Source organism: Pseudomonas sp. SB113 (assembly GCF_040754745.1).
Taxonomy (GTDB): domain Bacteria; phylum Pseudomonadota; class Gammaproteobacteria; order Pseudomonadales; family Pseudomonadaceae; genus Aquipseudomonas; species Aquipseudomonas grimontii.
Window position 1 is genome coordinate 55,642 of record NZ_JBFMHW010000013.1, and the last position, 57,671, is coordinate 113,312.

Here is a 57,671-nt window from a genome sequence, read left to right on the forward strand (position 1 = left end):
AACCGTTCGAGCGTCACTAGTACCGTTATCGGCACCCGTTGCCTGTTATTGAAGCCTAAGTTTAAGGATCTGCGCAGATCCCTTAAGCTGACCGACCTTTGCTCCGCCCGGAACCATGTATGTCTCGAAGTATTGCCCACCTCGCCCTGCTGCTGGGGTTGATCACCGCCGTTGGCCCATTCGCCATCGACATCTACCTGCCCGCCCTGCCAACCCTGGGCGCCAGCCTGCACGCTTCGCCGGCAGCGGTACAGATGAGCCTGACGGTGTTCTTCATGATCATCGGCGTGTGCCAGCTGTTCTACGGGCCGATCAGTGATGTGTTCGGGCGCAAGCCGCCGATTTATGCGGGGCTGGTGATCTTCGCCGTGGGCAGTATCGGCTGCGCGCTGGCGCCGACGATTGAAGTGCTGATTGGCTTTCGCGCCGTGCAGGCGTTCGGCGCCTGTGCCGGGATGGTAATCCCCCGTGCCATTGTGCGTGACCTGTACACCGGCCATGAAGCCGCACGGCTGATGGCCTTGCTGATGCTGGTGATGAGTGTCTCGCCGATTCTCGCGCCGCTGGCCGGCAGCCTGGTGATCTCGCTGTGGAGCTGGCGCGAAGTGTTTGCCGTGCTCGCGGTGGTGGCGGTGCTGTGCCTGGTGATGACGATGGTGCAACTGCCCGAAACCCACCCCGCCGAGCGCCGGCTGGGCAAGACATTGGGCACGGCGTTCAGCAGCTACGGCGCACTGCTGCGGGACCCGGTGTTCATCGGTTTATCGGTGGTGTGCGGGTTCGGACTGGCCACGTTCTTCGTGTTTATCGGCAGTGCGCCCTTCGTCTACATCGAATATTTCGGCCTCACGCCTACCCAGTTCAGCCTGTGTTTCGCCCTGAACGCCGCGTCGTTTTTCGCCATGAGCCAACTCACTGCGCGCTTGAGTGCGCGTTTCGGCCTGGCGCCGCTGATTCGTTGGTCAGTGGTCGCGGTAGCCGTCGTAATGGTGCTGCTGGCCGCCAGCACGCTATGGGTCGATAGCCTGGCGGTGATGATGTCGTTGCTGTTTATCGGCTTCGGTTTCCTTGGCCTGCTGTTGCCGGCGGCCGGGGTGTTATCCCTGGAGGACCATGGCGCTGTGGCGGGTTCTGCCTCCGCCCTGTTGGGTGCCATCCAGATGATCACCGCAGCCGTGTCCATGACCCTGGTCGGTGTGTTCGCCGACCACACACCGGCGCCGATGCTGATCGGTATCGCGCTGTGTGCGCTCGCGGCGATGCTCACCACGCTGTGGACCTTGCGCCGTCTGCCGGCGCACTTGCTGTCCAGCGCCCCACCCTCCTCCTGATCGGCGCCGACGATCTCGTGACCATTCGTCGGGCCTTGAAGGGATCCATCACAACTATCGCAGGCGGTAAAACAACTAATTCCATAGCACCCTTCAAGACCTATGGAGTTTGAAATGACTGACTACCCACGCCCACCCTTCGCCGCCCAGCCCCAGTCCGTGCCCGGTTCCCAGAAGAAAATGGACCCGTACCCCGACTGCGGGGAGCAGAGCTATAAAGGCTCTGGTCGGCTGGCCAACAAGATCGCCCTGATCACCGGTGCCGACAGTGGCATCGGCCGCGCGGTGGCCATTGCATTTGCCCGTGAAGGCGCCGACGTCGCCATCGCCTATCTGGACGAACACGAAGACGCCAGGGAAACCGCACGCTGGGTTGAAGAAGCGGGCCGCCAGTGCCTTTTGCTGCCCGGTGACATCGCGCAAAAAGCCAACTGCCAGGCGCTGGTCGACAAGACCGTGGAACAGTTCGGGCGCATCGATGTGCTGGTGAACAACGCTGCATTCCAGATGACCCACGAGACGCTCGAAGAGATCGAGGATGAGGAATGGGTCAAGACCTTCGATATCAACATCACCGCGATGTTTCGCATTTGCAAGGCCGCGCTGCCGCATATGAAGGCCGGCAGTTCGATCATCAACACCAGCTCGGTCAACTCCGACATGCCTAAGCCGACGCTGCTGGCCTATGCCGCCACCAAGGGTGCAATTGCCAATTTCACCGGCGGCTTGGCGCAGTTGCTGGGCAGCCAGGGCATTCGCGTCAACAGCGTGGCACCGGGGCCGATCTGGACGCCGTTGATCGTGGCGACCATGACCGACGACGACGTGAAGAGCTTCGGCAGCGAAACCCCGCTGGGCCGCCCCGGCCAACCGGTAGAAGTGGCGCCGATTTATGTGCTGCTGGCGTCGGATGAAGCCAGCTATATCTCGGGGTCGCGCTATGCGGTCACCGGTGGCAAACCTATTCTGTAAAATGGCGCTGATCGCCTACAAATCAAACCGATCCACGGCCCGCCGCCGCTCATTGTCGTCACGCACGTCATAGCTGGCGGTGGTCTGGATATTGGTGTGATGCGCGAGTTTCTGCGCAATCGACAGGTCATGCTCCTCAATCACTCGCGTAATGAACGAGCGACGGAAATCGTGGGGCATGATCTTTACGCCCACCTGCTCACCGCGCTGGCGGGCGATGTAGTAAATCGCGTGCTTGGTGATACGTTCCCGGGTGATATGGCTGCCCCGGCGTATGCGGTTGAACAGAAAGCTATCGTCCTGCTCGCCTTCCTTAAGCTGTTCGCGCCTGAAGGCCAACCAGGCCTGCAACTTGGCGAAAGCCCAGTCCGGGGCATATTTGACCAGCTCCTTATTGCCCTTGCCGATCACCCGCAGGCTGCGCTCATCGAAGTTGATCTGCGCGAGGTCGAGGTTGACCGACTCGGACTTGCGCATGCCCGAGCCGTAGAGGATGCCGATCACTGCCGCATCCCGCAGGCCCTGGGGGCGCAGATCGGCGGCGCAGACTTCCATCATTTCGCGGATCAAGGTACGACGCAGGTTGCGGCCCTGGCCCAGGCGCGTGCCAGGTGTGGCTTTGACCGTGCGCATTTTCAGCAGATGTTCCTGGCTGATCAGGCTCATGCGCCAGGCTTCATTCATCACCCCGCGCACCGCATTCACATACAGCGACGAGGTATTCGGCGCATAGCCGTCCTCGCGCAATGCCGCGACCAGGGCGATGACATGTTCGGGTTGCAGCAGGTGCCAGTCGATGTCTTCGAGGTTGATGTCGTCGAAGCCCAGGCGGTCGGCGGCATCCTGCAGCACGTAGCGCATGGTCAGTTGGCTGGAGGGGGCCAGGCGGGTGAGGTAGAGGGTCAGCGGATTGCGGATAGACTCAGTCAAGGTAAATCAGCCTTTGAATTAAATACCTCGTTCAACCCTTTGTTTAATCGAGGTATTTAGTGAATTGGCAGTCGCGAGTCTAACGCACCCGCGGCCGTGGCGCCAAATCACGGGGCTGTTTCGTCATCCTCGACAGGTTCCGGGGGCTGGGTCTGGGCCTGGCTCCATTCGGCGTCCTGTTTCTGCATCAACGCGAACCAGTGCTGGCGCATGAATGCGAGATAGGCATCCGGCGCCTTGGCAAAATCCTTCTCATCCCCATAGCAACCCGGCAACGGCAGTTCGGTGCCCTGCTCCTTGTACTGGCTGACCAGCGCCTGCTGCGCGGCCACGCTGCAATCCTTGGGCAGCGGCATGCCACGCAGGCCCCCGGCTTCTTCGTCCCACCAGGCTGCGCCCACCCGGTCGACCCCGCGCAGACGGTACTTCTGCGACTTGCCGACATGCATGATGAGCTTGAATTCATTGGGGCTGACATCGCTGGTGCAGGTGCGCGAATAGCCCACCGTGGCCTGGGTGAGGCCATCGCCATTGAGGTCGGTGACCTTGGTCGCGGCCATGTCGAAGCGCAGCGCCGCATCGAACTGGCAATGCTGTACGTCGTCGTAGAGCATCCACATGCGCTTGGGGCGGTCACCGTCGATCAGGTAGTGGGCCGCGTAGACAAATGCCGACTGGGTACCATCATCCTCGCGCTCACTGACTTGCTCGGAGAGCACCAGCAGGTTCTTGCCCTGACGGTCGTCCCAGGTATAGGCGGCGACCTGCCGGCCGCGTACTTCAACACCCTCAGGCACTTGAGCGAGTGCGGTAAGTGCCACGCCATCATCTGCGCGTGCGGTCGTGACGCAGGCCACTGTCATCAACAATCCGATCAAAACGGGCCGCCATTGGCCGCCTATACGCTGCACGCTGTTCATCCGAGTACCCTGGCAAGAGATGGCTTACTTTACCGGCACTTGAGGGCCAATGCAGAGAAGATTCTTCAATATAAATGCGCAGCGGGCAGTCGCGCGGCACGATCCAGCAATGAGCGTCCTTCAAACCCGGCCTGCAACATGCAAACCGTTCCTGTTTCGCCCAATAAATAATGCCCTCAATGGCTTAGTTGTTTAGCTGAACACTAGCTGTCTACCTGTCAAATAAACGAGTTTTTCATCTGGCTTTCATATTCGTTCAACATTTTTACGCTTAATCTTGGGCCCAGGACTTGAGAACGAACCGCGCTGTGCCAACTAACTCCTTGATTCCGCTTTACCTTTGTGGATTTTGGTCTTTACTCCCTTATGCCCATGGAAGCCCCCCAATAACCCACCAGGACGGTCGGATGAACATCCTAAATCCACGCCAGGTTTAACCAAGCGCCTGCCTGTTCGGCCATTGATTGCTGTTGTCTTACGCGCCAAGTTGCTCTAACCCTGAGGTCATGAATCTTTGAAACCCTACCCTATTCATTGCGTGTCGATCGTTATCCCGGTCTACAACGAACAAGAAAGCCTGCCTGAATTGCTGCGTCGCACGACGACGGCCTGCAAGCAACTGGCCTACGAATACGAAATCATCCTGGTGGATGACGGTAGCCGCGACAACTCCGCCCAAATGCTCGAAGACGCCGCCGCTGAAGACGGCAGCAACGTGGTGGCGGTAATCCTCAATCGCAACTACGGGCAGCATGCGGCGATCATGGCCGGTTTCGAGCAGTGCCGGGGCGAAGTGGTGATTACCCTCGACGCCGACCTGCAGAACCCTCCTGAAGAAATCCCACGCCTGGTGGAACAAGCCGCCCTGGGCTACGACGTGGTCGCCACCGTGCGTAACAACCGCCAGGACTCGGCGTTTCGCCGCTGGCCTTCGCGCCTGATCAACCTCGCCGTGCAACGCTCCACCGGCGTGGCCATGAGCGACTACGGCTGCATGTTGCGCGCTTACCGCCGCACCATCGTCGACGCCATGCTCGCCTGCCGCGAGCGCAGCACCTTTATCCCGATCCTGGCCAACGGCTTTGCCCGTCACACCACCGAGATCCTGGTGCACCACGCCGAGCGTGAACACGGCGAATCGAAATACAGCGCCATGCGCCTGATCAGCCTGATGTTCGACCTGTTGACCTGCATGACCACCACCCCGTTGCGCCTGTTGTCCATTGTCGGCTTCAGCCTCGCGGGCCTGGGCGTGCTGTTCGCCTTCGCGCTGATCATCCTGCGCCTGGCCTTCGGTGCCCAATGGGCTGGCGATGGCATGTTCGTACTGTTCGCGGTGTTGTTCGTATTCACCGGCGGCCAGTTCATCGGCATGGGCCTGCTGGGTGAATACCTCGGCCGCATGTACAGCGACGTGCGCGCCCGCCCACGCTTCTTTATCGAAAAAGTGCTGCGCAACACACCGGCAGCACCGGCCCCGGTCGTCGTCGTTGACGGCCTTGCCTCCTCCCATACCTCCACTTCTGCCGATCAGGTTCAGTCATGAGTTCAAAAGCTGTTGTATTCGCGTACCACGATATTGGTTGTGCAGGCATCGAAGCACTGCTCAACACGGGCTACGAAATTGCTGCCGTGTTCACCCATGCCGATGACCCCAAGGAAAACAATTTCTACGGTTCCGTCGCCCAACTGTGCGCCCGCAACGGCATCCCGGTGCACGCACCGGAAGATGCCAACCACCCGCTGTGGATCGAGCGCATTGCCAAGCTGAACCCGGAATACATTTTCTCCTTTTATTACCGCAACCTGCTGAGCGAGCCGCTGTTGGCCACCGCCAGCAAAGGCGCGTTCAACCTGCATGGCTCGCTGCTGCCTAAATACCGTGGCCGCGCCCCGGCCAACTGGGTGCTGGTCAACGGCGAAACCGAAACCGGCGTGACCCTGCACCGCATGGTCAAGCGCGCCGATGCCGGCGCGATCCTGGCCCAGCAAAAAGTTGTGATCGAGCGCACTGACACCGGCCTGACCCTGCACGCCAAATTGCGTGATGCGGCGACCAGCCTGCTGCGCGACGCCCTGCCGCAACTGGCTGCGGGCAAGCTGACTGAAACGGCCCAGGACGAAAGCCAGGCCACCTGCTTCGGTCGCCGCACGGCCGCCGACGGCAAGCTGGAGTGGAAAAAACCGGCTGAAGAACTGTTCAACCTCGTACGTGCGGTGACTCAACCGTACCCGGGCGCCTTCTGCTCTGTCGGTGAGCACAAGCTCATCGTCTGGCAAGCCGAAGTGGTCAAGGGCAACGAAGGCCTGGCGCCGGGCCGTGTGATCAGCGTCAACCCGCTGCGCATCGCCTGCGGTGAAGACTCCCTGGTGGTCAAGTTCGGCCAGCGCAACGACAACGGCCTGTACCTGGCCGGTCCGTCCCTGGCCAACGAACTGGGCCTGGTCGACGGCTCCGTGCTGCGCGGTGCCGAGTCCGGCCGCAAGCCGCGCCGTACCCGCGTGCTGATCCTCGGTGTGAACGGTTTTATCGGTAACCATCTGTCCGAGCGCCTGCTGCGTGATGACCGTTATGAAGTCTACGGCCTGGACATCGGCTCCGACGCCATCGAGCGCCTGCGCAGCCACCCGAACTTCCATTACGTCGAAGGCGATATCAGCATCCACACCGAGTGGATCGAGTACCACATCAAAAAGTGCGACGTGGTCCTGCCGCTGGTGGCCATCGCCACGCCAATCGAGTACACCCGTAACCCGCTGCGCGTGTTCGAGCTGGACTTCGAAGAAAACCTCAAGCTGGTGCGCTACTGCGTCAAGTACAACAAGCGCGTGATCTTCCCGTCGACCTCCGAAGTCTATGGCATGTGCCAGGACCAGTATTTCGACGAAGACACCTCCAACCTGGTGGTCGGCCCGGTCAACAAGCAGCGCTGGATCTACTCGGTCTCCAAGCAACTGCTGGACCGCGTGATCTGGGCCTACGGCGCCAAGGGCCTGAACTTCACCCTGTTCCGTCCGTTCAACTGGATGGGCCCGCGCCTGGACCGCCTGGATTCGGCGCGTATCGGCAGCTCCCGTGCGATCACCCAGCTGATCCTGAACCTGGTGGAAGGTACGCCGATCCGCCTGTTCGACGGTGGCGAGCAGAAGCGCTGCTTCACCGACATCGCCGACGGTATCGAAGCCCTGGCGCGCATCATCGATAACGACAACGATGCCTGCAACGGCCAGATCATCAACATCGGCAACCCGGAAAACGAAGCCAGCATCCGTCAGTTGGGCGAAGAGCTGCTGCGTCAGTTCGAAGCACACCCATTGCGCAGCAACTTCCCGCCGTTCGCCGGTTTCCGCGATGTAGAAAGCAAGGCGTTCTACGGCACCGGTTACCAGGACGTGGCACACCGCAAGCCAAGCATCGAAAACGCCAAGCGCCTGCTGAACTGGGAGCCGACTGTGGAGATGAGCGAAACCATTGGTAATACGCTCGATTTCTTCCTGCGTGAAGCCATGCTTGAAATTGCGGACAAGAAGTAATGGAGGCAGGTCTTCGCATCGACGTCGACACCTACCGCGGCACCCGTGAAGGTGTGCCACGGTTGCTCGAATCCCTGGATGAGGCCGGGGTAAAAGCGACGTTCTTCTTCAGTGTCGGGCCGGACAATATGGGGCGCCACTTGTGGCGCCTGATCCGCCCGCAGTTCCTGTGGAAGATGCTGCGTTCCAACGCTGCCGGCCTGTACGGCTGGGACATCCTGCTCGCCGGCACTGCCTGGCCGGGCAAACCGATCGGTCGTGACCTGGGGCACTTGATGCGCCAGGCCAAGGCGGCGGGCCATGAAGTCGGCCTGCACGCCTGGGATCACCACGGCTGGCAGGCCAACACCGGGCGTTGGAGCGATGCACAGCTGGTCGAGCAGATTCGACGCGGCGTGGAGACCCTGAGCGACATCCTGGGCGAACGCATCGACTGTTCGGCGGCCGCCGGTTGGCGTGCCGACGAGCGTGTGGTGCAGGCCAAGCAAAGTTTCAACTTTCGCTACAACAGCGATTGCCGGGGTTCCAGCCTGTTTCGGCCGACATTGGCCGATGGCAGTGCGGGTACGCCACAAATTCCGGTGGACCTGCCGACCTTCGACGAAGTCGTCGGGCCGGTGGTGGCCGCCAAAGACTTCAACCGCTTCATTCTTGACCGGTTTGCCGACTCGAAGCTGAACGTCTACACGATCCACGCAGAAGTAGAAGGGATTCTGATGGCCAACGATTTTCGCCAGTTGCTCGCCCAGGCAGGGCAGCGCGGCATCGACTTCAAACCGCTGGGCGACTTGTTGCCTGCGGACCTGACCAGCCTGCCCCAGCAGCACCTGGTGCGCGGCGCATTGAGCGGCCGTGAGGGTTGGCTTGGAGTGCAACAGGCATGATCCGGCGTTGGGCCTTGCCCCTGCTCCTGTTGGCGTTCGGTGTGTTTTATCTGTTGCCGCTGGCCACCCATGGTCTGTGGATTCCGGATGAAACCCGCTACGCGCAGATCAGCCAGGAAATGCTGCTGACCGGCAAGTGGGCCTCGCCGCATTTCATGGGGATTCGCTACTTCGAAAAACCCGCTGCCGGGTACTGGATGATCGCGCTGGGCCAGGCGATCTTCGGGCAAAACCTGTTTGGCGTGCGCTTCGCGTCGGCGTTGAGCACCGGCTTGAGCATCCTGCTGGTGTACCTGGTGTCGCGCCGGCTGTGGAATGACCCGCAAAAAAGCCTGGTCAGCAGCGTGCTGTACATGAGTTTTGTCAGCGTGGCGGCCTTGGGCGGTTATGCCAACCTCGATCCGCAGTTCACGTTCTGGGTCAACCTGACCGGCGTTGCGCTGTGGTTCTGCTTCGACAGCACCACCCGCAACGGCCGCCTGGGAGCCTGGGCGCTGCTCGGTTTTGCCTGTGGCATGGGCTTTATGACCAAGGGCTTCCTGGCGTGGCTGTTACCGGTGTTGATCGCCCTGCCCTACGCGATCTGGCAGAAGCGCTTTCGCGAACTGCTCGGTTACGGCCTGGTCGCCGTGGTCGTGGCGATTGTGGTGAGCCTGCCTTGGGCCCTGGCCGTGCACCTGCAGGAGCCGGACTACTGGAACTTCTTCTTCTGGCATGAACATATCCAGCGTTTTGCCGGCGACGATGCCCAGCACGCCGAGCCGTTCTGGTATTACCTGCCGCTGCTGATTGCCTTCTGCCTGCCGTGGATTGCGCTGTTGCCGTCCACCCTGAAACAGGCGTGGCAGGAAAAGCGCGCGGCGAAAACCGCCTTCCTGTTGCTGTGGCTGCTGATGCCGCTGGCATTTTTCAGCCTGGCCAAAGGCAAGTTGCCCTCTTACATCATGCCGTGCCTGTTGCCGCTGGCGTTGTTGATGGGCCACACCCTGGCCGACAAACTGGCCCAGGCTCACGGTCGTGTGCTGCGCATCAACGGCTGGCTCAACCTGATAATCGGCACGCTGGCCTTGCTCGCGCTGACCTGGTTCCAACTGAAAAAACCAGTGTATGAGCACGGCAGTGAAACCCTCAGCCTGGTGCTGGTGTTTGTCTTCCTGTTCGGCTGGATCGTTGCCAACCTGCTGCAAGCGTCGCGCCCGCTGCACTTGTGGGCGGCGCCGGTGGTCGGCAGTTGGTTGCTGGTGGCGTTGGTCCCGGCCGCATTGCCCCACTCGGTGGTTTATAACAAGACCCCGGACCAGTTCATCATCGATCACCTCCAGGAGCTGAGCCAGACCAGCGCGTTGCTCAGCAACGACCTCGGCGCGGCCTCCGCCCTGGCGTGGCGCGTCAAGCGCCCGGACGTGACCCTCTATAACACCGTCGGCGAAGTGAAATATGGCTTGGCCTTCGACGATGCGACCCATCACAAGGTCGACACCACGCAGGTCCAGCAATGGATGAGCGACGCGCGTAAACACGGCGCGGTCGGTGTGGTGATGCGCGTCAAGGGTGACGACGAAATCGCCGAAGTGGACTTGCTGCCCAAAGACGGCAAGCGCTACGAGCAAGGCAATATCGTGATCCTGGTGTTCCCGCAGGTTGCGCCATGATCACACTGTGCCTGTTGTTGGCCGCCTGCCTGCTGACGTGCATGGGCCAGGTCTCGCAAAAGTTCGCCGTGGAGGGCTGGCGCGACCAGCCCGACGGTTGGGCGCTGAAGCTGCGCTCGCCGTGGTTATGGTCTGCCCTGCTGTGCCTGGGTTTTGGCCTGTTGGTGTGGTTGCTGGTGTTGCAGCGCCTGGAAGTCGGCATCGCCTATCCGATGCTCAGCCTCAATTTTGTCCTGGTCACGCTGGTAGCGCGCTTTGTGTTCAAGGAACACATCGACACACGGCATTGGCTGGGCGTGGTGCTGGTAATCGCCGGTGTGGTGCTGTTGGGGCGCCAGGTATGAGCCGCGTGCGTGGTTTTGCCCTGGCCCTGGGCAGCGTTGGCCTGGTCAGCGCCGCCCAACTGGGCATGCGCTGGAGCATGACGCGCCTGCCCTTGCCCACCGAATGGCTGACAGCGTTCAACAGCAACGCCATCGACTTCGCCGCATTGGGCGTGGTGAGCCTGGCAATCCTCGCCTATGCGCTGTCGATGCTCTGCTGGCTCGGTGCCCTCAAGCACCTGCCCCTGGGCCGTGCCTATTCGCTGCTGAGCATCAGCTACGCGCTGGTGTACCTGCTGGCCGCCAGCCTGCCGGTGTTCAACGAACATTTTTCGCTCTCGAAAACCCTGGGGGTGGCCTTGGTCATCCTCGGTGTGCTGGTCATTAACTCTCGCCGTGCTAGCGCTGCAAGCGCCAGGAATGCCCCATGAAAATCAGTGTATTTGGTAGTGGTTACGTCGGTCTGGTGCAGGCCACTGTGTTGGCCGAAGTCGGTCACGATGTCATCTGCATGGACGTCGATCAGAACAAGGTCAAGCTCCTGCAGCAAGGCCATGTGAGCATCTTCGAGCCGGGGCTGGCGGCCATGGTCAAGGAAAACCTGGAGAGCGGGCGCCTGCACTTCACCTTTGACGAAAAACTCGCCGTCGAACACGGCGAAGTGCTGTTTATCGCGGTGGGGACGCCGTCGGATGAAGACGGCTCGGCCGACCTCAAGTACGTGCTGTCGGTGGGCGACGCGGTAGCCCGTCACCGCATCGACCCGGTGATCCTGGTGGAAAAATCCACCGTGCCCGTGGGCACCGGCGACACCCTGCGCGCCCACATCGAAAAATCCCTGCGCCTTGCCGGCCGGCATCTGGAGTTCGATATTGTCTCCAACCCGGAATTCCTCAAGGAAGGCTCTGCCGTTTCCGACTGCCGCCGTCCGGACCGCATCATCATCGGTTGCGAGCGTGAAGAGGTGCGCGATGTGATGCGCGACCTGTACGCGCCGTTCAACCGCAACCATGACCGTATCATCTTCATGGACCTGCGCAGCGCCGAGCTGACCAAATACGCCGCCAACTGCATGCTGGCCACCAAGATCAGCTTTATCAACCAGATCGCCGAGCTGGCCGAACACCTGGGCGCCGACATCGAAGCCGTACGCCTGGGCATCGGCGCCGACTCGCGCATCGGCTACCACTTTATCTACCCCGGTTGCGGCTACGGCGGCTCGTGCTTCCCCAAGGACATGCGTGCCTTGATCCACAGCGCCAAGCAGGCCAACTGCTCCAGCGACCTGCTGGAAGCCGTGGAAGCCATCAACCAGCGCCAGAAGAGCAAGCTGTTCGACCGTATCAATGCGTTCTTCAAGGGCAACCTGCGCGGCAAGACCTTTGCCCTGTGGGGCCTGGCGTTCAAGCCCAACACCGATGACATGCGCGATGCGCCCAGCCGCGTGCTGATGGAAGCCCTGTGGGCTGCCGGCGCCAACGTCCGTGCGTTCGACCCGGAAGCCATGCAGGAAACCCAGCGCATCTACGGTGACGAAGAGCGGCTGATGCTGATGGGCACGCCGGAATCCACGCTGGTCGGCGCCGATGCGCTGATCGTCTGCACCGAATGGCAGCAGTTCAAGGCGCCGGACTTCGACCTGATCCACCAGCGTCTGAAAACCCCGGTGATCTTCGACGGCCGCAACCTGTACGACGGTGAACGCCTGGCGCGCAAAGGCTTCCAGTACTACCCGATCGGCCGTGGCGATTCCTGCCACTTGCCGATTCCCCAGCAACAGTGGCTACCTCAGGTCGTGGAAGCCTGATTCGTGAACAAAGCTCACCCGCCCTTGCTCAGCCCAACGATCCGCCGCCAATCCCTCGGTCTGGGATTGCTGGCGCTGTTGTTGTTCATCGCTGGCAGCTGGCATCAGGCAATTATCGGTTTCGACTCACGCTTCGTGGTGTTTGCCCAGGAGATGCTGCGCCATGGGCCGGGGTTTTTCCCCACCACGTACGGGCAGCCGTATGCCGATTACCTGGCCACCTCGACGCTGATGACCTGGCTGTTGTCGCTGCCCCTGGGCCAGGTCACCAGCCTCACGGCCTGGCTGCCCACGTCGATTGCCTCGGCAGTGATCGTCTCCCTGGTGTATCGCCTGACAGCGCCCTACTCCCAGCGTTGGGGCCTGCTGAGCATCGCGCTGCTGTTGCTGAGCAGTACCTTCATCAGTGAAACCCGCGCGGTGTCCCTCGACCAGATGCTCGCGGCCATCGCCTTGGCGGTGTTCTACCTGGGTTATGCCCATGACCATTTCGGCGGGGGTAAACGCCTGTACTGGCTGTACCTGCTGCTGATTCTCGGCTTTGCGATTCGTGGGCCGATCGGGCTGGTCATTCCTACGGGCGTGCTGTGCAGCTACTACCTGATCAACCGGCAATGGCGCCAACTGTTCAGCTTTGGCCTGCTGGCCCTGGCGCTGCTGGCGGCCTGTGTCGGCTTGCTGTTGCTGATGGCTAAGCTCAGTGGCGGCGAGAGCTTCATGCAGGACGTGATCCGCATGCAGTTCCTGGGGCGCATGGACGGCAGTGAGGGCTCCAGCGGCGCGTTGTATTACTTCACCAGCTCGCTGGGCAATTACGCCCTCGCCTATCCCGTCGCTCTGCTGGTGCTGTTGGCGGTCGCGGTCAGTGGGCGACGCGTCTCGACGCCAGCGTTGCAACTGGTGCTGTACAGCGCCACCGCCGGCTTGCTGGTGATGCTGGGCCTGTCGATTCCCCAGGCAAAGAAGGCCCGCTATGTGCTGCCAATGCTGCCGATGGCGGCGATCATTGCGGCGTACCCGTTCCAGGTCGCTGAAGGTCGTCTGTTTGCCTGGCTGCGCGGCTTGATGCTGGGCCTATGGACACTGCTGCCAGGCCTGCTGATCGTTGGGCTGGTATTCGCGCGGCCACGCTATCCGCAGCAGTTGAGCCAGCTGGGGCCGGTGTTCGCCGTGCTCGGGCTGTTGCAGGTCTTGGCATTGCTGGCGTTGTTCATGCCTCGCCTGCGGCCGCTCGGGCCAGCGTTTGCCGCCGTGCTTGCGGTGTGGGCGACGTATATTGCAGTGGTCGAACCGCTCGAACGCAGCGTCTACGACACCCGCACCTTTACGCTGCAAGTGCATGAGCAGGTCAAGCAACAGCGCGCTCCCGTGGTATTGCACGGCTTGGGCAAAGACGCCAAGGCGATCAAGTACATGGTCAACCTCGACTGCGACCAGGTGCCGTTGTTCACCCAACAAGCCTCTGACCTGACGCCGTTACAAGGGCCAGCCTGGCTGGTGATGAGCCAGGCGGATTTCGAAGGTTTGCAAGACCCGCGCTTTCGCGCCCTTCGTCCGACCCTGACCGGCGAGTTCGACCGAAACCCCTATGTGCTGCTGTATCTGGCCAAACCTGCTCTACCTTGAGTTGCGACGCAGAAAGATCCTACGCAGCTATGCGTAATGGCTGGTGCCATTTCACTTTCCCGCGTCTGAAACCCAACTGTAAACTCAATGACCTCGCGCGGTAGCTATCTACCGCCATAGGCCATGGATAACAACAAGGACGCTAGGAGCCGCAGCTGGCGCTGTGGTTCACTTCGTGAGAGGACAATACCGTGCCAAATGATCGTTTACCGCGTACCCCTGCTTCCCTGGCCCGTGATGAAGTGCATATCGGCTACTTGCCCATTCCGCCGCTGGACCGGCTGATGTGGCTGCGCAATGCCCTGGTGGCACTCAACGGCCCCCTGGCCGGCGAGCCGGGGCTGCGGGAAAACCTGCAACAGCATTTATTCAATGAGGAAACCGATAATCGCGTTCTCGGTAAGCTCAACCCTCCTGTCACTTCGTAATAAGTGCATTATTTTTGTATTTAACCCTCATTAATATGCATTGGCGCTGCCCTATCAGGCGCGGCACACTGCGCGGGTTCCTCCCCCAAATGCAGGAACTTTCAAAGGGCTTTTCCGGGCGACCAGACAAGCCTTTTTTTTGCCCGCCGTTTATGGATTTCTTTTCAATGCTCGCTCGCTGGTTTCCCGCTGCTATCAACACCCGCCCCGCCGAATGGAGCCGTGCCGCGATTGGCATGGCCTTGGGTACATTATTCAGTGTATGGCTCTGCGCCCAGGTTTTTGGCATGGAGGTGGCGCTGCACCTGCTGGGTCCGCTGGGCGCTTCGGCGGTGCTGTTGTTTGCGGTCTCGTCCGGTGCGCTGGCGCAACCCTGGTCGATCATCGGCAGCTACCTGTGCGCCGGTGTCGTGGCATTGCTGGTGGCCCGCGTCCTTGGGCGTACCCTGGGCGGTGCCTGCCTGGCGGCCGGCATGGCCGTGGTGCTGATGTGCTGGCTGCGGTGCCTGCACCCGCCCGCCGGTGGCCTGGCCATGACCCTGGTCTTGGCCGACCCCGCCTCTGCCGCCCTGGGCTGGCACGAACTGGGTGCCGTATTACTCGGCGCCGGTGCCCTGCTGGCCTGTGCGCTGGCCTACAATAACGCGACGCGAACGCGCTACCCCAAGGGTGCGGTCGAGGCATCGACAACCGTCTTGCCTGACCCCAGGGCGGCCCGCGATCCCGCCATTACCGCCGCCGACTTGAAATTGGCGTTGGCCGAGATGGAGCAGTTCTATGATGTGGCCCCCACGGAGTTGGAGCAATTGATCCATGCCGCAGAAACCCACGCTCGGCGCCGCAGCATCGGTGAAGTACTGGCAACCCGCGTGACCTGAGCCGCGCCCGGCACCCTGCATAAATGCAAAAACGACCTGCATGATTCCGGGTTGTACTGGGCAAATTTGCACTGGTACGATCGCGAGAAGGTTCGCCCACGAACATCTTGATAAAGAACAATAAAAGCAGGGAGTTACAGATGACTGCTCAGGTTTCAAGCGAAGCAAGCAGTGCCGATAAGCTTCAGAACGATGTTTTGGCCGAAGTGCGTAACCATATCGGCCACCTCACCCTCAACCGCCCCTCCGGCTTGAATGCCATCACCCTGGACATGGTGCGCAGCCTGACGCAACAGCTGCTGGCCTGGTCAGACGACCCGCAGGTACATGCCGTGGTCCTGCGCGGCGCAGGCGAAAAGGCCTTCTGTGCCGGCGGCGATATTCGCTCCCTGTACGACAGTTTTAAAAGTGGCGACACCCTGCACGAAGACTTCTTCGTCGAGGAATACGCGCTGGACCTGGCCATCCACCATTACCGCAAACCCGTACTGGCCCTGATGGATGGATTTGTCCTGGGCGGCGGCATGGGCCTGGTGCAAGGCGCGGATTTGCGTGTCGTCACCGAACGCAGCCGCCTGGCGATGCCGGAGGTGGCGATCGGTTATTTCCCGGATGTCGGTGGCAGTTACTTCCTGCCCCGCATTCCCGGTGAGCTGGGCATTTACCTTGGGGTGACCGGTGTGCAGGTTCGCGCGGCAGACGCCCTCTATTGCGGGTTGGCCAACTGGTACCTGGACAGCGCCAAGCTGGCCATCCTCGACCAGAAACTCGATAGCCTGCAATGGCAGGAATCCCCCCTCAAGGACCTGCAAGGGGTGTTGGCCAAGCTGGCCGTGCAGCGGCTGCCCGACCCGCCGTTGGCCGCGTTGCGTCCCGCTATCGACCACTTCTTCGGCCTGCCGGACATTCCGAGCATCGTCGAGCAGCTCCAGGAAGTCACCGTCGCCGACAGCCACGAGTGGGCATTGAACACTGTCCACCTGATGCAAACCCGCTCACCCCTGGCCATGGCCGTGACCCTGGAAATGCTGCGGCGCGGCCGGCGCCTGCCGCTGGAACGGTGCTTTGCCCTGGAGCTGCACCTGGACCGCCAATGGTTCGAACGCGGTGACCTGATCGAAGGGGTCCGCGCGCTGATCATCGACAAGGACAAGAACCCTCGCTGGAACCCGCCGACGCTCCATGGACTGGATAAGAGCCATGTCGACAGCTTCTTCCATCACTTCGAGCAGGTTGCGAAATAAGCCATGCAAGACATTGAATATACTGAAGAACAGGTAATGATTCGTGACATGGCGCGCGACTTCGCCCGTGGCGAAATTGCCCCCCACGCCCAAGCCTGGGAGAAAGCCGGCTGGATCGATGACGCCCTGGTGGCGAAGATGGGTGAGCTGGGCCTGTTAGGCATGGTAGTGCCGGAAGAATGGGGCGGTACCTATGTCGACTACGTGGCTTACGCCCTGGCCGTGGAAGAGATTTCTGCCGGCGATGGCGCTACCGGGGCGCTGATGAGTATCCATAATTCAGTGGGTTGCGGGCCAATCCTCAACTACGGCACAGATGAACAGAAACAAACCTGGTTGGCCGATCTTGCCAGTGGCCAGGCGATTGGCTGTTTCTGTCTGACCGAACCCCAGGCCGGCTCCGAGGCCCACAACCTGCGCACGCGCGCCGAACTGCGCGATGGCCAGTGGGTGATCAATGGCGCCAAGCAGTTCGTCAGTAATGGCAAGCGCGCCAAGCTGGCGATTGTATTTGCCGTGACCGACCCGGAACTGGGCAAGAAAGGCATTTCCGCGTTCCTGGTGCCCACCGACACCCCTGGGTTTGTGGTCGACCGCACCGAGCACAAGATGGGTATTCGGGCCTCGGACACCTGCGCGGTGACGCTCAGCCAATGCAGCGTGCCCGAGGCTAACCTGCTCGGCGAACGCGGCAAAGGCCTGGCCATCGCCCTCTCCAACCTTGAAGGCGGCCGCATCGGCATTGCCGCCCAAGCCCTCGGCATCGCGCGTGCGGCCTTTGAGGCAGCGCTGGCCTATGCCCGTGACCGGGTGCAGTTCGACAAGCCCATCATCGAACACCAAAGCGTCGCCAACCTGTTGGCAGATATGCAAACCCGCTTGAACGCTGCCCGTTTACTGATCCTGCATGCCGCGCGCCTGCGCAGCGCCGGCAAGCCCTGCCTCTCGGAAGCGTCCCAGGCCAAGCTGTTCGCCTCGGAAATGGCCGAGAAAGTCTGCTCCAGCGCGATGCAGATTCATGGCGGCTATGGATATTTGGAGGATTACCCGGTGGAGCGTTACTACCGGGATGCGCGGATCACGCAGATTTACGAAGGGACCAGCGAGATCCAGCGGATGGTGATTGCCAGAGAGCTCAAGCACTATCAGACGTAGTAGTTGCAAGCTTTAAGCTGCAAGCGTCAGGTAAAAGCAGATTAGCTTTTACTTGACGCTTGCAGCTAGTCACTTCCCACTGCTACTTATCCTTGAACTCCGGCGCACGCTTGGCCACAAACGCCGCCATGCCTTCCTTCTGATCCAGTGTCGCGAACGCCGCATGGAATACCCGGCGCTCAAAGCGCACGCCTTCCGACAGGCTCACTTCAAACGCGCGATTCACGCTTTCCTTGACCATCATGCTGATCGGCACCGATTTGCCGGCAATCAGCGTGGCGACTTTCAGCGCCTCGTCCAGCAGATCATCGGCCGGCACGATGCGCGCGACAATCCCGCAGCGTTCAGCTTCCACCGCATCGATAAAGCGCCCGGTCAGGCACATTTCCATGGCCTTGGCCTTGCCCACCGCGCGCGTCAGGCGCTGGGTGCCGCCCATACCCGGCAGTACGCCGAGGTTGATTTCCGGCTGGCCGAACTTGGCGCCGTCACCGGCCAGGATGAAATCGCACATCAGCGCCAGTTCGCAGCCACCGCCCAGGGCGAAGCCGTTGACCGCGGCGATGATCGGCTTGCGCCGGTTGGCCACACGGTCGCTGTCACTGAACAGGTCGTCGAGGTAGATCTGTGGGTAGGTCAGCTCGGCCATTTCCTTGATGTCGGCGCCGGCGGCGAAGGCTTTTTTCGAGCCGGTCAACACGATGCAGCCGATTTCCGGGTTGGCTTCCAGGCCATCCAGCGCCTGGTTCAACTCGCTGACCAACTGTGCATTCAAGGCATTCAAGGCTTGGGGACGGTTGAGGGTAATTAAGCCGACGCGGCCCTGGACTTCGAGCAAAATGGTTTCGTAACTCATGTATCGGCTCCTTAGAGATTGCGTGAGATGACCATGCGTTGAATATCGCTGGTGCCTTCGTAAATCTGGCAGACCCGCACATCGCGGTAGATCCGCTCCAGGGGGAAGTCGCTCAGGTAACCGTAACCGCCCAGGGTTTGCAAGGCGGCCGAACAGACTTTCTCGGCCATTTCCGAAGCGAACAGCTTGGCCATCGAGGCTTCGACCAACGCCGGCTTGCCGCTGTCCCGCAGGGCGGCGGCGTAATGCACCATCTGCCGCGCCACGGCGATTTGCGTGGCCATGTCCGCCAGGCGAAACGCCACGGCCTGATGCTCGATCAGCGTTTTGCCGAAGCTTTCGCGCTCACGGGCGTAGTCACGGGCCGCCTCAAACGCGGCGCGGGCCATACCCACCGATTGCGAGGCGATGCCTACACGGCCGCCCTCGAGGTTGGCCAGGGCGATCTTGTAGCCCTCGCCCTCTTCGCCCAACCGGTTGGCGACCGGCACCTTCACGTCTTCAAACAGGATCTGGCAGGTGTCGGACGCATGCTGGCCCAGCTTGTCCTCGACCCGCGCCACGCTGTAGCCCGGCGAATCGGTCGGCACGATAAACGCGCTGATCCCACGCTTGCCCGCTGCCGGGTCGGTGACGGCAAACACAATCACCACCCCGGCGTTTTGCCCGGAGGTGATGAACTGTTTGCAACCGTTGAGCACGTAATGGTCGCCTTCCAGGCGCGCGCGGGTTTTCAGGCTGCTGGCATCGGAACCGGCTTGGGGTTCGGTCAGGGCAAAAGCGCCGAGCATGGCGCCACTGGCCAGGGGAGTGAGGAATTGTGCTTTTTGTTGCTCGTTACCGAACTTGAGGATCGGCACGCAACCCACGGAATTGTGCACGCTCATGATGGTGGAACAGGCGCCGTCACCGGCGGCGATTTCTTCCAGGGCCATGGCGTAGGCCAGGTAACCGGTGTCGCAGCCGCCCCACTGTTCCGGCACCAGCATGCCGAAAAAGCCCAGTTCGGCCATCTCGCCGATGGCTTCCTTGGGAAAGCGGTGTTCGCGGTCCCACTCGGCGGCAAACGGCTTGAGCCGCTCCTGGGCAAATTGCCGAGCGGCATCGCTGATTTGCAGTTGTTCGTCATTGGGCAGCATTGGGCTCAGTCCTTAATACAGGCATTCAACGGCCATGGCCGTGGCTTCACCGCCGCCGATACAAATGGCGGCGACGCCACGCTTGAGGCCTTTCTGGCGCAGGGCCGAAAGCAGGGTTACCAGGATGCGCGCGCCGGACGCACCAATCGGGTGGCCCAGGGCGCAGGCCCCGCCGTGGATATTGACCTTGGCGTGGGGAATTTCCAGCTTGCTCATGGTCACCAGGCTGACCACGGCAAAGGCCTCGTTGATTTCGAACAGATCGACGTCGTCAAGGCTCCAACCGGTCTTGCTCATCAATGTGCGAATCGCACCCACCGGCGCCACCGGAAACAGCCCGGGCTCATCGGCAAACGCCGCGTGCCCATGGATCACCGCCAGCGGCTTGAGCCCACGTTTCTGTGCCTCGGACTCACGCATCAGCAGCAACGCTGCCGCACCGTCGGAAATCGAACTGGAATTGGCCGCCGTCACGGTGCCACCGTCGCGGAACGCGGGTTTCAGGCTGGGGATTTTTTCCAGCTTGGCCTTGGGTGGTTGTTCGTCATGCAGGATGGTTTTCTGCTCTTTGCCGACGGTGACCTGTACCGGGACAATTTCGGCGGCGAAGCTGCCATGGGTGATTGCCTCTTGCGCGCGGGTCAGCGACGCAATAGCGAACGCATCCTGCGCCTCACGGCTGAAGCCGTTGAGCTGCGCGCACTCTTCAGCAAAGGTACCCATCAGGCGGCCCTTGTCGTAGGCGTCTTCCAGACCGTCGAGAAACATATGGTCGAGCACGCGCCCGTGGCCCATGCGGTAGCCGCTGCGGGCGCGGTCCAGCAGGTAGGGCGCGTTGGACATGCTTTCCATGCCCCCGGCGATCACCACGTCGACGCTGCCGGCCAGCAGCGAATCATGCGCCAGGATTGTCGCTTCCATGCCCGAGCCGCACATCTTGTTGAGGGTGGTGCAACGCGTGGACTTGTCCAACCCTGCGCCCAGGGCGGCTTGACGCGCAGGCGCCTGGCCCAGGCCGGCGGGCAGCACGCAACCAAACAACACCTCATCTACGGCGTCGGGCGCGATGCCTGCACGCTCGACCGCTGCACGGATGGCGGCAGCGCCCAGTTGCGGCGCGGTCAGGCCCTTGAGGTCGCCCTGGAACCCGCCCATGGGCGTGCGTACGGCGCTGACAATCACGATGGGATCATTCATGGGTCATCCTCCTTACTTGGCGGCCATGCGCAAGGCGCCGTCGAGACGGATCACCTCGCCATTGAGCATGCTGTTTTCAATGATGTGCCGCACCAGCGCGGCGTACTCGGAAGGCTTGCCCAGGCGCGGCGGGAACGGCACGCCGGCGGCCAGGGAGTCGCGGACTTCGGGGGTCATGCCGGCCATCATCGGGGTTTCGAAAATGCCGGGGGCGATGGTCATCACGCGAATACCAAAGCGCGCCAGCTCTCGTGCGGCGGGTAAGGTCAGACTGGCTATCGCGCCTTTGGATGCCGCATAAGCGGCCTGCCCGATCTGCCCGTCGAACGCAGCCACCGAAGCGGTGTTGATGATCACCCCGCGCTCGCCGTCGGCGTTCGCCTCTGTCTCAGCGATGGCCGCCGCCGCCAGGCGCAGCAAGTTAAAGCTGCCGATCAGGTTGACGTTAATCACCTGGGCAAAGCTTGCGAGCCCGTGAGGGCCATTCTTGCCGAGGATTTTTTCACCGCGCACCACCCCCGCGCAGTTGACCAAACCATGCAAACCGCCAAACGCCGCGACCGTTGCCTGGACGGCGGCTTCAGCAGCCGCTTCCTGGCTGATATCCGCCACAGCGCCGCGGGCGTTGTCGCCGAGCTGCCTGGCCTTGGCCGCCACGGCGTCGGCGTTCAAATCCACCAGCATGACCTTGGCACCGGCCGCGACCAGCATGTCTGCGGTGGCTGCACCGAGGCCGGAAGCGCCGCCGCTGACCAGAAAAATCTTGTTCTCAATCTGCATTATTGTTTCCTTGAACGGTCGGGATCGCCGAAATAGTCGCTCCGCAACGCCACAGCGGCAATGGTCAAAGCCTTCAACATGGCTGACTGGTTTGGCCAATCATTGACCCCGCTGATCGGCCGGTCAGTCCAAGCGATTGGACGCCCGTCGTGCAAGCTCCTAACCTGAGGGCCTGCGCCAGCGAAGAAGCCCTTCCCCCGATGATCGTACGTCCCAAACCCAACCTGCTCGGCATCCTGTTTTCGCTCAAGGGCTCGATTGCCAAGCGCATCGCCCTGCGCAGCCTGCTGGTCACGCTGCTGGCGTCGGTGATCGTGCTGGTGGAAACCCTGCACCCGGCATATTTTTCCAAGGTCAACGCCACGCCCTTCACGTTGCTCGGGCTGTCGCTGTCGATCTTCATGAGCTTTCGTAATAACGCCTGCTATGACCGCTGGTGGGAAGGCCGCAAGCAATTGGGGCAGATGATCATCGAGGTGCGTTCGCTGATTCGCGAAACCCAGGTGCTCACTGACCCGTCGGAGCGCGGGCGCCTGCTGCGGGGCCTGGGTGGGTTCGCCCATGGGCTGATCGCGCGTTTGCGCCATGAAGACGAAGCCCTGGCGATCCAGCCGTGGGCCAGCGTGGAAGCCAGTCATCCCAACCTCCCTGACCGTGTGCTGCAACAGCTCGGCGCGCGGTTTTCCGCGCTGGCCGGGCAAGGCGCCATCAGCGAATGGCGCTATACCCAATTGGAAACCCGCCTGGTCAGCCTCAGCCAGGTACAAGCCGCGTGCGAGCGGATCAAAAGCACGCCGCTGCCCTTCCCCTACACCTTGCTGCTGCACCGCACCATCTACCTGTTCTGCATCCTCTTGCCGTTCGCCATGGCCGAGCCCCTGGGCTGGCTCACGCCGGTGTTTACCGCCATCGTCAGCTACACCTTCTTTGGCCTGGATGAAATCGGCGACGACCTGGAAGACCCGTTCGGCTTCGACGAAAACGACCTGCCCTGCAATGCGATCCTGCGCACCCTGGAGCGTGAGCTGCTCGCCGCCCTGGGCGAAACCGACCTGCCGCCGGCCCTGGAACCGGTGGAATACGTGCTGACCTGAAGCGGGTTTGACACCTGCCGTGGTCTGACCGAAGCTGACGGCTTTGCTTCTTCAGCTTTTCGGACGCCTGCATGTCAAAGTCACGCCGTTACTCCATCGTCGGCCTGTGCGCCCTGTTGTTGATTGTGCTGATCACCTGGTATTTCTCCCGCACCACCCAGGTGGCCGTGCCTCCCGCCATTGCCCATGGTTACTCGAAAGCCTTGAAACAGGCGCATAACGGCGAGCCGGGCGCAGCGCGCGTGCTGTATCAGCAATTGGGCCGGCCGGACCTGTCACCCGAACGCCGCGCCGCGCTGCATGCCGAATTGCCCAACTACCCCAGCCCCCAGGCCTTGAAGCTCGCCGATAAAGACCTCACCAGCGACTCACCGTTGGTGCGCGAAGCAGCCATCCACAGCATTGTCGGACTGGTGCCCACCGGCCAGCGCACGCTGCTACTCGGCCCGGTGCTGGATGACCCCGAACAAAGCGTGCGCTTTGCCGCCGCCAATGCCTTGCTCGGCCTGTCGCCCGACACCTTGGGCCTGTACTTCGGTCCCTTGCAGCAGGTGCTGGACGAGTTCGTGAAAAAGCTCAAGGCCCAACCCGAAACCGCCGAGGGCTGGATTCAACTGGCGCGCCTGTACATTCACAGTGCTCTGCTGCCGGAAGCACAAAACGCCCTGGAACAGGCCATGCGCTTGCAGCCGGACAACCTGCAGGCGGTGGTGGCGCAGATCGAGTTACTCGACAAACAGGGCAAGACCGATGAGTCGCGCCAGCTGCTGGCGCGGCAATTGGCAGCGCATCCTGAGTCGGCCTACCTGCAACACGCCCTGGGCATGTGGCTGCTGCACCATGGCGAACGCCCCTATGCGCTGCTCGGCCTGTCCAAAGCGGTCGAGCTTGAGCCGGACAATCAGGATTATCGCTATGACCTGGCTACCACCCTGCACGCCCAGGAGGAGCTGGAAGCCGCCCAGCGCCAACTCGAAGAGATCGTTCAGCGTAACCCCGCCAATCGCAAGGCGCGGGTGCTGCTTGTGAACTATTGGAAGGAAAGTGGCCAATTGCAGAATGTCCAGGTGTTGCTCGCCCAGCTCGAGCAACAAAACCCTGACGATCCGGCGCTTGCGCAAGGCCTGTAGGTGCGCGGCACGATTGTGTGCAAAACGTGCCACAGCCCGCATTAATCCCGGATCCGGTTGAACCGCCGCAGAGCGCAACGGTCAAGAGAACATAGCGCGGTCACATGGCTGCGCATCCTCTACTCGTATGTGACCTGAGGGCACTTCTTGTCTACATCCAAAGCGTTGTTAACCGACAAAGCGGCCATTGGCATCGAAGGTCTTGACGACATTCTTTGCGGAGGGCTATCGCGCAGCCACCTGTTCCTGCTGGAAGGCGAACCCGGCACAGGTAAAACCACCGTCGCCCTGCACTTCCTGCAAGCCGGGGCCAAAAACGGTGAACGATCGCTCTACATCACGCTGTCCGAGACCGAGCGCGAGTTGCGCCAGGGGGCCGAGTCCCATGGTTGGAATCTGGATGACAACATCCATATCTTCGAACTGACGCCGCCGGAGAGCCTGCTCAACGCCGACCACCAGCAGAGCCTGCTGTATTCCTCCGACCTGGAATTGGGCGAGGCCACCCGGCAAATCTTCGAAGTGGTGGAACGGGTCAAGCCCACCCGCGTGGTGATCGACAGCCTCTCGGAAATCCGCCTGCTCGCGCAAAGCTCGTTGCGCTATCGCCGGCAGATCCTGGCGATCAAGCACTACTTCGTGCGTTACGACGCCACCGTCCTGTTGCTGGATGACCTGACCACCGAATCCCTCGACAAAACCGTGCACAGCGTAGCCCACGGGGTAATTCGCCTGGAAGAACTGACCCCCAGCTACGGCGCCGAACGCCGTCGCGTGCGCGTGGTGAAGTACCGTGGCCAGAAATACCGGGGCGGCTTCCACGACTTTACGATCATGCAAGATGGTATCCATGTGTTCCCGCGCCTGGTGGCGGCCGAACATCGCGGCGGTTATGTGCGTGAGACCTTGAGCAGCGGCATTCGCGAACTGGATGCCCTGATGGGCGGCGGGGTCGAGACCGGCTCCAGCAGCCTGATCCTTGGTCCGGCGGGTACCGGCAAATCGCTGATCTCGATGATCTTTGCCGCCGCGGCCGTCGCGCGGGGTGAAAAAGCCGCGCTGTTTATCTTCGATGAAGAGCTGGGGTTGCTGTTCGAACGCATGAAAAACATGGGTATCGACCTCGCCGCCCTGCAAGCCACGGGTAACCTGCTGATCGAGCAAGTGGATGCGGCCGAGCTGTCACCCGGCGAATTCTCGCACCGCGTGCGGCGCTGCGTCGACGAGCGCGGGATCAAGACGGTGGTCATCGACAGCATCAACGGCTACCAGGCCGCCATGCCCGAAGAGAACGCGCTGATCCTGCATATGCACGAGCTGCTGCTGTACCTCAATCGCCGAGGCGCGGCGACGTTCATGACCGTTGCGCAACACGGTTTGGTCGGCGACATGCAGGCCCCCGTCGACATCACCTACCTGGCCGACACGGTCATCCTGCTACGCTACTTCGAAGCCTTGGGCAAGGTGCGCCGAGCCATCTCGATCATCAAGAAGCGCACCGGCTCCCACGAGGCGACTATTCGCGAATACCGCATCAGCGGCCAGGGCATGACCGTCGGCGAGCCTCTCGATAATTTCCAGGGTGTGCTGCGCGGGATCCCGACCTATATGGGCGCGGGTTCACCGTTGCTCAGGGATGAGGGCGTGTGACGGGCCTGTCACCCGTCTCCGAGCGCGCCATTGTGCTTGCGCCAATGGGGCGTGACGGCTCGTTGGCGTTGATGATGCTCAAAGAAGCCGGTTACAGCGGCATCATTGCCAGCAACCTGAAAGGACTGTGCGAGGCGCTTGAGCACGGCGCCGGCTTGTTGATCATTGCGGCCGAAGCCTTGCGCGGCGAGGACCTGGAGCCTTTGCTGATGCACTTGCATCAACAGCCCGCCTGGTCCGACCTGCCCATCGTGCTGATGACCCATCACGGTGGCAACGAGCAGAACGGCTCATCCCACCTCAGTGGCTTGCTCGGCAACGTGACCTTCCTGGAGCGGCCCTTTCACCCGGTGACCTTGATCAGCCTGGTCAGCGCCGCCCTGCGCGGGCGGCGCCGGCAATATGACGCGCGTGACCGGCTGGTTGACTTGAGCGAGAGCGAGGCGCGGTTGCAGCGCACCCTCGAAACCCTTGAGCAGCAAGTTGAAGAGCGCACCGCCCAGTTGCGCAGTAACGAAGAAGCCTTGCGTCAATCCCAGAAGATGGAAGCCGTCGGCCAATTGACGGGGGGTATCGCTCACGACTTCAACAACATGCTCACCGGGATTATCGGCAGCCTGGAGCTGCTGCGCAGGCGTATCGCTCGCGGCAGGCTCGACGACCTCGACGGCTTAATCGACCTGGGCGTGACCTCGGCCAACCGGGCCGCCGGGCTGACCCACCGCCTGCTCGCGTTTTCCCGGCGCCAGTCGCTGGATTCAAAGCCGGTGCAGATCAATCAACTGGTCACCTCCATGGGCGAGCTGTTGCAACGCAGCATCAACGAAAGCATCACCCTGGAGATGCGCCTCACCGATCAACTGTGGACCGCCGAAGCCGACCCCAACCAACTGGAAAGCGCCCTGCTCAACCTGGTGATCAACGCGCGCGATGCCATGGCCAGTGGCGGCAAGCTGACCGTCGAGACCACCAATCGCCATCTGGACAGCGTATTCACCGCCGCCTACGGCACCCTCAGTCCCGGCGATTACGTGGAACTGAGCGTCAGCGACACCGGCTGTGGCATTCCTCAAAGCGTGATGGGCCGCGTGTTCGACCCCTTCTTCACCACCAAGCCCATCGGCCAGGGCACCGGTCTAGGGTTGTCGATGATCTACGGCTTCGCCCGTCAGTCCCGTGGCCACGTCACGATTCACAGCGAAGTGGACAAGGGCACTACTGTGAGCCTGTTCCTGCCGCGCTTCATCGGCGAAGTCGTCACCGGCGCGGCGATAAACCCAGCGTTGCTGCCGTTCGCCAATGCCGGCGAAACCGTGCTGATCGTCGAGGACGACCCGGCGGTGCGCGTGCTGGTCAGTGCAGTGCTCAAGGAACTGGGCTACGCCTTTGTCGAGGCCGGCGACGCCGATGCAGCCGTGCCGATCATCGAGTCCGACCAGCGTATCGACCTGATGATCAGCGACGTTGGCCTGCCGGGCATGAACGGTCGGCAACTGGCGGAAATCGGGCGGCAGATTCGGCCGGACCTGAAGGTGTTGTTCATTACCGGATATGCCGAGCATGCAGCCGTACGCGGCGGTTTTCTCGACCCAGGGATGCAGCTGATCACCAAGCCGTTCACCTTTGATTTGTTGACGGCAAAGGTCAGGGAGATGATCCAGGCGTGAGCTGATTCGACAAGGTCAATCCGGACACGATTGGACACGGGGCGAATTGGAATCGCTGAACGCTTTTCGGACATTAAGGTTAGGTATCGGGCGACGAAGTTTAGCCCGGCCCCCCCTAAAATGACCTGACGAGCCGTAGGATGATTAATTCTGCCACCGTTTTAAATGCTCCCCGCCCTGCATCCCACACTTCAACTGTCAATCAGCCGCCTGCTGAGACACCCAGCGCGCATGGCGCCGACCTCCCCGCCGCATCGTCTGACACCAGTCGCGCTGCCGGCGACCGCGAGCTGGTGGCGCTGTACGCTCAAGCCTTGCGGCGTACGACGGGGGTGCCGAGTCATGACCGATAACATCCCCGCACACTCGACGTTCGGCCAGTGGTGGGCGCAGTTGGGGCGTGCCATGCAATCCCAGGATGGTGAATGCCGCTGACATTACGGAGTCCGGCCTGATTAACTTCAAACATGCCAGCGAGGCTGGATTATTTGGCCACACCGTCTACATCCAGAAAACCATGCACAACGAGTTGTACCTGTTCAACACCAACAGCCCGGACTTGGACATTGCCATGGCACTGCTGGGCAATGAGCCAGCGGTCAGCGGCGGGATGACCGTCTACCGCCTTGACGGCAGCGGTCAAAAAGGCCTCCAGCGTTTTCTTGATGGGATAGACGGAAAAACTGGCTGGCAATTCGCCTACACCCCCGCCAGCACACTCAAGGCCAATGTGCAGAAGCTGACCCCCTGACCCTTTGGAGCCGATGGCGCCGTGTACGTTCGGCGCTGCGGCGCTCAGGCGAGCAAGCGCTGGATATGCTCTTGCAGCGTATCCAGATCAAACGGCTTGGCCAGGATCGGCGCATTGCGCGTGATCGGGCTGTTGCAGTCGAGGATTTCCTGCGGGTAACCGCTGATAAAGATGACTTTCAATTCCGGCCGTAGCTTGATCGCCGGCTCAGCGATCTGTACGCCGGAAATCCCGCCCGGCAGGCGGTAGTCGGTAACCATCAGGTCCAGGTGCGGCTTGGTGGCCAGGATTTCGAAGGCCTGCTCCCCATCGATCGCCTTCAACACCCGATAACCCAGGCCCGCCAGGTATTCACCCAGCACAAACATAATGGATTCGTCGTCCTCGACGATCAGAACGACGTCTTGTGCATCTTCACTCATGGGAAGCCTTTGTCCGGTCAATTGCTGCAATTACGACCATGGGGTCACGCAGAGGTTGCGTCGGGGTGACGATTGATTTCATGCCGGCTGCTCCAGGGGCAGGCACACCCGAAACAACGCGCCCTCGCCTATCTGGCTCTCGACCTCGATGGTGCCGCCATGGGCTGCAATGATCTGTTCTGAAATAAACAGACCGAGGCCCAGACCCGCTGATACCTGGCTGGCGGACACGCGCTCGAACTGCTGAAAAATACGCTTCTGGTTCTCGACACTGATGCCGATCCCATGGTCGCGCACCTCAATCCGGGCCTCGCTATGTTCGCTGTACACGCGCACTTCCACCGGGCTTTTAGCCCCATAGCGCAAGGCGTTGGTCAGCAGGTTCGTGACCACCTGCTCGATACGGAACTCATCCCAGTTGCCCTCCACGGGCGCCTCGGCAACCAGTTGCATCGTCGATTCGGCGGCGGCAACCTGCGGTGCGAAATTCTCCACCAGGTTGCGCACCAGTTGCGTCAGGTCAAAGCGCCCCGGGCGTATCGACAGCTTGCCGGTGCGGATGCGCGATACGTCGAGCATGTCTTCGATCAGGCGGATCAGGCTCTTGATCTGCCGCTCATCGCGGTCGACCATGGCGTGCATCTTGTCCAGGGTGAACGCGGCGGCGTTATCGCGGGCCAAGTGCATCTTGCGCAGCTGGGTTTCCAGGATCAGGCCGTTGAGCGGCGTGCGCACTTCATGGGCAACGATCGACATGAAGTCATCACGCATGCGCACCGCCTGCTCCAGTTCGGCCTGGGTGGCCTGCAGGCGGGCGAGCAACAGTTCCTGCTCGCGACGGCTGCGCTCCAGTGCCTCCACCTGCTGCTTCATCGCCTTGCTCTGGCGGTACAGGTCGACGAACACATTGACCTTGCTCTTGACCGCGTGGATGTCCAGCGGTTTGTGCAGGAAGTCCACGGCGCCGCTTTCGTAGCCCTTGAAGGCGTAATTGAGTTCACGGCCGGCGGCACTGACGAACACAATCGGGATGTTCTTGGTTTTTTCGGTGCCGCGCATCAGTTCGGCCAGCTCGAACCCGTTCATGCCGGGCATCTGCACGTCGAGAATCGCCATGGCGAACTCGTGCTCCAGCAACAGGGACAAGGCCTCGTCGGCGCTCAGTGCCTTGAAAACCTGGCGATCCTCGCGCTTGATCAGTGCCTCGAGGGCCAGCAGGTTTTCCGGCAGATCGTCGACGATCAGCAGTTTGGCCTGGACAGTACTTAACATGGGGAGGATTCCAGGGAAGCCAGCAATGCGGCAATGCGGCTCAAGGTCAGAATATGGTCAGGTGCGTGCAGAGCCAGGGCCGCGCGCGGCATCACGGCAATCCGTGCTTCGCTGGGGTCCTGTACCACCGTGGTGCCACCCGATTGCTTGATATGGGCCAGCCCGTGGGCGCCGTCGTGGTTGGCGCCCGTGAGCAAAATGGCCAGCAGGCCCTTGCCATAGGCATCGGCGGCCGAGGCGAACAGGTAATCAATAGCCGGCCGGGAATGGTGTACCCGGTCTTCCTGGCTCAGGGACAGGCTGCGGTCATGCTCTACCGACAGGTGATAGCCGGGACCGGCGAAATACAACGTGCCCGCCTGGATCACTTCCTTGTCCTGCCCTTCCCGTACCGGAATCGGCAGGCGTCGCGCAAAGACTTCCGCCAGTTGGCTACGGCGCTCATCCGGCAGGTGCAATACGGCAATGATCGGCAGGGCGAAGGTGTCGGGCAGCTCGCTGAAAATACTCAGCAACGCCTCGACGCCGCCGGCGGAGGCGCCGACGACGATGGCTTCAATCCCGCGAATCGGGTTGGCTGCGACGTCGCTCATGATTTTCGGTAGATCCGTTCCTGCTTGACCAAGGGTTCGAATTGCTTGCTGTAACCAGAAAATTCCAGGGTTTCCTTGCTGCCCAGCACCAGGAAGCCGCGATGGCACAGCGACTCATGAAACAATCCAAACGCTCGATCCTGCAATTTTTTATTGAAATAAATCAGTACGTTGCGACATGAAATTAATTGAGTTTCTGAGAATACACTGTCGGTCGCCAGGCTATGGTCGGCGAACGTCACATTCTCACGCAGGGATTTGTCGAAGATCGCGTAATCGTAAGCCGCTGTGTAGTAGTCGGCAAATGACCGTTGCCCGCCGGCCTGCTGATAATTGGCGGTGTAGGCTCGCACGTTCTCCAGGGAAAAGATGCCTTGCTTGGCTTTATCCAGGGAGGCGGGGTTGATGTCGGTGGCATAGATGATCGTGCGCTCCAGCAAGCCTTCTTCACGCAGCAGGATGGCCATGGAGTACACCTCCTCCCCCGTGCTGCAGCCGGCAATCCAGATCTTGATCGACGGGTAGGTCTTGAGCAGCGGCACCACTTCCTGGCGGATGGCCAGGAAGTGCGACGGGTCGCGAAACATCTCGCTCACCGGGATCGTCAGAAATTGCAGCAACTGCATGAACGCTGCCGGATCGTGCAGCACCCGCTCCTGCAACGCCGAAATGGTGGCGCAGTCGAACTGGCGCAAGGCGTGGGCCACGCGACGTTTGACCGACGCACCGGAGTAGTCGCGAAAGTCGTAGCTGTACTTGAGGTAAATCGCCTCGATCAACAGGCGCAGCTCAATATCGCTGCTTTTCTCCAAAAAACGGTGCTCCACTTAAATGCGTTCCATCTTGGGTAGCCATACGCGAATCAGCGAGAACAGGCGATCCAGGTCGATCGGCTTGGCCAGGTAATCATTGGAGCCTGCTGCGAGGCAGCGCTCCTGATCGTCCTTCATGGCCTTGGCCGTCACCGCAATGATCGGCAGCTTTTTCCAGCGCGGGTCCTGGCGGATCAAGGCGGTGGCCTCGTAACCGTCCATCTCCGGCATCATCACGTCCATCAGCACCAGGTCGATGTCGTCGACTTCATTGAGTCTCTCGATGGCTTCGCGGCCGTTACGCCCGATGACCACCACGGCGCCTTTGTGCTCCAGGGCGCTGGTCAGGGCGAAGATGTTACGCACATCGTCGTCCACCAGCAGGATCTTGCGCCCCTCGAAGACCTTGTCGCGGCTGCGGGCGGTCTTGAGCATCTTCTGGCGGTCATGGGACAGCTGGGATTCGACTTTGTGCAGAAAGAGTGTGACTTCGTCGAGCAGACGCTCCGGCGAGCGGGCGCCCTTGATGATGATCGAGCGCGAATACTTGCGCAGTTCGGCCTCTTCATCGCGGGTCAGGTTGCGGCCGGTGTAGACGATCACCGGCGGGAACGAGCAGATATCCTCGGTAGCCATGCGCTTGAGCAACTCATTGCCCAGCATGTCCGGCAGCTTGAGGTCGATGATCATGCAGTCATAGATGTTGGTACGCAGCAGGTCCAGGGCGGCCTGGGCATAACCGACATCGGTGATTTCGATGTCATCGTCGCCGATCAGGCGGGCAATGCTGTCGCGCTGCAGGTCATCGTCTTCCACCAGCAATACGCGCTTGACCTTCTGGGTCAGCTTGGCTTCCAGGCGTGCAAACACGTCCTTGAGCTCTTCGCGGGTGGTCGGTTTTACCGCATAGCCGATGGCGCCCATGTGCATGGCGGCCTCGACGCGGTCTTCCACGGAAATCACATGCACCGGGATGTGGCGCGTGTTGGCGTGTTCCTTGAGGCGTTGCAGCACAGTGAGCCCGGAATGGTCCGGCAGGCGCATGTCCAGCAGGATCGCATCGGGAATGAACTCCTCGGCCAGGCTGTAGCCCTCGTCCGCACCGTGGGCCACCAGGCACTGATAACCCAGCTCATGGGCGAGGTCGAAGAGGATGCGCGCAAAGTTCGGCTCATCCTCCACCACCAGGATGCAGCGGGTGGCGAACGGCGCCTTGTCGCGGTCGTCGGCAAAGCGCGGGATCTGCTTGGCGTCGGCTACCGGCAGCGGTGAGATCGCGATGGGCTTGGGTGCGGGGGCGGCAACGACCTGGCGCGGTTGCTCGATCGGCGGCGCGTCTTCCTCGCGTTCGACATATTGCTCCGGCAGCACCAAGGTAAAGGTGCTGCCTTTGCCGGGTTCGCTGGTCACGCTGATATAGCCGCCGAGCAACGCGGCCAGGTCACGGGAAATCGACAAGCCCAGGCCGGTGCCGCCGTAACGGCGGTTGGTGGTGCCATCGGCCTGGCGGAAGGCTTCGAAGATGCTTTCCTGCTGGTCCGGGGCAATACCGATGCCCGAATCGCGCACGGTAAAGGCAATGCCCTCCCCTGGCGCGCGGGATACCGACAGGCTGACTTCGCCGTGTTCGGTGAACTTGATCGCGTTGGACAGCAGGTTCTTGAGAATCTGCTCCAGGCGCTGGCGGTCGGTAAACAGCATGATCGGCGCACCTTCCTGCACCTGCACCTGGAACCCCAGCTTGCGGTCGGCGGCCAGCGGTTCGAACATCCCGCGCAGGCCGTCCACCAGGCGCGTCACACTGGAGTTTTCCGGGCGCACTTCCAACTTGCCGGCTTCTACCTTGGAAATATCCAGGATGTCGTTGATCAGGTTGAGCAGGTCGTTGCCCGCCGAATAGATCGACTCGGCAAACTTGACCTGTTCGGCGCTGAGGTTTTCCTGGGGGTTTTCCGCCAGCAACTTGGCCAGGATCAACGAACTGTTCAGCGGCGTGCGCAGTTCGTGGGACATGTTGGCGAGGAATTCGGATTTGTACTTGCTGGAGCGCTGCAATTCATCCGCGCGGTCTTCCAGCTCGAGCTGGGCCTGGTTGAGCTCGACGTTCTTGCGGTCCATGGCATCGCGTTGCTCGGCCAGGGTCTGGGTCTGTTCGGCCAGTTGCTCGTTGGTCTGCTCCAGCTCGGCCTGTTGGGTTTCCAGGTGGGCCTGGGACTCCTTGAGGATGCGTGACTGTTCCTCGAGTTCTTCGTTGGCGGTCTTGAGTTCTTCCTGCTGCACTTGCAGCTCTTCGTTGAGCTGCTGGGTCTCGGCCAGCACTTCCTGCAAGCGCTGGCGATAGCGCGCGGCTTCGATGGAGGTGCCGATATTCCCGGCGATCAACTCCAGCAGCTCGATGTCACGCTCTTCCAGCGGCCGCAGAAAGCCCAGCTCGATCACACCGTTGACACGGTCGTCATCGCTGGTCGGCACCACCAGCACGCTACGGGTCAAGCCTTCGCCCAGGCCGGAGCTGACCTTGAAGTAGTCCACCGGCACGTCATCCAGGCGAATCAGCCGGTCCAGTTGGGCTGCCTGACCGACGATCCCTTCGTCGCTGTAGATCGCCTGTTCGAGCTGTTCCTGTTCGCGGGAGAAGCCATACGTCGCGACGCGCTTGAGACCGCCGTGCTCTTCACGCACATACAGCGCCGCCACTGCCGAGCCCATGTACTGGGCAAAAAATTGCAGGATATTGCGCCCGAGCATATTGAGGGTCAGCTGCCCCAGTACCTGTTCGGCCAGCTCGGTCTGGCCATTGCGTAGCCAGGCCTGCTGTTCCAGGCGCAGTGCGATCTTCTGTTGTGACGCGATGTTTTCGCTGTAACTGTCTGATAAAGCTAGTAAGTTCCTGCGGCCGATGTACGCCAGGAAGCCACTCAGCCCGAGCACGAATGCTAGATACAGGGTGACACTGATGACCGTGGTGCGGGTCACTTCTTGATTGCGCGTGATGCGGAACTGCTGCTCCATCGCCACCGCTTCCTCATATTCCTTGCGGATCTCATCGGTCAGGCGCTTGCCACGGCCGGCCTTGACCGCGCTGCGGTAGTCTCCACTCTCGCGCTGCATATCAATCATCGACTGGGCGTATTTGTTCCACTCCAGTTGCAACGCTTCCAGGCGCTTGAGGCGATCCACCTGCTGCGGGTTATCCGCCACCAGGTCCTGCAAATTGCGCAAGTCGGCAATGATTCGCGGCTTGGCCACTTCGTACGGGTCGAGGAAGTGCTCGTCACCGGTGATCAGGAAACCGCGCATGCCGGTTTCCAGGTCGACCGTCAGCTTTGACGTCTCGTTGAGGTTGTTGATGACCCGATCGGTGTGCTCCACCCACTGGATCACCGACAGCAAATAGGTGATCAGACAAACGAAAAATACCGCGCTGAGCACGCCCACACTCAGGGGCAATGCCACGTTTCGGCTCAGCAGTGTACGAAAGCTCTGTTCATCGACGGACGACGCGGGAGTCATGGGCATGCCTTGGCCAAATACGGAAAAACCGGGAGTTTGCCCCAAAGTTGCAGTTGAACGCTATTTTTCTGCCAGCTCAGCGTGTAATTGACACGTCGAGCGAGAGGAGGCTGAGGGTAGTACGTTGTTTCCAGCCCAGAACAAACCCATGGTCACCTTGGAAAGAGACAATGCTGTGCGGTGTCGGCACAATGCGCATTCCAAGGGAACTTGGCTTGATCAAGGAGACTCACTACTGCGGTGTCCTTTTGAATTTTTTATTACCTGCTCCCCCCTCTTCTCAGGAATTCCCATTATGCCCGCGTCAGCCTCCACCATCCTTGTAGTCGAAGACGACGCCATCGTGCGCATGCTGATCGTCGATGTACTCGAAGAGCTGGAGTTCAGTGTGCTTGAGGCGGCCGACGCTAAAGCGGCGCTCGCGGTCGTTGAAAACTCCGCTCAGGTGATCGACCTGATGATGACCGACGTGGGCCTGCCGGACATGGACGGCAAGCAACTGGCAACCCGCGTGCGTGAACTACGCCCGGCTCTGCCCATCCTGTTTGCCAGCGGCTATGCCGAAAGTATCGACGTCCCTGCCGGCATGCAGGTGATTGCCAAACCGTTCTCGATCGACCAGTTGCGCGATAAAGTCAAATTGATGCTGCCTGCCGCCTGACCCCTCTTTTGCGCATCGCCGCCCAGCACGGGCGGCTATTCCCCCCCTCTTTACCCACCTGTGAAACGCCCGTACTCGCGCCCTTCTTCGTTTGGATGCCTGGCGCGCCTGCATTTAGCTGCTCGCTTGAGCCGCAGTGGACCGTGGCGTGCAAAGACGACGGCTGGCCGCAGTTCACGTTATTCGCAGGGATTAACGTGACGTTCGGGAAATAAAACAGGAAACTCGTCGCCTTTATTCCCCGTCAGTCAAACGAACTTTGGAAGGACGCAACAACATGATTGGAAAACCGACGCGCCTGCTGTTGGCGAGCCTCTCGATACTCATGAGTTCCGGCGCCTGGGCCGATTTCACCGCTACCCCCAGCGAAGCGCGGGCCATTGCCAAGGAAGCCTACCTGTATGGCTACCCGGTGGTGGAGATGTACAAGACGCTCTACACCCAGGCCGTTGATAAGGGCGGCGCCAACTTCAAGGCGCCGTTCAACCATATCGGCAATACCGCCCAGGTGCTCACCCCCAAGGACACCGCGTTCGTGACGCCGAACCTGGACACGCCCTACTCGTTTGTCTGGATGGACCTGCGCAGCGAGCCGCTGGTGCTGACGCTGCCCAAGATCGAAGACGACCGTTACTACTCGGTGCAATTGATCGACCTCTACACGCAGAACATCGCCTACCTGGGCACCCGCAGCACCGGCAACAACGGCGGTCACTACATGATTGCCGGCCCGGACTGGAAAGGTCAGCAGCCGGTGAACGTCGACCGCGTGGTCTACAGCGAAAGCAACATCGCCTACGCCCTCTACCGCACGCAGTTGTTCGACGAGAAGGACCTGAACAAGGTCAAGCAGATCCAGAACGGCTACAAAGTCCAGTCCCTGAGCAACTACGTGAAGCAAGCTGCGCCGGCCAAAGCGCCAAAGGTCGCATGGCCCAAGCCCATGGCGACCATGACCGAAGGCCCGCAGCTGTTTCGCTACCTGAACTTCATGCTGGCCTTCGCCGCGCCCCAGGACAGCGAGAAAGACCTGCTGGCGCGTTTCGCCAAGATCGGTATCGCCCCAGGCGCGCCCTTCAAGGTCAAGGAGTTGACCGCTGAGCAGCGCAAGGCCCTGGAAGACGGCATCTCCGATGCGCGCGCCGAGTTTGCCGCATTCAAAAAGGACAAGGTCGACACGCACCAGGTCGCCAGTGGCGATTTGTATGGCAGCCGCGACCACTTGAACAATAACTACCTGTACCGCTACGCCGGTGCGGACATGGGGCTTTTCGGTAACTCCGGCGATGAAGTCGCTTACCTGAGCTACGTCCTCGACAGCGAGGGCAAGCCTGCCAACGGCGCCCGCCACAGCTACACCGTGCATTTCGCCAAGGACCAGTTGCCACCGGCCGATGCGTTCTGGTCGCTGACCATGTACGACGCCAAGACCAAGCAACTGGTGCCCAACCACAAGAAACGTTACGTGATCAACTCGCACATGCTGTCCGGCCTCAAGCGGGACGCCGATGGCGGCCTGACCCTGGCCCTGCAGCACCACGAACCGCCGAAAGCCGAGCAGAGCAACTGGCTGCCGGCTCCACCCGGTCCGTTCTACGCCATCCTGCGGATTTACCTGCCCAAGCCTGAGGTGGGTAACGGCCAGTGGAAACTGCCGCCATTGACGCCGCTTAAGTAACACCGCGTGCCCGGTCGCCGCAGGGTCAGGCCGGGCCAGCCCTACCATGGGCTCTAACCCTTACTGGCGCTGGTTAATCAACCGGTAAAACAGGTAATGTGCGCGCGATTGTCTACGGAGTTGCACTGCACATGACTTGCTGGAATGTCCTTGGCCTGGCGCCGGATGCCGATAGCCGCACGATCAAGCGCCAATACGCCGCCCTGCTGAAGAAAACCCGGCCGGATGATGACCCCGAGGGTTTCCAGCGCCTGCGCGAGGCCTATGAGGCTGCGCTGGCGTGGAGCCAACGGCTGCAGGCAGTCGACGAAGTCGTCATCGAAGCCCAGGGCGACACCCTTGCCGACCATTATCAGGCGGCAATGGCCGATGGCAATGCGCTGCCTTTTGAAATCCACCTGTTGCTGCGCGACATCGAAGGGCATCTGAACCCCGAAGAAACTCGCTGGGCCTTTGAAACCTTCAACTGGCTGACGGCCTGGCAGCGCCTGGAACTGCCCGGCGAGCTGATCGAAAAGCTCGAGCGCAAGCACCGCAGCGCGTTGCAGCAACCCTTGCGCCAGGCGCTTGAGCAAAAGGACGAGGCCGCCTTCCTGGCTGCCTATGCCGCGCGCTCCGAGCATCCCTGGGTGAACAATCATCCGCATGCCGAGTGGTTCAACCAATGGCTGGCGCGCTTGTTGGCGCAGAGTCATTACTGGTCGAGCGCGGTGTTCGACGCAGTGTGCGCCGGCCAAAACTGGCATGGCGGCAGCGGTCATGACTGCCCGGCGGAGGATTGGGCTCGGCTATTGCATCGCCAGCAAGGCCCGGTCTTCATGGCACGCCAACGGGCACTGGCCGCCGAAGCGCCCAACAGCCCGCAACAACGGGCTGCCCGGCTGCTACTGGCACCGATGAGCCTGGGTCAGCGCCGTGCCTTCGCCCAACGCTTCGATGAACATGACTGGAAAGCCTGCCAGGCACTCAGTGCAGATATCTACACCGAGCACGCGGCCGAAGCCGAAACGATGCCCGGCGGTATCGTGTATTTCTGGCAAGGGTGGGACACGGCCATGGATACCTGGCCCTGGATTGTCGCGCTGGTATTGAGCTGCCTGGTAGGCGTGTTGGTGAATGCCGAGCCCCTGGCCGGCAACGTGCTGCCGACCTTGGGCTACGGCCTGCTGTGGTCGTTGGGTGCCGTGATCGGCGCCGGATTGGCTTGGCAGGTCTGGCGCCCGCTGGCTCATCAGTACCGCGTGCTCGATGAACGGCTCAGTGAGCGCCTGCCGCGCTGGTTTAGCCCTACTCACCTGCCGTTGTTGCCGATACGGGACCTGCTGCCAGGGCTGGTCCTTGCCGCAGCGCTGGGTTACGCGTTCGGCCCGTTTGCCAGCCTGGCGCTGGTCGCGACCCTGGCGGTTATCGGCGTGATCAAGCGGCCCTTCATGAACAGCCACACCCCCTGGACCGCCCGCCACCCACGCTGGACGGCCCTGGGCATGGTGCTGCTGGGCATCAGTGGGATTGTGCTGTACGCCGGCTTGACGGTGCTCGACAACCAGCAACACGTAACCCGTAACCAGGGCCTGCAACAGTGGACCGAACGCCTGTGCAGCCGCATGCCTCGCTCCGCCCCCGACTGCCAGGCGCCCGCCACCCAGGCACAGTGGTATGGTCAGGAGGCCGCGCAATGAATCCGAAATGGTTGTTACCCGTCAGCCTGGTATTGGGCCTGGGATTGCTCGGTGTGGCCGGGGCCACCAAACCGCTGCAACGTGTGCAATTATGGCTGGACCAACGGGACAGCCCTTCCACCGCAATGGCCAGCGCGTTGGCGCCGATCATTGATTGCGTGAACCGAATTGATCGCGATACGCGCCTGGCGTACTACCGTATGCGTTCGACACAGCCCGAAGCCCCCACCCAGGATAAGTTTGGCGACCGTAACGAGCCCGAGCCGCGCATTATACAGGCGGCGGTCTGTTCGCAGCTGTACACCCTCAAACTGGAGCGTCAGCAGCCCGGAAGCCACCTCGGCACTCTCGCCATGGTGTATGCCGACAAGCTGAATAAATTCACCTCCCTGGCGGACATGGTTGATCCGATACAAACCGAAGGTATGCCGTCGAACATGCGTCAATGGGTGGCGCAAGCCATGAACAAGCGGATGGTCGGGGAATTGGCCAACCGGGGCGAAGAGTACCTGAGCGCGTCCGCTGCGTTACGCACCCAATTGGAAAACGAAGACATCCATCTGCGCCCGGTACAACTGGCGCGACTCGAATCGCGCTTCGGCCGGGACCTGCATTGGCACCTGCTCAACCATATGATCGCGGCCCGTCAGGCGATGAACCAGATTGACCAGGGTGTACGCGACGCCAGCCTGACGCCCCAACAACTGCTCAGCTTGACTGAGACACTGCAACAGGCCAGCGATGCCAGCAAGGACTTCCTGGTTAAAATGCCGCGCAGCAAACGGGAGGAGGAAGCCACTCACCTCTGGTACGCCACCCGCTCGTCAGCCGACGCGTACCTCCAGGCGTTGCGTACCCTGCATCGGGACTGGAGGGAACACGCCTCGCCGCAGCAACTGAGTGATGACTACTACCTCATCACCCGTCGCTATGACGCCCTGCTCAGCTACTACAACAAACCCGCCAGGAATGCGTTCTAGTCCCTAGTGTTTTTTCAGCTTCACATACGACTGATGCAAGTCCGACGCCCAGCCATCGATCACGCCTTTCACGTCATCGGCCTTCATCACCTGCGAGTCGTTGGCCAGCGGCTTGCCGGTGCCCTTGCGCACCACTTGGGCGAGCACCTTGCCGTCGGCACCATCGAGGAACTGCGCCTCGGTGCCGAGGGTGGTTTCCTGGTCGCGGATGCCGGTGCCGGTACTCACCGCCGCCGCCACCAGGGCCACAGGCACGAATTCATAGGGCTTGAGGCCCTCAGTCTTGCTGCTGACGGCGGTGATCGCCGCACGCACCACGATCACACCGGGGCCGGGGCCGTTGGCCAGGGGCACTGATTTGCCCAGCTCACGCTTGAGCGCCTGGTTGAAGTAAGTGCTGATGCCATTGAGGGTGCTGTCGGGGATTTTCGCGGTGGCCTGGGGCTTGGGGTAGAACTGCGTCGGTTCGATGTACACCGCGGTGTAGCGGCTCAGGTCGAGTTTGGGGTCGACCCAGCGCATCACCTCGGCCCCCGAAGGCGACTTGGCTTCCTTGAGCTGGCTGTAGTCGGAAAGGAAGCCTGAGTACTCGTCCGGTTGGGTGACCTTGCTGGCGCAGCCAGCCATTGCGATTGAAGCCACGCACAGCGTACTGATCATTAGCCTTAGTTTCATCATTGAACTCCTTGGCGATCATCATCGAAACATGGAGCTGTAGGTATAGCCAATCCTGGGCAAAAAATACTTATTTCCACCCAGTGTTTGACACACCTACGGCCCGCATCGACGCTGTACGAAGCGGTAGCCCTCAGCCGCGTTCGCGCGGAATCAGGCTCTGCAACTGCGTGGCCAGGAAGTTGGCGTCGAAGCCAAAGGTGTCCGGGTCCTTGAGGCCATTGGTTTTCTTCCACAGCCAGTCGTTTTTGTCGGCCGGCAGTACCAGCGACACGCTGCCGTGACGGGCAGCGGTCAAGCCCATCACCGACACTGAGATTGAACCGCCCACGCCCATGACCTCGGGCACGAACTCCACGGTTTTTCCGGTGATCTGCACCAGCAGCTTTTCGGTCTTGAAGGTCGACGTCTCCACCGGCACGCTCGGCCCGCTGGCGATATAGGCTTCACGGTGCACCTCCAGCAAGCCGACGGTCTTGACCGGCTCCAGCCATTGCTCTATCTGCCCGAACAACTCGCCAAGCTTTTGCGCCCAACGGGCCGACTGCACATCGAACTGCTGCTTCTTGTGCGCTTCGCTATCGGCGTAATGACGAAGCATCTCGCCCAGTTGCTGTACATCGTCCATTGCGGATCTCCTTGGGTGAGCCAGGTTGCAAAGCGCGATCATGGCAGATGCGCCCGCTCGGCGTATGACTAAACACCGGCCTGAGGCATGGGTCGTCGTTTACAGCTGGATGAACTCCAACCCGGGCGACCCGGCCTCAACGTGAATGCAATGGAGGGTGCAGTTAACGGGCTAGCCCTGGGCTGCGCTTTCACGGGCGGGGTAATACGCCACGGCTGAACGATGAACCGCGCGCCTGCTAACGTAGGCGCCGTAGTCGATGTGCAATTCCTTCGTCTTGGGAAGTTGGCTCTTATCAACCACGAGTTCCATGGGTTGCTTCAAGCTGCCTTCTTCCAGGCTCAGGTAGACGGCAATGCCATGCCCCAGGTGCGTGCGAAAGAAGAACACCACTTCCTGTCCCTTTTCTAGCCCAGGAATCGCCGGCGCGGTGACTATGAGCTCTTTCTCGGTATCGGTAATCAGCGCAGCAGGCAGTCCATCGAAGCTAATAATCTTGTATACATTTGGCATGTGGCAATCCTCATCATGTTAAGGGACCAAGCCTTCAAGGCGCAGGCCTGGCCTCTATTAACAAGGCCAAATTACTTGCCGTCTACTGTCAGAAGTAACAGGTTTATACGTGTCCTGACGGTGTCGTATTCTCCTCCGGGCAGATCTGCAATGTCGGCGTATCGAACGAAGGGTGTTCCGATAAAAGACGATGCCACTCCATTCGAAACCAGGGCGTGAATTGCCCTTGTGACGCTGAAAGTCGAGCTGATATTTCGGCTCGCGTCCACCACTTGATCTCGCTGACTTCTTCAGTTGCCGGGCAGACCACAGCGTCAGATTGCGCAACCAATACATGACATAACTCATGTTCCGCACCGATCGAACCAAAGTGGGCATGGTACTCAAAACTATATAAAAACCGGCTGGAGGCAGAGATGCCTAATTCTTCACGCAGACGACGAGACGCAGCATCCAGAATAGTCTCTCCCGGTGCCGGATGACTGCAGCACGCATTCGACCAAAAACCTGGCCAAAGCATTTTACCTGCGGCACGACGTTGAAGCAGATGACGCCCTTCACTGTCGATCAGATGCACTGAAAATGCGCGATGCAGCTTTCCCTCTCCCAAGTGTGCGATGCGTTTGTCACACACTCCGATCTGTACATCATTGGCATCAACTAACACTACATCATTGGTCATTCTGTATTCCCTTCGGTGCAATTACGCGCGCCCTCCCCCGCACACTGTTTTCAGTGTGCGGGGTTTACCCAAGTCAACGGACTCGTCCCCTGGCGCTCACGAATGTCAACGCCGCGGCGGTAAACGCAGAGTCGTCACGCAGACGGGCCATGGCATCAAGGTCGTCTTGAGTGAGTAACTTGAGTTTCAGCAGAGCAGGCCCAGCCTGTGCAGTAGTTGCAGCCCAGAAGGCATCGGCTGGGCTGTTGTCTCCAATTCGGCCTTCAAAGGTGCAATACCCAACGTTGGAGAGTCCCCGATCACGTAACTGGCCGGGGAGAGTGTCGGCCCAGAGCATATCGGAACCGATGGACTGCTCCAGGAGGGTAACTCCGGCCTGGGCTACTTTTCGGAACACAGGGTTCGCCGCAATCAAGCTCGGTCGCAGACTCACGTCTTCGATCACCAGCCAACCACCCGGGCGGACCCAGGTGATGGCTCGCGTCAATATGTCCTCGCGTTCGGTGAGATGGCACAGAAGCGCCCGGATGTGCACCACGTCAAAGGAGGCAGCAGGAAAATCATCGGTCGCCGCATTATGGGTCATCACCCGAATGCGAGGAATATTGGTCAGGAATCGAGTGTCGATGTCGGTGGCGGTGACGGTCGCGTTGGGATAGCGCTTGCTCAGCCAGCGGGCGAGCGATCCAGCACCGGCGCCGAGATCGAGGATGGCAGGCTTGCCCGGAAGATCCAGCTGATCGAAAACCGCTTGGCTCAACGGGTCAAAGGCACGCTCCAGGGTGCGTAGCCGTTCCAATTGGCCTGCGTGCTGATCAGCAAGATAACTGTTGGTGTAGCCGGGCTCCTTGGCAAAGTCAGTAATGGTCACAGTACGACCTCCAGTTGATCGGGGCAGCGGTTGAGGAATCCGCGTTCGGCAGGGGTGAACCCAGGAGCCCAGCGCACGTTTGGAAAGGTCTGTAGCAGCATGCGAGCGCTGATCGTGATCTCCATACGTGCCAGCATCGATCCCAGACAGAAGTGGCGCCCCGCTCCGAAGGCGAAATGACTGCTCGCCTGTTCGGTGCGTGACATGTTGAAGGTGTCCGGGTCGGTGAATTGGTCCGGATCGCGGTTGGCCGAACCGATAAGACAGGCCAGGGTCGCGCCAGCAGGAATCGTTCCCGATGGCAGCAGCAGCGACTCACGGGCTTCGCGAAGTACGAGTTGCAAAGGAGGGTTGCGTCGCAGGGTCTCGGCGAGCGCATTGTCCATCAGGTCTGGATCAGCCATCACCGCGTCTTTGACGCCAGGCTCGCTCAACAGGTTGACAATCAGATTCGCCAGGGCACCGTGACTGGTCTCGCTACCCGCAGTCATCAGGATCGCGCAGTAGGACCGGACGAACGTCTCGGACAACGGTTGACCGTCAATCCTTGCCGCCAGAAGCTGCGAGATCAGGTCGTCTGAGGGCTCAGCACGGCGAGCGTCGATGTGCGGCTGGATGAAGTCGTAGAAACTGTCTCGGTTGGATAACCCACCGGTCAACAGTGCCGGATCCTGTCGATAGTTGCCCATGTAAGCGAAGCCGATGGCACACCAACGCTTCAGCTGCTCCACCTCCTCGCGGGTTTCAGCCGGAAGACCCAGCGCACGGGCCATCACCCGCACCGGCAGCGCTGCGGTGAAATCGGCAATGAGGTCCACTTGGGGTCGCCCGTGCATCTGCGCCAGAAGGTCCGCGGTCACCGACGTGATGGATACTTCAAGCGCTGCCAGGGCCTTGCTGCGAAACGAAGGGCTAAGCAACGCACGGTGCTGCGCATGTTCACACCCGTCCATCGTGACAATAGTGTGTCCCAGCAGCGGCCCAATCTGCCAGGTGTAGTTGTTGTTGCTCGCCCCAGGATGGGTCAATGCGGCTTTGACATCCACATGCCGACTGACCAACCACACATCGGTGGGCTCGTCATAGACGATCGGTAAAGTGGTACGTAACCGCTCATACAAGGGGTAAGGGTCGATTTCGAACTGCCGGGATTTAAGGGTCGGTGGAGTAAGTTTCAGGTCCACTTGCCGGTTGTCCTGTGCCGTGGAATCGGCGGCATGCAGGTGATAGCGAGAAACGCTCCGGTGCCAGTCGCCCGCAGCCCGGACAACCTGACGCAGCCGGTCCGGGTCGGTCGCGGCGCACCGCCGGTGATTTGCATGCTGGGTGGCGACCGCCGTGAACTGCGCAACCGCCGTGTTCACCATTTGATGGGCGGATTCAATCGCGGCAGGCCAGTCCATGCCAGCGGTATCCGCGAGGATTGAAACCAGGTTGAAGCGTTCACCACACACCACATCTTTGGCAATCGAATGGATATCGTTCGTCCAGGCGATGATATCGGCGCCGTGTTCACGCAACGTGTTCCACCATGCGGTGTCCGCTGGATGCTCGTACGGGTCAAGACTTTCGGCCGCATCGATAAGATCAAAGAAGAACAGTGCGCCGAAAGCGTCCCGGCGCAACGGCAGGTACTCGGCCAATGTGAGCGCCTTGTCGGTTTCCCGCACGCGAACCAGCGTCGCCTGCGCACGCAGATGTTGGATCAAATGTCGCACAAGCCGATGCCGCCAATGATCGCCCCCCAAACACCGGGTCTGAGGCCACAGATCGTCGACCAGAACAACGAGCATTGGGTCATCAAATCGGCTGATTTCACCTGATGAATCAGCATCGCCGCCTTCGGTCAACGCCTCTACTGCGATGATGAAACGATCCAACGCACCGTTTTCCGCCCAGGGTCCATCATCGATTCGGTCATCGAGAGTGAGCGCCCACAGATACCAGCACACCAGAATCTCGGCTTGGGGCGTGGGCGCCCTCCCGCACAGCGCAACGCCCAGTTCGAGCAGCTCGGTAGTGCTCAACCGATGTGCACCACGGCGTCCGATCAAGCCGTAGCGCTGCGCCCAAGCGAGCGCATGCGTGCGCAACCGCTCACTGTCGGAACGCGGTGGCGGACCGGCGAAAGGAAGCCGGATCTCGGGAATAACCAGCTGTGTCGTCGGTAAATGACCGCCGTAGGGGGTGCCGGGAGCACCTTCCCGGAGTTCCGCTGCCATGATGTGTCCTCTTCTGTAAGAGATACTTGGCGGCTATTGCCAAGCCGCGTAGCCGGTGAAATCACCGGGAGCATTTTCCCAGCCGGCCCGATCTTGCTCGAAGTTCACATCCTGAGAAATGAGAATTGTCGGAATTTGCCCCAGAAAAACCCCCGCATAGTGGACAGGTGTATTGGTCCCTCATCCATGCGGATTAGATACGTGCATTGACTCAAAATATACTGTCATTTCTTACAGGTATAGACGAGTCAGCTCGGCAGGAAAGCAGTGATTGGTAATCACCGCTTTTTGAACTGCTCTGGTGAATAGGTTGGCAACTGCGTATGACGAATCGGCTTTCGATGGGTAAGGTGAAGCGACCTTCCCTGTCAGGAGCATCACATGCGCACCATCGGCCTTATCGGCGGCATGAGCTGGGAGTCCAGCGCCGAGTACTACCGCATCATCAACCAGCGTGTGCGTGACCAGCTCGGCCCCCTGCGCTCGGCACAAGTGTTGATGTACAGCGTGGACTTCGGCCCGGTGGAACAGGCCCAGCACGCCGGGCGTTGGGATGACGCCGCGCTGATCCTGGAAGACGCTGCGCGCCGTTTGCAGGCGGGCGGCGCCGAGTGTGTGGTGCTGTGTACCAACACCATGCATTTGGTGGCGCCGCGTATCGAGGCGGCGGTGTCGATTCCCTTCCTGCATATCGCCGATGCGGCCGCTGCGGCGGCGGTGGCAGCCGGCACCCTGACGGTCGGCTTGCTCGGCACCGCGTTCACCATGGAGCAGGATTTTCTCACGTCACGCCTGGCCGCCCAGGGTCTCACCGTGCTGGTGCCGGACGCAGACGAGCGCCGCGCCGTGCACCGGATCATCTATGAGGAATTGTGCGTCGGCGTGATCAGCGAGGCGTCACGCCAGGTCTACCTGCGGGTCATCGACGCCCTGGCCGCGCGGGGTGCCCAGGCGGTCATCCTCGGTTGCACGGAAATCAGCCTGTTGGTCAAACCCGAACACAGCGACCTGCCGCTGCTGGACACCACCGAGCTGCATGCGCAGGCTGCGGTGGCGTTTGCGCTGGAGGATTAAGCCGACTTGCGCAGACGCGCCATGCTCAGGGTGTCGACGAACACCCCGTCGCGCAGGGCGTAGTCACGCAAGCGCCCTTCAACCTCGAAGCCGAACTTGCGGTACAGGTGGTGCGCGGCTTCGTTGTCGGCGTACACCGTGAGTTCCACCCGGTGCAGGTTCATCCAGTTGTCGGCCACGTCCAGCGCGGCCGTCAACAGCCGCGAGCCCACGCCCTTCCCCTGCCAGGCCGTCGCCACGCCCATGCCGAACGAACCGACATGGGCCTGGCGCACACGCAGGTACTGTTCCAGGCCCAGTTGGCCGATCACCTCACCGCCGTGCACCGCCACCAGTTGCAGGCGCCGCTCGTTGTCCATCACCAGGCGTTTGCGCCAGGCCTCGATCGACTGGAACGGCATCTGCAGCACCTGCCGGCACACAGCCGGTTCGTTATAGAGCGCCGCGACACCTTCAAGGTGGGCTTCGGTAAAGCGCTGGATCACGATGTGGGGTTCAGGCGTGTGCATTGCGTTTCATCCTTTGAAAAACAAGTGGCCGGCCAGTGTAGAGGCCATGCCCGCCCCCTGGCTAGGGTGCCGGCGCGGTCGTCCACAAAGACGGCCAATCGCCATAACCCACGCCCGTGCAGCGCGGCATCACATGAAACTCACTGAGCTGGAACGCCTTGCCGTCAAACACCCAGACGCCACCGCCGCCACAGTCACCGATCCCGCGCTGCTTGTAGAAATAACTCAGGGTGCCGGTGGCTTCGTCATACCCCACCGAGCCTTGCAGCGCCGCGCCATCCAACGGCAAGGGCTCCAGTGTCATCGGCGTTTGGGCATAGGGCGCCTGACGCTGGCGACTGACCACGTCGAACTCACAGTTGTAGGCTGCGCAATCGTAACGCACCACCGTCATCGCCTGTTGCGCCGTCAGCGCCCCGACCTTTGCCTCGGGCTCCCCCTCCTCCGGCGTGACGGCCTGCAATGCAGCGGCCACCAGGCCCGCCTGTTCTTGCGGGGTCAGCGTTGGCGGCGCAGGGAACTTGCGCAACACTGGCGTCGGCAAGCGTCGCGGCACCTCACTGGCCGGAGCTTTTCCGGGGCGTGCCAGGGCCGTCACGTTATCCACCCGCCCCTGCACCGCATCCATCAACAGCAGCGAAGCGCTCAGGCCGCTCAGCGACACGTGCGCCTGCTCATCGCCCGGCAATTGCAAGCGCTGGCCATTGCGCAAACGCTGCAACCAGCGCCGCGCCGCTGCGTCCTCGATCACGCCGTAAGACTTCACCTCGGGATCGCCGCCCTGATCGTCCAGCTCGACGTGCAGATCCCGCGTCAACTCCAGGCCCAGCGGTTGACCGTCCAACAGCAAGGTCGACAGGTCCAACGCTTCGCCGCGATGATCGAAGCGCAGGCGCAGGTACCCTTCGGGCCCGGCCTGGTGCCAGACATGCAAGGTCAGGGAGCTGTAGTCTTCTTCATCAACGCCACTGGGCGCGCTCAGGGCATGGCAATTGCGCAGGTTGTCGCAACCGGTGACCCAGTTCTTGATTTCCCGTAACAGCGGCACGGTTTCAGCAGGCGGTTGAGCGAAGGCAGGAGTGGCGGTGCCGGTCAGCAGCAGAGCCAAGAGTATGGGGCGTCGCATGGGGACTCTCCGTGTCGAAAAAAGGCGCGGATTGTCCCATGTTCACTGTTTAATACGGTAGTACTCAGGGCCTGGCTTGGCCGCGAACACGGGCTGCGTACTTTTCGAGGCGCTGTGCGTGACGTTCAGCCTTTTGTTTGAGTGCCTGGCAGTATTCGGGGAGGCAATGCTGGGCATCGGGTGAATTAACTTCGTCCGCCAGACGCCGGGCAGCGGCGGCAGTGATCGGAGTGCCACGGGGTCGCAATCGACCTCTAATAACGGCGGCCCTGTCGTTTACCAGCGTTGGGTGGTTGAGTTTAAGTACCTCGACGGTGGCAACAGCATCAGGCGTCAGACCTTCTACGTAGCCATCACTGGAATATAGAAAGTGACGCTCGACATTGGCTGAAAGCGGAGAGACGAAGGGTTTTCTGGCTACATCGTAGTCGGCTTTTTCCACAGCACCGTAACCACAAGCCATCTTGGTTTGGCTGGATGGATAACACGCCACCAAATTGTCGTAGGCGATGCTGTCAGCCTCGTGATGCGTTTGTGGAAGGACGTGCTCAATATGGCAACTGAACTGTGTGCCCTGCTCCTTTGCCTGACATTCAGTCGCGGTGGGCAACCGTCGCAAGGTGTAGGCGCACAAATGGAACTGCTCCTTCAAGAGTGCCTGACGGACGTGCTCACTCGGGAAGCTGCTTCCCTTGCCGTAGTAGAGGTTGTGCGGCGTATTGCGGTTTTCTCTTTTCCATTCAATGAGCGCCCTTGGTTCGGCGCCTTTTTTGATAGACCTCGCGCGCCGCCCTCTTCTAGCGACCTCAGAGAGTCAATACTGGCTTGGGCTTCAAGGACATCTGGGATTTTGCCGACCTTTTCGCGCAATTGGGTGAGATTGGCCTGTGCGGACTCAAGATCATCATCGTCAAGGTCACGGTAGATTGTTCTGAGCTGCTGGCTGACATTTTGGTTTTGGGCCAACTCCCCCATCAGCTCCTCTATGACCTCACCACTTCGAAGGCCCAGCGAACGTTCCGGATGACCGAGATACTTGCCCTCCTTGAGCAGCATCACGGCCTCAGCAGGAAGCTCACCCAAGATTTGTGGTGAATGGGTGGTGATGATGAATTGGCAGTTGGGGAATGTTCGTTCCAACTTGGCCACAACAGTACGCTGCCAACCCGGATGGAGGTGAAGATCCAATTCGTCGATAAGGACGACACCTTTGCCCTCCAATGGGTCAGGCACTTCGCGATTTAACAATGTAAGTCTTCGAGCCAAATCGCCAACCATTGCCAGCAAGCATTTCTCCCCATCAGAAAGCTGCAGGACGTTGAATTCGAGGTTACCTTTGAGAATCGTCATTCTAAGTGTTGGCTTACGACGTACTCGAACGTCCTTGAATCCTGTGAATATTTCAATTGCTCGCCGAACGGCTGAAAGCTCATGGTCACGAAATCCTGGCAGATCTCGACTAATTTCATTTTCGAGATCTTCCTGATTGCGAAACCAGATGAAAAATCTTTTGAAGTCTGCCCCGCCATGACCAAGTGCGTCGTCATAGCCTTCATCGATTGTGTTCACCAAACGCTCACGAACACGTAAAGGAACATCTAAAACAGCCCGATGAACGTCGTAATAAACGGCAAGGGGCAGTTGAATAGGTTTGTCAGCAACGAGTTCGTAATGTATGGCACTGATCTCAAAAGACGCCGCAGTCTCTTTCAGCAAAGCCAAATCACTACTACGTTCCTTGGGATGTTTTCCTGATTTTCGGTTGAGGGCTATTGCCCAGTCGACATCACGCTCATCTTGGAATCCGACAACAACCTTCAATCTTGTGTATTCAGCACCGACTTTTATGTCATCTTTTGATATGGCCCTGGACTTCGAAGCTTGATTAACAATCCGCGCTGTCAAATTCGAAAGCGTAATCGCCAACGCATCCAGAATCGAAGACTTGCCCACCCCATTGACGCCCACCAAAGCGACAGTCTTCTTACCCTCGAAGTCGAGTTCCATGTGCTCGATGCCGCGAAAATTGACGAGAGTAAAACGCTTGATCTGCATGATCGGCTTCCAACGTGCCCGGCCAGGTCAGCCAGTCTTCAAAGTAAGCACGGATCATAGTAATTATCGACAGATCTGTCACGACGCCAAGGGCTGCCTCTATCAACCCCGCGCAGCGACGCGCCACACCCGCGCAATATCCGCCGCGCGTTCGCGCAGCAAACGTGGTGCCTCGCTGCAGGCCTGTTCCAGGCTCATCGGACCAGACGGCACGGCAAACGCTGCATCCACGCCATGGGCATACATCTGCTCGTATCCGTCGCCCAGGGTGCCGGCGATGACGATCACCGGGACGCCGTGTTGCTGGGCGATTCGGGCCACGCCGAAGGGGGTTTTGCCGCGCAGGGTCTGGGCGTCGAAGCGGCCTTCGCCGGTGATGACCAGGTCGGCACCGCGTATGGCCTCGTCAAGTCCCACCAGTTCGGCGACGACTTCCACGCCCGCGCGGAACTGCGCGCCGAGGAACGCCTTGGCGGCAAACCCCAGGCCGCCGGCGGCGCCGCTGCCGGGTTCGTCGCGCACGTCCTTGGGCAGGACGTTGGCGCAGTGATCGGCGAAGTGGCCGAGGGCAGCGTCCAGTTGTTGCACCTGCTCGGGGTTGGCGCCTTTTTGCGGGCCGAAAATCGCCGAGGCGCCGTGGGGGCCGCACAGCGGGTTGTTCACATCGGCGGCGATTTCAAAGCGTACCTGGGCCAGGCGCGGGTCGAGTTGTTCCAGGTTGATATGCGCCAGCCGTGACAAGGCCAGGCCTCCGGGTGGCAAGGCCTGTTCCGCGGCGTCGAACAGTTGCACGCCGAGGGCCTGCATCGCCCCCGCGCCGCCGTCGTTGGTGGCGCTGCCGCCAATCGCCAGAATGATGCGCTGGGCACCCAGGTCCAGGGCCGCGCGAATCAGCTCGCCGGTGCCGTAGGTGCTGCTGGTGCACGCATCGCGCTGGCCTGGCGGTACCAATTGCAATCCGCTGGCTTCGGCCATTTCGATGATCGCGGTGTGGCTGTCGGCCAGCCAGCCCCAACGTGCTTCAACCGTACCGCCCAGAGGCCCACGCACCGCCTGGCGGCGCAGTTGGCCGTTACAGGCGGCGAGCACCGCGTCCACCGTGCCTTCACCACCGTCCGCCATCGGGCACTGGATCACCTGTGCATCCGGCCAGACTTGCGCCAACCCTGCGGCAATGGCCTGGGCGACGCCCTCGGCACTCTGGCTGTCCTTGAACGAGTCAGGGGCGATGATGATTTTCATGGGCTTTCTCCGGTTTTTATGACGCCCATGCTGCCAGTTGGCACCGCCGATGACGCCGGTCCGATGCACAAGTACGGGTAAGGTTTGTTGTTCATTCCGACAAAGCCTGGGGCAACAGCTGCACGCCGAGGTACAGCGCCAGCATGCCATCCAGGGTCAACGGGTCGACGCCGCTGAGTTCGGCGATGCGCTCCATACGATAACGCAGGCTGTTGCGGTGAATGCCGAGGGCGTCGGCACAGGCCTGGCTTTGCCCGTCGTGTTCACACCAACTGCGCAGCGTGGCCAGGAGTTGGCCGTTACCGTCCTTGGCCAGCACCTTGCGCAATGGGTTGAGCAACTCGTCGAGGGCATCGTCGTTGCGATGACGCCAGAGCATCACGGGCAGGCGGTAGCGGTTGAGGGTCAACAGCCGCGACTGCGGCAGCACGTCGCGACCGTAGGCCAGCAAGTCACCGACGCGACGATAGCAACGGCGCAATCCGGCCAGGCCATCCGCCTGCCCGCCGACCGCCACCCGCAGGATATTCCAGCCCAGGCCCTGGAGCTTTTCCAGCAGCCGTGGATTGTCCACCTGGTGCGTCGCCGGTCGGCACCACAGCAGCGAGAACTGCGCGGAGCTCACGCACCAACTGTCCGGATAGCGCGAGGTCAGCCAGGTGTTCAAGGCCTCAGCCGATTGGCCTGGCCCCAGTTCGAACAGGTACGGCGTGCGTGCCAGCTGCGGCTTGAGGCCCAATTGCTGGGCTTCGTCGACCAGGCGTGGTGAATCGCCGCTGTCGGCGAGGAGCAACGCCAACAGATCATCACAGCGCTGGCGTCGCCATTGCTGCTCGGCTTGCTGGTGGCGGTGGCTGACGAGCATTTCGGCGGTCATGCGCACCAGTTCCGCATAGGTGCGCAACAGCTCGGGCTCGCCGGTGATGCCCAGCACGCCAATCAAGCGCTGATCGTGCATCAGCGGCAGGTTGATGCCCGGCTGTACGCCCTTGAGGTGCTTGGCGGTCTGCCCGTCGATTTCGACCACGCGACCATTGGCCAACACCAATTGTGCGCCTTCGTGGCGGGTATTGACTCGCTCGGGCTCACCGCTGCCGAGGATCAGGCCCTGACTGTCCATGACATTGACGTTGTAGGGCAGGATTGCCATGGTCCTATCGACAATATCCTGCGCCAGGTCATGATCCAGCTCGAACATGCGGCCGTCTCCTTGAAAGAAGCCCTTAAAAGCGTGGTTGTTCATCGGCACAGCGCAACGTATGCATCACTGTGCGCAAGCACAAAGACAGCACCCCGCCACGTGGCCGAGACTCGTTGGGCGATCAACGTTACCCTCGCATCGCAAAAAATCATAATAAAGAGAGATTCCCATGTCACAGAGCGCCGCTGTCACACTGGCCACCGATGACGATAAAAACGCCATCTACAAGCGCGTTACCCTGCGCTTGATCCCCTTCATTTTCATCTGCTATCTGTTCAACTACCTCGACCGGGTCAACGTTGGCTTTGCCAAGTTGCAGATGCTCGATGCGCTGAAATTCAGCGAAACCGTGTACGGCCTGGGTGCCGGGATCTTCTTTATCGGCTACGTGCTGTGTGGCGTGCCGAGCAACCTGGCGCTGACCAAGTTCGGTCCACGGCGCTGGATTGCGTTGATGATGATCGTCTGGGGCACGCTGTCCACCTGCCTGCTGTTCGTCACCACGCCGACGCACTTCTACACCTTGCGCCTGTTTACCGGTGCGGCCGAAGCCGGCTTCTTCCCCGGAGTGGTGCTGTACCTCTCGCAGTGGTTCCCGACGTTCCGCCGTGGGCGGATCATGGCGCTGTTCATGTCGGCAATCCCGGTATCCGGTTTGCTCGGCAGCCCGTTTTCCGGCTGGATCCTCAACCACTTCGCCGCCGGCCAGGGCGGCTTGGCCGGCTGGCAGTGGATGTTCCTGCTGCAAGGCATCCCGACCGTGATCCTCGGCGCCCTCGCCTACTTCCTGCTCAGCGACAGCTTTGCCCACGCCAAGTGGCTCAAGCCCCACGAGCGCGCAGTGCTGGAAGCCGACCAGGCCACCGACCTGGCGAACAAGCCGAAAACCACCACCGATTCACTCGGCGAAGTGTTCAAGAACCCGGCGATCTGGGCGTTCGGCCTGATCTACTTCTGCATCCAGAGCGGCGTGTATGCCATCAACTTCTGGCTGCCATCGATCATCAAGAACCTGGGCTTCAGCGATAACCTGGTGATCGGTTGGCTCAGTGCGATTCCATATCTGCTGGCCGCCGTCTTCATGTTGCTGGTAGGCCGCTCGGCGGACTTGCGCAAGGAGCGTCGCTGGCATCTGGTCGTGCCGATGTTGATGGGCGCCATCGGCCTGGTGATCGCCGTGAACTTCGCCACCACGCCAGCCATCGCCATCCTCGGTCTGACCATCGCCACCATGGGCGCCCTCACCGGCCTGCCGATGTTCTGGCCGGTACCGACCGCCATGCTCAGCGCAGGCGCAGCGGCTGGTGGCCTGGCGCTGATCAACTCCATGGGCCAGATGGCCGGCTTTCTCAGCCCGTATATCGTCGGTTTTGTGAAGGACGCCACCGGCTCCACGGATGTGGCGCTGTACCTGCTGGCGGCGGTGATTGTGGCGGGTAGTGTGTTGGCGTTGCGGATGACACGGACCTTGAAGGTATAACGCATTGCATGTGGGAGCGGGCTTGCCGCTCCCACATTTAGTCCGCGTCTACAGAAGGCCGCCGCCGTCTATATCAATGACAGCACCGGTCATGTAGCCATTTTCCATGGCGAGCACATACCCCGCTGCCACTTCCTCTGCCTGCCCCACGCGCCCCACCGGCAACGCGCCACCCGCCTTGGCAAACATCGCCAGGCGCTGGTCCTCGGCCAACCCCGCATACGCCGGGGTATCAATCACACCGGGGCTCACCACGTTGACGCGTCGCGGAGCCAGCTCCTTGGCCAACTGCTTGCCCAGGGCTTCAGTGGCCGCGTTGATACCGACTTTGATGAACTGGCCCGGCACCAATTTGCGCCCCAGTTGCCCGGAGGTCAGGCTGATGCTGCCGCGCTCGTCAAGGAAAGGCAGCGCCTGCTGGATCGCCCGCAACGCGCCCCAAAGTTTTACGTTGAAGTTGTCCTGGGCCTCGTCCAGATCGGTTTCGATCAAGGTCTTGGCGCGCACCGAGGGGCCGGAGGTGTACACCAGATGGTCAAATCGCCCGACGGTTTCGAACAAGCGTTGCAGGGAGGCGGGGTCGGTGACGTCCACTGGCTCGCTGCGCAGCCCGTTGTCGCGGCCCGACGATAGGCGCCGCCCCGCCAACACCACCTGAGCACCGCGTGCAGCAGCGGCCCTGGCCACGGCTGCGCCGATCCCGCTGCTGCCGCCGATCACGATGACCGTTTTACCGTTGAGGGGAGAAGTCATGGAGAAGTGTCCTGGGTGAGAAAGTGAGCGTTCATCTTCCCAGCTTGGCAATCGGCGAAAAATCCCGGTAAAACGACAAGATCTTTAAAGGATTTTTACAAATGAGCTCAATCCTCGACCTTGAAGTCTTTGCGCGCACCGCCGACACCGGCAGCCTGTCTGCCGCTGCACGTGGCCTGGGCTTGACGCCAGCCGCCGCCAGCATCGCCCTCAAGCGCCTGGAAACCCGCCTGGGTATTCGCCTGCTGGCACGTTCCACGCGTAGCATGCGCCTGACCGAAGAAGGTCGGCGTTACCTCGACAGTGTGCGCGAGGCCCTTGCCGCATTGGCCGACGGCGAGCAAGCGCTCAAGCAGCAGAGCCAGGGCTTGACCGGCCTGTTGCAATTGGCCGCGCCCTCGGACTTCGGGCGCAATGTGGTCCTGGGCTGGCTGGATGAGTTCAAGCAGGAACACCCGAATATCCGTCTGCAATTGCTGCTCAACGACAGCAATGCCGACCTGTTCCGCGACACCGTCGACATCGCCCTGCGTTTCGGCGTCCCCCGGGACTCCAGCCTGGTGGCGCTGCCGGTGGTGCCCGACCACCAACGCATTCCCTGCGCCAGCCCCGACTACCTGGCGCGCCACGGCACGCCACGCACGCCGGCGGACTTGGCGCAGCACAACACGCTGCGGTACATGCGCCAGGGCCGGGCCAACAGCACTTGGTACTTTCGCCAAGGCACCACGTTGCAGGAAGTCGAGGTGACGGGCGACTACCTGAGCGATGACGGAGAAATTGTGCGGCGCTGGGCACTGGCCGGCCACGGTATTGCCTACAAAGCCAACCTCGACATCGCCCGGGACCTCAAGGCCGGACGGCTGGTGCAACTGTTGCCGGACTGGCAGGGAGAACCCACGCCGTTCAACCTGATGTGCCCGCATCGCCTGCAAGTGTCGGAACGGGTGAAAGTGCTGCACCGGTTTCTACAAGTGCGCTGCCAGGCCTTGCTGAGTACATGAAGAAACGCGCGCAGGGCTTGTTCCAGAGCCTGCGAGTCTGGTATTGCATAGGGCACGTCTCACAGCCGCAAGGAGCTTTGCATGATTTACCGCACATTGGGCCAGTCCGGTTTGAAGGTCAGCGCCTTGACCCTGGGCACCATGATGTTTGGCGAGCAGACCAACACCGAGGACTCGCTGCGCATCATCGACAAGGCCTGGGACCAGGGCATCAACTTTATCGACACGGCGGACGTCTACACCGGCGGGCGCTCCGAGGAGATCGTCGGCGAAGCCATCGCTCGCCATCGTCAGGATTGGGTGGTGGCGTCGAAAGTTGCCATTGGCCCCACGGAGGGCCTGCCCAACCGCAGTGGCCTGAGCCGCAAGCGCATCTTCAACGCGCTGGAAGCCAGCCTCACCCGCCTCGATACCGACTACCTCGACATCTACTACCTGCACCGCGAAGATCACAACACCCCACTGGAGGTGACGGTATCGGCCATCGGCGACCTGATCCGCCAGGGCAAGATCCGTTACTGGGGCCTGTCCAACTATCGCGGCTGGCGGATTGCCGAGGTGATCCGCATCGCCGAACGCCTGGGCGTGGACAAACCGGTGATCAGCCAACCGCTGTACAACATCGTCAATCGCCAGGCCGAGGTGGAACAGATCACCGCTGCTGCCGCGTACGGCCTGGGCGTGGTGCCCTACAGCCCACTCGCCCGTGGCGTACTCAGCGGTAAATACGCGCCGGATGCCACGCCCGAAGCCGGCAGCCGTGCAGCCCGCCAGGACAAGCGCATCCTGGAAACCGAATGGCGCATGGAGTCGCTGCGCATTGCCCAGCAGATTCAGCAGTACACCCAAGGGCGTGGCGTGGGAATCGTCGAATTTGCCATCGCCTGGGTGCTGAACAACTCGGCGGTGAGTTCGGCGATTGTCGGGCCGCGCACCGAAGCGCAGTGGGATGCCTATACCGGGGCGCTGGACGTGAAGATCACGCCTGAGGATGAGGCGTTTATCGATTCGCTGGTGACACCGGGGCATTCGTCCACGCCGGGGTTCAATGATGTGGGCCATTTTGTCTCGGGCCGGGTGACGCGCGTTTAGGCGGATTGACCAAGCGATGGTTGCGGAGCGGGCTTACTGGTGGCAAGCCCGCTCGCCACAACAACAAGCCGACTGCCGCTACCAAGCAAACCCAGACCGCGGCAGCGAGAAATTTTCCTGAAAAACGCCCCAAAACAGCGCAACCCTCTCGCGTCAAAAGCACCATAATCCGCTCTTGAAATTCCCCCTACTGTTTTGAAATCGGTTTTCGCGAGGGCAGCGTGTCTAAAGGTGTTGTGTTATCGGTGTCGGCCTCGGTGTTGTTTGCCGTGATGTATTACTTCACGTCATTGCTGACGCCATTGAGCGGCCTGGAAATTTTCGGCTGGCGCATGCTGCTGACTATGCCGTGCATGACGGTGTTCATGATCGTCAGCGGCGAGTGGCGCCGGGTGTGGGAATTGCTGCAAGTGCTGGCAGCCAAGCCTCGGCTGATCGGCGGCGTGGTGCTGTCGTCGGCCTTGCTGGGCGTGCAGTTGTGGTTGTTCATGTGGGCGCCGCTGAACGGGCGCAGCCTGGATGTGTCGGTGGGTTACTTCCTGCTGCCGCTGACCATGGTGCTCACCGGGCGCCTGGTGTGGGGCGAACAGCTTTCCTACCTGCAAAAGATCGCGGTGTTTTTTGCGGGCCTTGGGGTACTCAACGAGTTGTTCCAGGCCGGTGGGTTCTCCTGGGCGACGCTGGTGGTCATCATCGGTTACCCGTTGTACTTCATCGTGCGCAAATACCTCAAGACCGACCATCTGGGCGGGCTGTGGCTGGACATGGCGCTGATGCTGCCGGTGGCCTGGTGGTTTGTGCAAAGCGGCGAACAGGGCTTCGCGGTAATGGATGCCCACCCCAAGCTGTATGGGTTGATCCCGATGCTGGGCCTGATCAGCGCCTCGGCGCTGGTCAGCTATATCATCGCCAGCCGCCTGCTGGCGTTCAGCCTGTTCGGGCTGCTCAGTTATGTCGAGCCGGCGCTGTTGCTGGTGGTGGCGCTG

General features: G+C 61.1%; 52 protein-coding genes (1 of these 52 running past the window's edge). 28 read left to right on the forward strand and 24 right to left on the reverse strand.

What is annotated here, in order from left to right:
* The first annotated feature begins 119 nt into the window (after positions 1-119).
* Positions 120-1,331 carry a multidrug effflux MFS transporter gene (locus AB1462_RS18095; RefSeq protein WP_259194764.1) on the forward strand — a complete coding sequence of 404 codons (1,212 nt, stop codon included), beginning with the start codon at positions 120-122 and terminating at the stop codon, positions 1,329-1,331.
* Positions 1,332-1,445: 114 nt separating this feature from the next.
* Positions 1,446-2,303, forward strand: a complete 858-nt coding sequence (locus AB1462_RS18100) for an SDR family oxidoreductase (RefSeq protein ID WP_090404098.1) — start codon at positions 1,446-1,448, stop codon at positions 2,301-2,303.
* 15 nt (positions 2,304-2,318) lie between these two features.
* Here the strand turns inward: AB1462_RS18100 and xerC are convergent, their stop codons facing one another.
* On the reverse strand, positions 2,319-3,233 hold the full coding sequence (gene xerC, locus AB1462_RS18105; RefSeq protein WP_367247535.1) for a tyrosine recombinase XerC: 915 nt from the start codon (positions 3,231-3,233) through the stop codon (positions 2,319-2,321).
* 107 nt (positions 3,234-3,340) lie between these two features.
* Positions 3,341-4,153, reverse strand: a complete 813-nt coding sequence (locus AB1462_RS18110; protein WP_259194766.1) for a M949_RS01915 family surface polysaccharide biosynthesis protein — start codon at positions 4,151-4,153, stop codon at positions 3,341-3,343.
* A 514-nt stretch (positions 4,154-4,667) separates the two neighbouring features.
* On the opposite strand from AB1462_RS18110, the gene arnC reads away from it, so the two are divergent.
* The 12 genes from arnC (at position 4,668) to AB1462_RS18170 (ending at position 17,684) form a co-directional block, all read left to right on the forward strand.
* Positions 4,668-5,699: an undecaprenyl-phosphate 4-deoxy-4-formamido-L-arabinose transferase gene (gene arnC, locus AB1462_RS18115; RefSeq protein ID WP_367247536.1), complete on the forward strand. Its 1,032-nt coding sequence runs from the start codon at positions 4,668-4,670 to the stop codon at positions 5,697-5,699.
* Complete coding sequence (gene arnA, locus AB1462_RS18120) at positions 5,696-7,687, forward strand: bifunctional UDP-4-amino-4-deoxy-L-arabinose formyltransferase/UDP-glucuronic acid oxidase ArnA (RefSeq protein WP_367247537.1); 1,992 nt, start codon at positions 5,696-5,698, stop codon at positions 7,685-7,687. Before arnC ends, arnA begins: the two co-directional genes overlap by 4 nt.
* Positions 7,687-8,571 (forward strand): 4-deoxy-4-formamido-L-arabinose-phosphoundecaprenol deformylase, encoded by an 885-nt coding sequence (gene arnD, locus AB1462_RS18125; protein WP_367247538.1) that lies wholly within the window; start codon positions 7,687-7,689, stop codon positions 8,569-8,571. Before arnA ends, arnD begins: the two co-directional genes overlap by 1 nt.
* Positions 8,568-10,223: a lipid IV(A) 4-amino-4-deoxy-L-arabinosyltransferase gene (arnT, locus tag AB1462_RS18130; RefSeq protein ID WP_367247539.1), complete on the forward strand. Its 1,656-nt coding sequence runs from the start codon at positions 8,568-8,570 to the stop codon at positions 10,221-10,223. The genes arnD and arnT overlap by 4 nt, the downstream gene beginning before the upstream one ends.
* Positions 10,220-10,567 (forward strand): 4-amino-4-deoxy-L-arabinose-phosphoundecaprenol flippase subunit ArnE, encoded by a 348-nt coding sequence (gene arnE / locus AB1462_RS18135; protein WP_090404086.1) that lies wholly within the window; start codon positions 10,220-10,222, stop codon positions 10,565-10,567. Before arnT ends, arnE begins: the two co-directional genes overlap by 4 nt.
* Positions 10,564-10,977, forward strand: coding sequence for a 4-amino-4-deoxy-L-arabinose-phosphoundecaprenol flippase subunit ArnF (arnF, locus tag AB1462_RS18140; RefSeq protein ID WP_090404084.1), 414 nt, complete (start codon positions 10,564-10,566; stop codon positions 10,975-10,977). The genes arnE and arnF overlap by 4 nt, the downstream gene beginning before the upstream one ends.
* Positions 10,974-12,353 (forward strand): UDP-glucose/GDP-mannose dehydrogenase family protein, encoded by a 1,380-nt coding sequence (locus tag AB1462_RS18145; RefSeq protein WP_090404082.1) that lies wholly within the window; start codon positions 10,974-10,976, stop codon positions 12,351-12,353. The genes arnF and AB1462_RS18145 overlap by 4 nt, the downstream gene beginning before the upstream one ends.
* A gap of 3 nt (positions 12,354-12,356) precedes the next feature.
* Positions 12,357-13,979: an ArnT family glycosyltransferase gene (locus tag AB1462_RS18150; RefSeq protein ID WP_367247540.1), complete on the forward strand. Its 1,623-nt coding sequence runs from the start codon at positions 12,357-12,359 to the stop codon at positions 13,977-13,979.
* Between the two features lie 272 nt (positions 13,980-14,251).
* Positions 14,252-14,407, forward strand: coding sequence for a type VI secretion system contractile sheath small subunit (locus AB1462_RS18155; protein WP_259194788.1), 156 nt, complete (start codon positions 14,252-14,254; stop codon positions 14,405-14,407).
* A 167-nt stretch (positions 14,408-14,574) separates the two neighbouring features.
* Positions 14,575-15,285 (forward strand): HPP family protein, encoded by a 711-nt coding sequence (locus AB1462_RS18160; protein WP_090404076.1) that lies wholly within the window; start codon positions 14,575-14,577, stop codon positions 15,283-15,285.
* Positions 15,286-15,425: 140 nt separating this feature from the next.
* Positions 15,426-16,529, forward strand: coding sequence for an enoyl-CoA hydratase/isomerase family protein (locus AB1462_RS18165; RefSeq protein ID WP_367247541.1), 1,104 nt, complete (start codon positions 15,426-15,428; stop codon positions 16,527-16,529).
* Positions 16,530-16,532: 3 nt separating this feature from the next.
* Complete coding sequence (locus tag AB1462_RS18170; RefSeq protein ID WP_090404072.1) at positions 16,533-17,684, forward strand: acyl-CoA dehydrogenase family protein; 1,152 nt, start codon at positions 16,533-16,535, stop codon at positions 17,682-17,684.
* A gap of 82 nt (positions 17,685-17,766) precedes the next feature.
* On the opposite strand, the gene AB1462_RS18175 is transcribed toward AB1462_RS18170, so the two are convergent.
* From AB1462_RS18175 to AB1462_RS18190, 4 genes are read right to left on the reverse strand one after another with little or no spacing between them, the layout of a single operon-like run.
* Positions 17,767-18,540, reverse strand: a complete 774-nt coding sequence (locus tag AB1462_RS18175) for an enoyl-CoA hydratase (RefSeq protein ID WP_259194770.1) — start codon at positions 18,538-18,540, stop codon at positions 17,767-17,769.
* An 11-nt stretch (positions 18,541-18,551) separates the two neighbouring features.
* The gene (locus tag AB1462_RS18180; protein ID WP_090404068.1) at positions 18,552-19,679 is read right to left on the reverse strand and encodes an acyl-CoA dehydrogenase; all 1,128 of its coding nucleotides are present in this window, start codon (positions 19,677-19,679) and stop codon (positions 18,552-18,554) included.
* A 12-nt stretch (positions 19,680-19,691) separates the two neighbouring features.
* Positions 19,692-20,876 (reverse strand): acetyl-CoA C-acyltransferase, encoded by a 1,185-nt coding sequence (locus tag AB1462_RS18185; protein ID WP_090404066.1) that lies wholly within the window; start codon positions 20,874-20,876, stop codon positions 19,692-19,694.
* A 12-nt stretch (positions 20,877-20,888) separates the two neighbouring features.
* Positions 20,889-21,656: an SDR family NAD(P)-dependent oxidoreductase gene (locus AB1462_RS18190; RefSeq protein WP_367247542.1), complete on the reverse strand. Its 768-nt coding sequence runs from the start codon at positions 21,654-21,656 to the stop codon at positions 20,889-20,891.
* Between the two features lie 200 nt (positions 21,657-21,856).
* On the opposite strand from AB1462_RS18190, the gene AB1462_RS18195 reads away from it, so the two are divergent.
* From AB1462_RS18195 to AB1462_RS18215, 5 genes are all read left to right on the forward strand, one after another.
* The gene (locus AB1462_RS18195; protein WP_315336293.1) at positions 21,857-22,750 is read left to right on the forward strand and encodes a bestrophin family protein; all 894 of its coding nucleotides are present in this window, start codon (positions 21,857-21,859) and stop codon (positions 22,748-22,750) included.
* 71 nt (positions 22,751-22,821) lie between these two features.
* The gene (locus AB1462_RS18200) at positions 22,822-23,880 is read left to right on the forward strand and encodes a tetratricopeptide repeat protein (protein WP_090404060.1); all 1,059 of its coding nucleotides are present in this window, start codon (positions 22,822-22,824) and stop codon (positions 23,878-23,880) included.
* A gap of 147 nt (positions 23,881-24,027) precedes the next feature.
* Positions 24,028-25,530: an ATPase domain-containing protein gene (locus AB1462_RS18205; protein WP_259194774.1), complete on the forward strand. Its 1,503-nt coding sequence runs from the start codon at positions 24,028-24,030 to the stop codon at positions 25,528-25,530.
* A complete protein-coding gene (locus tag AB1462_RS18210) occupies positions 25,527-27,197 on the forward strand; it encodes an ATP-binding protein (protein WP_090404056.1) in 1,671 nt (556 codons plus the stop codon). The genes AB1462_RS18205 and AB1462_RS18210 overlap by 4 nt, the downstream gene beginning before the upstream one ends.
* Before the next feature lie 418 nt (positions 27,198-27,615).
* Entirely contained in the window at positions 27,616-27,948 is a 333-nt protein-coding gene (locus AB1462_RS18215) for a hypothetical protein (RefSeq protein WP_367247543.1), read from the forward strand.
* A gap of 44 nt (positions 27,949-27,992) precedes the next feature.
* Here the strand turns inward: AB1462_RS18215 and AB1462_RS18220 are convergent, their stop codons facing one another.
* The 5 genes from AB1462_RS18220 to AB1462_RS18240 form a co-directional block, all read right to left on the reverse strand.
* A complete protein-coding gene (locus AB1462_RS18220; protein WP_003217591.1) occupies positions 27,993-28,370 on the reverse strand; it encodes a response regulator in 378 nt (125 codons plus the stop codon).
* A 78-nt stretch (positions 28,371-28,448) separates the two neighbouring features.
* Positions 28,449-29,642 carry a hybrid sensor histidine kinase/response regulator gene (locus AB1462_RS18225; protein WP_259194776.1) on the reverse strand — a complete coding sequence of 398 codons (1,194 nt, stop codon included), beginning with the start codon at positions 29,640-29,642 and terminating at the stop codon, positions 28,449-28,451.
* Positions 29,636-30,235, reverse strand: coding sequence for a chemotaxis protein CheB (locus AB1462_RS18230; protein WP_090404050.1), 600 nt, complete (start codon positions 30,233-30,235; stop codon positions 29,636-29,638). Before AB1462_RS18230 ends, AB1462_RS18225 begins: the two co-directional genes overlap by 7 nt.
* Entirely contained in the window at positions 30,232-31,062 is an 831-nt protein-coding gene (locus tag AB1462_RS18235) for a protein-glutamate O-methyltransferase CheR (RefSeq protein WP_259194777.1), read from the reverse strand. The genes AB1462_RS18230 and AB1462_RS18235 overlap by 4 nt, the downstream gene beginning before the upstream one ends.
* On the reverse strand, positions 31,063-34,560 hold the full coding sequence (locus AB1462_RS18240) for a response regulator (protein ID WP_315336069.1): 3,498 nt from the start codon (positions 34,558-34,560) through the stop codon (positions 31,063-31,065).
* Positions 34,561-34,855: 295 nt separating this feature from the next.
* Here AB1462_RS18240 and AB1462_RS18245 point away from each other — a divergent pair, with 295 nt between their 5' ends.
* The 4 genes from AB1462_RS18245 (at position 34,856) to AB1462_RS18260 (ending at position 39,558) form a co-directional block, all read left to right on the forward strand.
* Positions 34,856-35,221: a response regulator gene (locus AB1462_RS18245; protein WP_259194779.1), complete on the forward strand. Its 366-nt coding sequence runs from the start codon at positions 34,856-34,858 to the stop codon at positions 35,219-35,221.
* A gap of 277 nt (positions 35,222-35,498) precedes the next feature.
* On the forward strand, positions 35,499-36,899 hold the full coding sequence (locus AB1462_RS18250; RefSeq protein WP_259194780.1) for a DUF1254 domain-containing protein: 1,401 nt from the start codon (positions 35,499-35,501) through the stop codon (positions 36,897-36,899).
* 131 nt (positions 36,900-37,030) lie between these two features.
* Entirely contained in the window at positions 37,031-38,578 is a 1,548-nt protein-coding gene (locus tag AB1462_RS18255) for a J domain-containing protein (protein WP_367247544.1), read from the forward strand.
* Entirely contained in the window at positions 38,575-39,558 is a 984-nt protein-coding gene (locus AB1462_RS18260) for a DUF3829 domain-containing protein (protein WP_367247545.1), read from the forward strand. The genes AB1462_RS18255 and AB1462_RS18260 overlap by 4 nt, the downstream gene beginning before the upstream one ends.
* 3 nt (positions 39,559-39,561) lie before the next feature.
* Here AB1462_RS18260 and AB1462_RS18265 read toward each other — a convergent pair whose 3' ends face one another.
* The 6 genes from AB1462_RS18265 to AB1462_RS18290 all read right to left on the reverse strand — a co-directional run bounded on the left by AB1462_RS18265 (position 39,562) and on the right by AB1462_RS18290 (position 45,149).
* A complete protein-coding gene (locus AB1462_RS18265; RefSeq protein WP_367247546.1) occupies positions 39,562-40,233 on the reverse strand; it encodes a DUF3313 domain-containing protein in 672 nt (223 codons plus the stop codon).
* A gap of 133 nt (positions 40,234-40,366) precedes the next feature.
* Positions 40,367-40,861, reverse strand: coding sequence for a hypothetical protein (locus tag AB1462_RS18270; RefSeq protein WP_146371514.1), 495 nt, complete (start codon positions 40,859-40,861; stop codon positions 40,367-40,369).
* Positions 40,862-41,032: 171 nt separating this feature from the next.
* The gene (locus tag AB1462_RS18275) at positions 41,033-41,374 is read right to left on the reverse strand and encodes a hypothetical protein (protein WP_090404034.1); all 342 of its coding nucleotides are present in this window, start codon (positions 41,372-41,374) and stop codon (positions 41,033-41,035) included.
* Between the two features lie 103 nt (positions 41,375-41,477).
* A complete protein-coding gene (gene idi, locus AB1462_RS18280) occupies positions 41,478-42,056 on the reverse strand; it encodes an isopentenyl-diphosphate Delta-isomerase (RefSeq protein ID WP_367247547.1) in 579 nt (192 codons plus the stop codon).
* 73 nt (positions 42,057-42,129) lie between these two features.
* A complete protein-coding gene (locus AB1462_RS18285) occupies positions 42,130-42,927 on the reverse strand; it encodes a trans-aconitate 2-methyltransferase (protein WP_367247548.1) in 798 nt (265 codons plus the stop codon).
* Positions 42,924-45,149, reverse strand: a complete 2,226-nt coding sequence (locus tag AB1462_RS18290) for a cytochrome P450 (RefSeq protein WP_367247549.1) — start codon at positions 45,147-45,149, stop codon at positions 42,924-42,926. Before AB1462_RS18290 ends, AB1462_RS18285 begins: the two co-directional genes overlap by 4 nt.
* Positions 45,150-45,530: 381 nt before the next feature.
* Between AB1462_RS18290 and AB1462_RS18295 the strand changes: the two genes are divergently transcribed.
* Positions 45,531-46,223, forward strand: a complete 693-nt coding sequence (locus AB1462_RS18295; RefSeq protein WP_090404028.1) for an aspartate/glutamate racemase family protein — start codon at positions 45,531-45,533, stop codon at positions 46,221-46,223.
* Here the strand turns inward: AB1462_RS18295 and AB1462_RS18300 are convergent.
* The 6 genes from AB1462_RS18300 to AB1462_RS18325 all read right to left on the reverse strand — a co-directional run bounded on the left by AB1462_RS18300 (position 46,220) and on the right by AB1462_RS18325 (position 52,353).
* Positions 46,220-46,732: a GNAT family N-acetyltransferase gene (locus tag AB1462_RS18300; protein WP_315336081.1), complete on the reverse strand. Its 513-nt coding sequence runs from the start codon at positions 46,730-46,732 to the stop codon at positions 46,220-46,222. The genes AB1462_RS18295 and AB1462_RS18300 overlap by 4 nt on opposite strands.
* A gap of 61 nt (positions 46,733-46,793) precedes the next feature.
* On the reverse strand, positions 46,794-47,858 hold the full coding sequence (locus AB1462_RS18305) for a DUF1176 domain-containing protein (RefSeq protein ID WP_367247550.1): 1,065 nt from the start codon (positions 47,856-47,858) through the stop codon (positions 46,794-46,796).
* Between the two features lie 64 nt (positions 47,859-47,922).
* A complete protein-coding gene (locus AB1462_RS18310; RefSeq protein ID WP_367247551.1) occupies positions 47,923-48,492 on the reverse strand; it encodes a hypothetical protein in 570 nt (189 codons plus the stop codon).
* A gap of 14 nt (positions 48,493-48,506) precedes the next feature.
* On the reverse strand, positions 48,507-49,913 hold the full coding sequence (locus AB1462_RS18315) for an AAA family ATPase (protein WP_367247552.1): 1,407 nt from the start codon (positions 49,911-49,913) through the stop codon (positions 48,507-48,509).
* A 102-nt stretch (positions 49,914-50,015) separates the two neighbouring features.
* The gene (locus AB1462_RS18320; RefSeq protein ID WP_367247554.1) at positions 50,016-51,155 is read right to left on the reverse strand and encodes a glycerate kinase; all 1,140 of its coding nucleotides are present in this window, start codon (positions 51,153-51,155) and stop codon (positions 50,016-50,018) included.
* 91 nt (positions 51,156-51,246) lie between these two features.
* Positions 51,247-52,353: a sugar diacid recognition domain-containing protein gene (locus AB1462_RS18325; protein WP_090404021.1), complete on the reverse strand. Its 1,107-nt coding sequence runs from the start codon at positions 52,351-52,353 to the stop codon at positions 51,247-51,249.
* A 172-nt stretch (positions 52,354-52,525) separates the two neighbouring features.
* Here AB1462_RS18325 and AB1462_RS18330 point away from each other — a divergent pair, with 172 nt between their 5' ends.
* Positions 52,526-53,836 (forward strand): MFS transporter, encoded by a 1,311-nt coding sequence (locus AB1462_RS18330; protein WP_090404019.1) that lies wholly within the window; start codon positions 52,526-52,528, stop codon positions 53,834-53,836.
* 48 nt (positions 53,837-53,884) lie between these two features.
* Here AB1462_RS18330 and AB1462_RS18335 read toward each other — a convergent pair whose 3' ends face one another.
* A complete protein-coding gene (locus tag AB1462_RS18335) occupies positions 53,885-54,589 on the reverse strand; it encodes an SDR family oxidoreductase (protein ID WP_367247556.1) in 705 nt (234 codons plus the stop codon).
* Positions 54,590-54,690: 101 nt separating this feature from the next.
* On the opposite strand from AB1462_RS18335, the gene AB1462_RS18340 reads away from it, so the two are divergent.
* From AB1462_RS18340 to rarD, 3 genes are all read left to right on the forward strand, one after another.
* Positions 54,691-55,593 carry a LysR family transcriptional regulator gene (locus AB1462_RS18340; protein WP_090404015.1) on the forward strand — a complete coding sequence of 301 codons (903 nt, stop codon included), beginning with the start codon at positions 54,691-54,693 and terminating at the stop codon, positions 55,591-55,593.
* Positions 55,594-55,674: 81 nt separating this feature from the next.
* Positions 55,675-56,685, forward strand: coding sequence for an aldo/keto reductase (locus AB1462_RS18345; RefSeq protein WP_367247558.1), 1,011 nt, complete (start codon positions 55,675-55,677; stop codon positions 56,683-56,685).
* A 221-nt stretch (positions 56,686-56,906) separates the two neighbouring features.
* On the forward strand, positions 56,907-57,671 hold the 5' portion of the coding sequence (rarD, locus tag AB1462_RS18350; RefSeq protein WP_090404011.1) for an EamA family transporter RarD. The gene runs 117 nt beyond the window's last position; 765 of the gene's 882 nt are visible here — the first part of the coding sequence; the start codon lies at positions 56,907-56,909; its stop codon lies off the right edge, out of view.

Excerpts from the sequence above, each read along its gene's own strand:
- AB1462_RS18095 (WP_259194764.1), top strand. The coding sequence starts at position 120 with ATGTCTCGAAGTATTGCCCACCTCGCCCTGCTGCTGGGGTTGATCACC.
- AB1462_RS18100 (WP_090404098.1), top strand. The coding sequence starts at position 1,446 with ATGACTGACTACCCACGCCCACCCTTCGCCGCCCAGCCCCAGTCCGTG.
- AB1462_RS18110 (WP_259194766.1), bottom strand. The coding sequence starts at position 4,153 with ATGAACAGCGTGCAGCGTATAGGCGGCCAATGGCGGCCCGTTTTGATC.
- arnA (WP_367247537.1), top strand. The coding sequence starts at position 5,696 with ATGAGTTCAAAAGCTGTTGTATTCGCGTACCACGATATTGGTTGTGCA.
- arnD (WP_367247538.1), top strand. The coding sequence starts at position 7,687 with ATGGAGGCAGGTCTTCGCATCGACGTCGACACCTACCGCGGCACCCGT.
- arnT (WP_367247539.1), top strand. The coding sequence starts at position 8,568 with ATGATCCGGCGTTGGGCCTTGCCCCTGCTCCTGTTGGCGTTCGGTGTG.
- arnE (WP_090404086.1), top strand. The coding sequence starts at position 10,220 with ATGATCACACTGTGCCTGTTGTTGGCCGCCTGCCTGCTGACGTGCATG.
- arnF (WP_090404084.1), top strand. The coding sequence starts at position 10,564 with ATGAGCCGCGTGCGTGGTTTTGCCCTGGCCCTGGGCAGCGTTGGCCTG.
- AB1462_RS18145 (WP_090404082.1), top strand. The coding sequence starts at position 10,974 with ATGAAAATCAGTGTATTTGGTAGTGGTTACGTCGGTCTGGTGCAGGCC.
- AB1462_RS18160 (WP_090404076.1), top strand. The coding sequence starts at position 14,575 with ATGCTCGCTCGCTGGTTTCCCGCTGCTATCAACACCCGCCCCGCCGAA.
- AB1462_RS18165 (WP_367247541.1), top strand. The coding sequence starts at position 15,426 with ATGACTGCTCAGGTTTCAAGCGAAGCAAGCAGTGCCGATAAGCTTCAG.
- AB1462_RS18170 (WP_090404072.1), top strand. The coding sequence starts at position 16,533 with ATGCAAGACATTGAATATACTGAAGAACAGGTAATGATTCGTGACATG.
- AB1462_RS18175 (WP_259194770.1), bottom strand. The coding sequence starts at position 18,540 with ATGAGTTACGAAACCATTTTGCTCGAAGTCCAGGGCCGCGTCGGCTTA.
- AB1462_RS18180 (WP_090404068.1), bottom strand. The coding sequence starts at position 19,679 with ATGCTGCCCAATGACGAACAACTGCAAATCAGCGATGCCGCTCGGCAA.
- AB1462_RS18185 (WP_090404066.1), bottom strand. The coding sequence starts at position 20,876 with ATGAATGATCCCATCGTGATTGTCAGCGCCGTACGCACGCCCATGGGC.
- AB1462_RS18190 (WP_367247542.1), bottom strand. The coding sequence starts at position 21,656 with ATGCAGATTGAGAACAAGATTTTTCTGGTCAGCGGCGGCGCTTCCGGC.
- AB1462_RS18195 (WP_315336293.1), top strand. The coding sequence starts at position 21,857 with ATGATCGTACGTCCCAAACCCAACCTGCTCGGCATCCTGTTTTCGCTC.
- AB1462_RS18200 (WP_090404060.1), top strand. The coding sequence starts at position 22,822 with ATGTCAAAGTCACGCCGTTACTCCATCGTCGGCCTGTGCGCCCTGTTG.
- AB1462_RS18215 (WP_367247543.1), top strand. The coding sequence starts at position 27,616 with ATGGTGAATGCCGCTGACATTACGGAGTCCGGCCTGATTAACTTCAAA.
- AB1462_RS18220 (WP_003217591.1), bottom strand. The coding sequence starts at position 28,370 with ATGAGTGAAGATGCACAAGACGTCGTTCTGATCGTCGAGGACGACGAA.
- AB1462_RS18225 (WP_259194776.1), bottom strand. The coding sequence starts at position 29,642 with ATGTTAAGTACTGTCCAGGCCAAACTGCTGATCGTCGACGATCTGCCG.
- AB1462_RS18230 (WP_090404050.1), bottom strand. The coding sequence starts at position 30,235 with ATGAGCGACGTCGCAGCCAACCCGATTCGCGGGATTGAAGCCATCGTC.
- AB1462_RS18240 (WP_315336069.1), bottom strand. The coding sequence starts at position 34,560 with ATGACTCCCGCGTCGTCCGTCGATGAACAGAGCTTTCGTACACTGCTG.
- AB1462_RS18245 (WP_259194779.1), top strand. The coding sequence starts at position 34,856 with ATGCCCGCGTCAGCCTCCACCATCCTTGTAGTCGAAGACGACGCCATC.
- AB1462_RS18250 (WP_259194780.1), top strand. The coding sequence starts at position 35,499 with ATGATTGGAAAACCGACGCGCCTGCTGTTGGCGAGCCTCTCGATACTC.
- AB1462_RS18255 (WP_367247544.1), top strand. The coding sequence starts at position 37,031 with ATGACTTGCTGGAATGTCCTTGGCCTGGCGCCGGATGCCGATAGCCGC.
- AB1462_RS18260 (WP_367247545.1), top strand. The coding sequence starts at position 38,575 with ATGAATCCGAAATGGTTGTTACCCGTCAGCCTGGTATTGGGCCTGGGA.
- AB1462_RS18265 (WP_367247546.1), bottom strand. The coding sequence starts at position 40,233 with ATGAAACTAAGGCTAATGATCAGTACGCTGTGCGTGGCTTCAATCGCA.
- AB1462_RS18270 (WP_146371514.1), bottom strand. The coding sequence starts at position 40,861 with ATGGACGATGTACAGCAACTGGGCGAGATGCTTCGTCATTACGCCGAT.
- AB1462_RS18275 (WP_090404034.1), bottom strand. The coding sequence starts at position 41,374 with ATGCCAAATGTATACAAGATTATTAGCTTCGATGGACTGCCTGCTGCG.
- idi (WP_367247547.1), bottom strand. The coding sequence starts at position 42,056 with ATGACCAATGATGTAGTGTTAGTTGATGCCAATGATGTACAGATCGGA.
- AB1462_RS18290 (WP_367247549.1), bottom strand. The coding sequence starts at position 45,149 with ATGGCAGCGGAACTCCGGGAAGGTGCTCCCGGCACCCCCTACGGCGGT.
- AB1462_RS18295 (WP_090404028.1), top strand. The coding sequence starts at position 45,531 with ATGCGCACCATCGGCCTTATCGGCGGCATGAGCTGGGAGTCCAGCGCC.
- AB1462_RS18300 (WP_315336081.1), bottom strand. The coding sequence starts at position 46,732 with ATGCACACGCCTGAACCCCACATCGTGATCCAGCGCTTTACCGAAGCC.
- AB1462_RS18305 (WP_367247550.1), bottom strand. The coding sequence starts at position 47,858 with ATGCGACGCCCCATACTCTTGGCTCTGCTGCTGACCGGCACCGCCACT.
- AB1462_RS18315 (WP_367247552.1), bottom strand. The coding sequence starts at position 49,913 with ATGCAGATCAAGCGTTTTACTCTCGTCAATTTTCGCGGCATCGAGCAC.
- AB1462_RS18320 (WP_367247554.1), bottom strand. The coding sequence starts at position 51,155 with ATGAAAATCATCATCGCCCCTGACTCGTTCAAGGACAGCCAGAGTGCC.
- AB1462_RS18325 (WP_090404021.1), bottom strand. The coding sequence starts at position 52,353 with ATGTTCGAGCTGGATCATGACCTGGCGCAGGATATTGTCGATAGGACC.
- AB1462_RS18330 (WP_090404019.1), top strand. The coding sequence starts at position 52,526 with ATGTCACAGAGCGCCGCTGTCACACTGGCCACCGATGACGATAAAAAC.
- AB1462_RS18335 (WP_367247556.1), bottom strand. The coding sequence starts at position 54,589 with ATGACTTCTCCCCTCAACGGTAAAACGGTCATCGTGATCGGCGGCAGC.
- AB1462_RS18340 (WP_090404015.1), top strand. The coding sequence starts at position 54,691 with ATGAGCTCAATCCTCGACCTTGAAGTCTTTGCGCGCACCGCCGACACC.
- AB1462_RS18345 (WP_367247558.1), top strand. The coding sequence starts at position 55,675 with ATGATTTACCGCACATTGGGCCAGTCCGGTTTGAAGGTCAGCGCCTTG.